The sequence below is a fragment of the Rahnella contaminans genome, assembly GCF_011065485.1.
Lineage (GTDB): Bacteria > Pseudomonadota > Gammaproteobacteria > Enterobacterales > Enterobacteriaceae > Rahnella > Rahnella contaminans.
This window is the reverse complement of record NZ_JAADJS010000001.1, coordinates 1,210,857-1,268,251: the sequence shown is the minus strand read 5'-3', so window position 1 is coordinate 1,268,251 and position 57,395 is coordinate 1,210,857. Positions and strand designations below refer to the sequence as shown.

The following is a 57,395-nucleotide window of genomic DNA, read 5'->3' as shown; positions in this document are numbered from 1 at the left end:
CTGGCCGGTAGAGTGATTCTGGATGAGTTAGCGGCAAAAAGAATTTCGGAAAAATGAGTTCCAATACGGAACATGAATCAGAGGTTTTTGTTTCTAAATGGAACGTTTTGGAAAGGAAAAAACCGAAACTGGGACACAGCGCTATTTTCTGACGGCCATTCACGGCAAAGATAGAACCCCGACAGACAGTTTTTTGCGCCTGCACTGCGATTCTCAGCACGACAGGCTGTTTAGTTGTTTTGCTGTGGTGAATGATTTTGAAGAAAACGGCAGACAGCGATCGCAATCCGCACTGTTTTTATGGCTTTACGTTTCATTATGAAACGCGTTGTTTTTCACAAGGTTTCAAATCAGAACATAAACGCGAAAGATTTATTTGTGCTTCGCGAGTCCTAGAGTGATTGCATCACGTCGGGACAACATTTCGCGCCGCAGGTTATTGAAAGCAGAGCGGAACGTAAACCGGCGACATTCTGCAAACATGGACTATCTGAGGGCGAAAACAATGCTGAAAGTAATTCAATCTCCGGCCAAATATCTTCAGGGCGCTGACGCGTCTGCGTCATTCGGGCAATACGCTAAAAATCTGGCGGAGAGCTATTTCGTGATTGCTGACGACTTCGTGATGAAGCTCGCCGGGGACAAAGTGATTAACGGCCTGCACGATTACGGCGTCAGCAGCCACGCGGAACGCTTTAAAGGTGAATGCAGCCACGCCGAAATTAAGCGCCTGATTGCCATCCTGAAACAAAAGGGATGTCAGGGTGTGGTCGGTATCGGCGGCGGCAAAACGCTGGATACGGCAAAAGCCATCGGCTATTACCAGAAATTGCCGGTGATTGTTGTGCCGACGATTGCGTCAACGGATGCGCCGACCAGCGCACTGTCCGTGATTTACACCGAAGCGGGTGAGTTTGAAGAGTATCTGGTTTACCCGAAAAACCCCGACATGGTGGTGATGGATACCACGATTATCGCGAAAGCGCCGGTGCGTTTGCTGGTCGCCGGAATGGGCGATGCGCTGTCGACCTGGTTTGAAGCCAAAGCCTGTTACGACTCCCGCGCCACCAGCATGGCGGGCGGCCAATCCACGGTGGCGGCGCTCAGCCTGGCGCGTTTGTGCTTCGATACGCTGCTGGCGGAAGGCGAAAAAGCCCGGCTGGCCTGCGATGCTGATGTTGTCACTGAGGCGCTGGAACGCATTGTTGAAGCCAATACCTATCTTAGTGGCATCGGTTTTGAAAGCAGCGGGCTGGCAGCGGCGCACGCAATCCACAACGGATTCACAATTCTGGAAGAGTGCCATCATCTTTATCACGGCGAAAAAGTGGCGTTTGGCACATTGTCGCAACTGGTGCTGCAAAACAGTCCGATGGACGAAATCGAAACCGTTCTCGGTTTTTGCCACAAGGTCGGGTTACCGGTGACGCTGGGCGAAATGGGCGTGAAAGAGGGGATTGAAGCGAAGATTATGGCGGTGGCGCAGGCGACCTGTGCGGAAGGGGAAACCATTCACAACATGCCTTTCCCGGTTTCGCCGGACAGCGTTTACGCCGCTATCGTGACCGCAGATAAACTGGGGCAACAGTGGCTGGCGCGCTGAATCGCCGCGAATAACTGATCTGACCGTTCATCTGCGGCATAACGTTTCCCCTCTGACTCGGCGATAAATGCGCATCAGAGGGGTTTTTTATGACACATAAAACGGAAAAGGTTATGACAAGCCGGGAACAGGATGTGGAAAAAGAAGAAGTCTCTTCGCTTATCGCGCGGTCATGGCAACGCTGCGACCGGTTTATGCAGCGCGAAACCTGGCAGCCGCCGCATCAGGCGCAGGGGCTGACGTTTGAATCGATTTGCCGTCGCAAAACTACGCTGCTGACTATCGGCCAGGCAGCGCTGGAAGATGCCTGGGAATACATGAACAACCGGCCCTGCGCGCTGCTGATTCTGGATGAATCGGCCTGTATTCTCTGCTGCTGCGGTGACCCATACACGCTGGCGCAGCTGGCCGGTTTAGGCTTTCTGGCAGGCAGTTATTGTGCCGAAAGTATTATCGGAAGCTGCGCGTTATCGCTGGCGGCGCTGCTCGGGCAGCCGGTCAGAACCCATGGCGCTCAGCATTTTAAACAGGCGCTTCACCCGTGGTCGTTCAGTACCACGCCGGTGTTTGATAACCACGGGCGGCTTTCGGGTTCGATTTCCCTTTGCTGCCTGAATGAGCAGCAGGCGTCGTCTGATTTGTCCCTGACGCTGGCGGTCGCGCGCGAAGTAGGCAATTCACTCATCACCGACAGCCTGCTGGCGGAATCCAACCGGCATCTTAATCAGATGTACGGTCTGCTGGAAAGCATGGACGATGGAGTAATGGCGTGGAACGAGCAGGGCGTTTTGCAGTTTCTGAATGTTCAGGCCGCGACGCTTTTGCATCTGGATGCGCAGGTCAGCCAGGGGAAAAATCTCAGCGAGCTGGTGACGCTGCCCGCGTTGTTGCGCCGCGCCATCAAACACGCACGCGGGCTTAACCACACCGAAGTGACGTTCGAGAGCCAGCATCAGTTTATCGACGCCGTGATTACCCTTAAACCGATCGTTGAAGAGCAGGGCATCAGCTTTATTATGCTGCTGCATCCTGTGGAACAGATGCGTCAGCTGATGACCAGCCAGCTCGGCAAAGTCAGCTACACGTTTGAGCAGATGTCCGCCGACGATCAGGAATCGCGCCGGTTAATTCATTTCGGGCGGCAGGCAGCGCGGGGCAGTTTTCCGGTGCTGTTATGCGGGGAAGAGGGCGTGGGCAAAGAGCTGCTCAGTCAGGCCATTCACAATGAAAGCGAATGCGCCGGCGGCCCGTATATTGCGGTGAACTGTCAGCTTTATGCCGACAGCGCGCTGGGGCAGGATTTCATGGGCAATGCGCCCACCGATGATGCTAAAGGGCGGCTCAGCCGTCTGGAACTGGCCAACGGCGGCACGTTATTTCTGGAAAAAATTGAGTATCTGGCGCCGGAGTTACAGTCGGGTTTGTTGCAGGTGATCAAGCAGGGTGTCCTGACGCGGCTGGACGCGCGGCGGCTGATCCCGGTGAACGTCAAAGTGATTGCCACGACGACGGTGGATCTTTCCGCGCTGGTCGAACAAAACCGCTTCAGCCGTCAGCTTTATTACGCGCTGCATTCTTTTGAGATTGTCATCCCGCCGCTGCGGGCGAGGCGCAGCAGCATTCCGTCGCTGGTACATAACCGGCTGCACAGCCTTGAAAAACGCTTTACGTCGAAACTGAAAGTTGATGACGACGCGCTGGCACAGCTGGTGGCGTACTCCTGGCCGGGCAATGATTTTGAGCTTAACAGCGTTATCGAAAATATCGCTATCAGCAGTGAAAATGGCCGTATCCGCCTGAGTCATCTGCCGGAATACTTATTTTCTGAACGTCCGGCGGGCGAGAATCCGTCCACGCTGATGCCAGCCAGCCTCACGTTTTCTTCCATCGAGAAAGAGGCCATTATCCACGCCGCCCGCGTCACCAGCGGCCGTGTCCGGGAAATGTCTCAGCTTTTAAACATCGGGCGAACCACGTTATGGCGGAAAATGAAGCAATACGAGATCGATGCCAGCCAGTTTAAACGCAGTCATTCGAACTGATTGCGGCTAAATTTGCAGGTATAATCCAGGAAATTATTCAACGGATTTAGAAACGAAGATGACAAAACTCACCTTACAAGAGCAGCTGCTGAAAGCGGGACTGGTAACCTCCAAGAAAATGGATAAAGTCCAGAGAACGGCCAAAAAGTCACGCGTTCAGTCGCGTGAGGCCAGAGCGGCTGTGGAAGAAAACAAAAAAGCCCAGCTTGAGCGTGACAAGCAGCTTAACGAACAGCAAAAACAAGCGGCTTTGTCGAAAGAACATAAAGCGCAGGTGAAACAGCTGATTGAGATGAACCGTATCGACATTTCTAAAGGCGATATCGGCTTTAACTTCACCGATAATAATCTGATTAAAAAGGTTTTTGTCGATAAGACAACGCAGGCTCAGCTGATCAGCGGCCGTCTGGCGATTGCGCGTCTGGTCACGGAGAGCAATGGTGAGAGCCAGTACGCGATTATCCCCGCCAGCGTCGCGGATAAAATTGCACAGCGTGACGCCAGCAGCATCGTCTTAAACAGCACGCTGAGCCAGGAAGAGCAGGACGAAGAAGATCCGTACGCTGATTTCAAAGTGCCTGATGATCTGATGTGGTAATCAGCTTCAGAACGGGCTGTTACACCGCGCGCTGACCGGTTTTCCGCTGACCGGGTGAACAAAATTCAGTTCACTCGCGTGCAGCATTAAGCGCGGTGTCTTTTCGGTGCCGGGCAGCAGAAGGCCGCCATACAGGTCGCAGCCTAAAATAGGGTGGCCCAGTTGCTGGCAGTGGATGCGCAGCTGATGGGTTCGCCCGGTTTCCGGGGTCAGCTGCACCCGCGTCAGCGGCAGTAACGTTCCGTCTTCCCGTTTTTGCTCAAAGCGCTCAAGCACCCGATAGTGCGAGCGGGCGGGCTTTCCGCTGATTTCGCAAATTGACATCAGCGGGAACAGCGCCGGATCTTTAGCAATCGCCGCATCAATCAGCCCTTCATTGTCCGCCACATATCCGCAGAGCAGCGCGACGTAGAATTTCGTGACCGTACGCTGGCTGAACTGCTGGCAAAGGGCGGCATTAATCGCCTTATTCCGCGCAATCACCATCAGCCCGGAAGTCCCGAAATCAAGACGATGCACCAGCGTGCAGCCGGGGAAAATCCTGACCAGCCGGTGATGGACGGAATCGAGGTTTTGCGGGTTTTTGCCCGACAGACTCAGCAACCCGGCAGGTTTATTGATCAGCGCCAGATGATCGTCCTGAAAGAGGATCTCTATTTCGTCATGACACGGCGGGGCAACAAAAGTATCGATAATCGCGGACATCAGGCTAACCGAAGGGAAAGTGGGAGCGGATGATAACCAATTTTCAGCCCGCTGACGACCCGGCTGATCCGATGCAAAGCAAAACGCCCGCTCAGGTTTTCTAAGCGGGCGTTTTCAGATGCGATCTCAAATTCAGTGCGGCTTTGGCGACTTCATCAGTATCGCCGTCAGTGCCGAAAGCAGGCAGCCTGCCATCAGATAAATAGCTACAGAATGCCATTCACCACCGGAGAACGTCAGCAATGCGGCAGCAATAAACGGCGTGAAACCGCCACCCACCACGCTGGCAACCTGATACCCCACGCCCGCACCGCTGTAGCGATAACCGGCGCCAAACATTTCCGTAAACATCGGCTGTTGCACGCAAACCACCATGTCGTGGGCGATATTCGCCAGCAGCAGCGAGAAGATCACCACGCCCACAATTGAGCGCGCTTCCAGTGCCATAAAGAACGGGAAAGCGCTTAGCGCACCGACGATTGCGCCGGTAATGTAGATACGGCGTCGCCCGAACCGATCGGCCAGCCAGGCGAACATCGGGATGGTCAGGCAGCTCACACCGCCGATCAGCAGCCCGATATTCAGAAACAGTTCGCGTGACATCCCCAGATTATGCGTCGAATAGTTAAGCGCAAACGCGGTGACGATGTACATCGTCAGCAGTTCGCACAGGCGCAGGAGAATGATTTTCAAAAACGCGCCGGGGTGGCTGATTAGGGCTTCGAACACCGGCAGACGCTTTTTGGCCTGCTTCGGCTGTTCTGCCAGAGCACGTTCGAACTCGACGGACTCTTCCATACCGTTTCGTACCCACAGCGCGCCCAGAACCAGCACAATGCTGAACAGGAAAGGCAAACGCCAGCCCCAGCTGAGGAACTGCTCGTTGGTGGTCAGGCTGCTGATAAGTGAGACCAGCCCGGTAGACAGCAACAGGCCAACGCCATATCCCATCTGGATCCCGCTGCTGTAAAAAGCTTTCTTGCCGGAGGGCGCACTTTCAACGGCCAGCAGCGCGGCGCCGCCCCATTCACCGCCCACGGCAAACCCCTGAATAGCGCGCAGCGTGACCAGTAAAGCAGGTGCCCACCAGCCAATTGCAGAATACGACGGAAGAATACCAATACACGCAGTGGCGATGCCCATGATCCAGACGGTCATCATCAGCATGCGTTTACGGCCTAAGCGGTCGCCGAAATGACCGAAAACAATGCCGCCGAGGGGGCGGAATAAAAAGCCCACGCCAAAGGTTGCAAACGCCGCAAGCGTGCCCGTCGTCGGGTCGACCTGCGGAAAGAATTCGCTGTTAAACACCAGTGCCGCGGTAATGCCGTAGAGTAAAAAATCGAACCAGTCGACCACGGCCCCGGCAAAACTGCCCCAGGCAGCGCGGCGTGCGCGGTTAAGTGAAGGTATCTCCTTATCGGGGCGGGGAGTAATGAGCGTGGAGTCCATAGTTGTTCTGACCGTTCCTTAAATTTCTAAAATTTTTAGTTATTAAAATAGGCAAAAAGGTAATACGTCGTGCACAGCAAAAATCAGCCGCTGTTGAGACTACAGGGACAGCCGTCAGGTTAAAACGCTTTTGCAAAAACAGCAGGTTTGAAAGGGAGATTTAACTCAGGGAATGCGGATGCGCAGATAATTATCCGGCGGCGGAGGGCAATAAGCGATGATGCTGAGCGTGCGGATCCGCCCGAAAAACGGGGAAAACACAAAAGCAAGACGCCCGCTTAAGTTTCCTTAAGCGGGCGTCTTTAATTTGGCTCCTCTGACTGGACTCGAACCAGTGACATACGGATTAACAGTCCGCCGTTCTACCGACTGAACTACAGAGGAATCGTTGGAACGGGGCGAATAATAGCGACTGGCCGTGGGCATGTCAAAGGGGAAACTGCATAAATGCGTGCGTTTGATGATACTTTAGGCAAGTTGTTGAGAATAGAGTCAAAAAGGCCCGTTTTTGCATGCAAACAGGCCTTTTAAAGGTTAACGCAGTTCCGCGCAGGCGCGGGTGATCCGTTCGCAGGCTTCCTGCAGGCGGCTATCGTCAATAGCGTAAGCGATGCGCAAATAGCCTGGCGCTCCAAAAGCGGAGCCCTGAAGTGTGGCAACATGAGCGGATTTCAGGAGATAAGCCGCAAAATCTTCGTCCGTCCTGAGAATATCGCCCGAAGCCGTTGTTTTACCTAGCATTCCCTGACAGTTTGCGAAGACATAAAAAGCGCCCGGCGGTGTATCCGCGCTGAGCCCGCTGATGGCATTAACGCAATTCATAATCATCGTACGGCGGCGTTGCAGAATTTCTATCCAGCCGGTGATGAAATCGCTGCCCTGTTCCAGCGCGGCGACCGTCGCGGCCTGAGAAATTGAGCTCGGGTTGGAGGTGCTTTGAGATTGCAGAATTTGCATCGCCGAGATCAGCCACGCGGGGCCACCTGCGTACCCAAGACGCCAGCCGGTCATCGAGTAACCTTTGGAGACGCCGTTAACGGTCAGAACTCGGCCTTTCAGGCGCGGTTCAACGTCTGCCAGGGTGGCAAAAATGTCCGGCACAAAACAAATTTGCTCATAGATATCGTCGGCCATCACCAGTACGTGCGGGTGATCGAGCAAAACGGCGGCCAGCGCGTGTAATTCTGCGGCGCAATACACCGCACCGGTCGGGTTGTTCGGGGAATTAAGGATCACCCAACGGGTTTTCGGCGTGATGGCGGCCGCCAGATCTTCCGGCTGCAATTTCCAGCCATGCTTCTCGTGGCAGGGCACAATGACCGGTTCGCCTTCTGCCAGCGCGACCATATCCGGGTAAGACACCCAGTATGGCGCAGGAATGATGACTTCATCGCCCGAAGAAACTGTGGCTAAAAGAGCATTGAAGATCAACTGCTTGGCACCACTGCCCGCAATCACTTCATCCGCGCGGTAGCCTATCTGATTTTCGCGATTAAACTTAGTAATGATGGCCTGTTTGAGCGCGGCAGTACCGGCGACAGCCGTGTATTTTGTGTCACCTTGTACAATCGCGTCGATGCCTGCCTGCCTGATATGTGCAGGCGTATCGAAATCAAGCTCGCCTTCGCCGAGGTTTATGACATCCATGCCCGCCGCACTCAGCGAGCGGACCTGGTCGGAAATCGCCGCCGTCGGCGAAGGGCGCACACGACGTAAACGTGGTGCTAGAAAGTCAGCAGACATTGTTTCCCCTGTTTGAACAATAACAAAATTGTATTATGTGAATCATTAAAACCAATTTAAACTTATCATTCTTCTTTTTGCTTTGCTCATAATTTATTCGTACAGAGCAGCTTTTTTGCCGGCGGAAATGGTACGGCAATCCCTATACTGACTCTGGGGTCAGCGGGTTGCCTGAACTTTCCTTCTATTTTTCAAGGTTCTCTTATGGCTTTTATTTTTGTTGCGCATGACACACCGGAGCCTTCTTTGTACGGGGCGATGGCGGCAATACTGGCTGCACAAAAACATTTACCGCTGGCGCATCTGCCGGTGAGCTGGGACGTCGCGTTGTATCCCGATGCCTGCCAGCACGTCATCGGGGAAGGGCAACTGATGACCAGCGGGTTGTTATGGACCGAGAGGCTCAATCCGCAGAGCGCCGGTAAAGTGATGGAGCTGGGCGAATTACTTGAAACCTATGGCACGCAGGATGTCATTATCCCGCTCGGGCCGATGCAGCTCATTCAGTTCACGCAGATTGCCCGGCAGGTGCGTGAAAGCGCGTTCGATTATGAGCTGATCAACGTGGAGCGTTCAAATCAGGGCTATGCCTTCAGCCGCCACGGTATGGAAGATGAATCTCTCGGTTGCTGGTGGCGTGATAACTACGGGCGCTGGATAAGCAAAAATACGCCACCGCAAACCCGCACGACATTACGAATTGCCCTGGTCGGCGCCCAGTCTGACCAGTGCAGCGTTTATCCGGCCACGCTGGCGGCGCTGGGTGATGCGGCAGATGCGCTCGCGCTTTCGCTGGATATCGTTTACGCCGCGCCCATGGCGCTGGAAGATCATCTCCATGAAATGATGGAAAACGTGGACGGCATTTTGTTGCCGGGCGGAGCGGCGATGTGTAACGTCAGCGGGCAAATCAGTGCCGCGCATTACGCGCTGAACCGCAATATTCCGATCCTCGGGTTATGTCTCGGAATGCAAACCATGACCACGGCCATCGTGCAGAAGATGATCGGCTCTTTGCAGGCTAATCTTGCCGAAGCCGACCCGGACGCGGAGATCAAAACCTTTGTTCCGCTGAGCAATACGCCGGCGTTTCCGGTTCACCGGCTGGGCAACCATACGATGCTGACGCAGCCCGGCAGCAAATTGCACGAGATCCTGGGCGAGACGTTTACCGTGCGCTATAACCACCGTTTCCATCTTGAGCCGGCGCTGAAAGCCGGGCTGGAAGCGTACGGGCTGCGCATCAGCGGGACCGATCTTACCGGGCAGATTGCTGACGGCATTGAATTCCCGCGACACCCTTTTTATCTGGGCGTTCAGGGGCATCCTGAGCTGTCGTCACTGCGCATAAAACCGCACCCGTTGCTGACAGCGTTTTTGAAAGCGGCGGCGTTAAAGCGCAGTTAACACCGGACCGGCCCAGTTCTCCATGAGCAGGCCGTCGATGCGTGAGAATTCTCTCAGGTTGTTGGTCACCATGACCATGCCTGCGCTGCGGGCCTGTGCGGCAATATGCATGTCGTTTACGCCGACCGGGCTGCCGCTTTTTTCAAGCATGGCGCGGATATGCCCGTAATGCGCGGCGGCTTTCTGGTCGTAATCGACAATGCGCAAATGGGAGACGAAATCTTCGATGACCTGCCTGTTTTTTTGCGGGCTCGCGCTTTTCTCTACGCCGTGCAGTAACTCTGCATAGGTTACCATGGAGATCGCCATGTGATCGGCGTGCTGATTGAATTTCGCCAGCACGCTCATCGGACGCCGCTTCAGGATATAAATGACAATATTGGTATCCAGCAGGTAAGTCAGCATTAAAACGTATCCCGATCCGTCTGGTGTTGAGAGCCGCGTTCTTCCATAAAATCAGCGGAAACGCTGAGGTCGCTGTGGAAGAAATTATCCCATGTGCTTTCAGCCGGTGTGAGTACCAGCGAGTTCCCTACCTTTCTTATCGTCACAGTCTTTACCTCATCAGGAAAACGGCACTCTGCCGGAATACGAACGCTTTGCGTCCGGTTATTTAAAAATACTGACCCTTTTGACATGGTGCTTTCTCCAGTTACGTGACCTTAGCCCGACAAATAGCCCGACAAATTCTGGCTAAAGTTTACGCGCCTGAAAAATATAGTGCAAAGGTATATACGCGGAGTGTGAAAGACAACGAAAGAAATCAGCGGATGTTGGATTTTGCGCGATGGCTCGGGGAAAAGGCTGCAACAAAAGAAAATCCCCGCAATATTTACGGGGATCCCTGGAAAACGGGGGTTACTTCAGCGTGACGCCGGAACGCGGGTCTGCCGCCAGACGCTGCAATTCCTGCTCAACCAGACTGATGATCCCGGGTTCCAGATCAATCAGCGGCGCGCGAACGTGGTGGCCGTCGAATCCGCGCAGGTTCATGGCCGCTTTCACCAGTTGCGGCTGGCCGTAACGTCGGGCGAGTGCGCGGTACGGATACCACAGGCGGTGAAGTTCGCGGGCGGTGTTTGCATCGCCGCTTTCCAGCGCGCGATAAGTCGCCAGAATAATTTCCGGCAATGCGCCGCTGTTGGTGGTGCTGATGCCGTCGAAACCGCACATCATCGGGCCTAAGAACGCCAGGTCTGAGGCGCAGAACAGACGCAGACGTCCGCCCAGCCGGTTGGCAATCTGGTCGATCGCCGTCGGGTTCAGATCGCCCTGTTTGATGCCAACAACGCCTTCGATATCAGCCAGTTGTTCCAGAACGACTGGCGGCAACGTGATGCCAATGCCCGGCGCGTTGTACACCAGAATGCCGGTGCGCGATAACGGCGCCATCTCTCTGAAGAAGCGGATGATTTGTGCATCGGTGACTTCAGAAACAAACGGTGGTGTCACCATCGGCAGGCCGCCAAGGTCGCCCGCCAGTTGTGTTAAATCGCGCACCACGCGGGCGTCGGAACCGGCGCTGCACAGCATGACCGGCACGCGGTCGCCGACCACTTCCATCACGTGGCGGAACAACGTGGCGCGTTCGTCAGCGGTCATCGCCGGGAATTCGCCGTAGGTGCCCCCGATCAAAATACCGTCATAACCCAGCCCGATAACGCGTTCGATATTGCGCGATAATCCGGCAAAATCGAACTCACCGCTGGCGGAAAACGGCGTCACGGTAATGTTAAAAATACCTTTCAGGCGGGCCTGACTTTCACTGATGTCTTTCATTTATTCAATTCCTGTAAAACGAAGCGGTTGGCAAAATCAGAGTAAATACAACGGGCGGTCAACCGTACCCAGCGCGCGATAACCGGTTTCGGTCACGACAATTGTTTCGCTGACGCCCACGGTAAATTCGCCGTAAATACGCAGTGCGGGTGGAATGTGGAAAGTCATACCCGGCTGTAATTCGGTGGTGATGCCGCTATAGAGGCTGAGGATGGCGCCTTCGCCCCAGTCAGGTGCGAACGAAATGCCGATGGAATAACCGGTGCGTTTCTTGAAATTATCGGTGTAACCGGCGCGGTCAATCACGGCCTGACAGGCCAGATGCGGCGCTTCGCAGGTAGCACCCGGACGGATCGCGTCGAGTGCGGCCTGCAATGCTTCCTGACACACTTTTTCCATTTCCAGTGCAACCGCGGGCGGTTTGCCGAGCCAGGCGGAACGCATCAGAGCCGCGTGATAGCGGTCATGCGTGGCGGCCATTTCGAGGAAAATCGGGTCGTTGTCGAGGATTTTACGGCGACGCCAGGTTCCGTGCGGCACGCCGGTGCGCGGGCCGGTGGACACCAGCGGTTCCATGCCCATGTATTCTGAACCGGCGGCAATGGCCGCGCCTATCATGGCAGAAACCAGATCGTTTTCAGTGGCTCCGGCGGCAATGGCGGCGCGTCCGGCGAGCATTCCGGCGTCAACGTAACGGGCCGCATGCGCCATTTTTTCCAGCTCGGCGGCGGATTTCACTGCACGCAACTGTTCGATAACGCCCGCGGCGTCGTGGATTGTGCCGATCTCAGCCTGCAAGGCTTCATAAACCGCAATGGGAAAGAACCAGCCGCGTTTGTCGATGCCAATCCGGCTCTTCATCCAGCCACGCGCTTTCAGCACGTCGAGCAGGAAATTCACCGGATTATCGCCGTCGGTGTAAATCGCCGCGTCGCGGATAAAGGTGTTGGAGATGAAGTTGAAATATTCCAGCTGGCGGATAACAAACACCGGATCGCCTTCCACCGGCAACACCAGCGTCTGGAATGTGTAATAGCCCGGCGTCTGCTGGCCGGTCAGATAAAAGATGTTTTCCGGGCCGGTGATGACCATGACGTCCAGACCGGCATTCACCAGTAACTGACGCGCCCGCGCGATACGCTGCTGATACTCTTCTTCGTGAAACGCGGATTCCGCGCCGGGAACGACGCTGCCAAGGTCTGGCAGGGAAACTGACTGTGCTTTCATTGTGCAAACTCCTGAATACATTCTGCCTGAGAAGGGGTGAAGCTGATGCCCAGCCCTGCGCCGGACGGGCTGCTGAGCATCCCCTGATGATAGGAAAGGCCGTGAACCGGGTCGTTGCCCAGCCCGTCAGCACCGTAAAGTTCGGCATAACGCGGCTGGGTGGCGCGGGCGACGTGCAGGGCCGCAGCGGTCGCGGCGCCTCCCTCATTCATCTGACCAATCATGAATGGCACACCGGCGGCGGTCAGCCGTTTGGCAGCCGCCAGCGTGGGGGCAATGCCGCCCATTTTGACCAGTTTCAGATGCGCCATAATTTTGCCTTCGAGCTGCAAAATGCGTTCTAAATCAGCCTCACTGCTCATGCTTTCATCGAGCATCAGCGGCACCGGGCTGGCGGCGGCCAGTGCCGGATAAAAGTGCGCATTGGCATCGGAAACCGGCTGTTCGAGGTAGCTCATCTCGAATTTCGCCAGCGCCAGCAGATGACTACGCGCCTCTTCCGGCTGCCACTGGCCGTTAGCGTCCGCCGATAAGCTGATTTCATGGCCGAAACGCCGCCGCAGGGCGCTGAGCCGCGCTTCGTCTCCGGCAAAGGATGCGACGCCGACGCGCAGTTTCAGCTGCGTAAAACCCCGTTCGACATAGGCCGTGGCCTGTTCGAGCATTTCATCCATGGGCGTCCAGAACAGCGTCTGGTTGGTGTGATAACTCACCGTTTCGGCATTTTCTGCGCCCGCCAGTTCTGCCACGCTGAGCCCGTTCTGGCGTGCAATCAGGTCATGCAGCGCGATGTCTATCAGCATTCGCGTCGGCGCGAGAAAATCGGCTAAAAGCGCCGGAAGATTCAGCAATAACGTACTGGCAGGCTGGCTGAGATCCAGCTGGCGCAGGGCGCGGATCACATCACTTAATACCAGTTCGGCGTTGTAGCCGTTGAGATAAGCAATGTTGATCCGTACTTCACCGATGCCGTTAAAATTCTTCTCCTCCAGCAACAGATACAACGTATCCAGCCCGGAAATGGTGCCGGATGACGCGGTGTGCAGTTGCAGGTGCGGATAGCGTAAATCGGCGCGATACAAAGTGGCTTTCACCGGCGGCTCCTCAGCGTTTGAGCATTTTCAGCGCGACGTCGCAGTAGATTTTGCTGCCCGCAATGAATTCGTCGATCGGGATAAATTCATCAGGCTTATGCGCCACCGCCAGCGAACCCGGGCCGATAATGATGCCTTTGGTGCCGAGACTGCGGAAATGCACCAGATCGCAACCGCCCTGAAAACCGAACGGTCCGGGTTCCGGATTGCCCTGTGCGGCGCAGGCTTCAACGCCCGCCAGCACAATCGGGTCTTCGGAATCGGTTTCGGTCGCGCCACCGGTGGTCGGTTTAAAGGTGATGATTTCGCTGCGGACGCCGAATTTGTCGTGAGCCAGTTGCAGTAAATCCTGAATTTCCTGTTTTACCGCATCTTCGTCTTCGCCCGGCACCATACGGCGGTCGAGCAGTAATTCGCAGGCACCCGGCAGCACGTTATCGGCGTGTCCGCCGCTGATGCGGGTAACGGTCAGGCTGGCGTTGCCGACCAGCGGATGGCACCGGCAGCGCACGCTGTGTTCGTGGCTTTCTTCGACCAGACCGAGTAACTGCGCGGCGCGGAAAATGGCGTTTTCGCCCAGCTCCGGAGTGCCGGAATGCGCGGTCACGCCGTGGACGCGAACCAGCGGCCGCAAACTGCCTTTGTGCGCGGAATAAGTGGTGTTGGAGGTCGGTTCGCCAATCACCACGTAATCAATGTGAGCAGGCGCTTCGCGGACATAAAACTTCGCGCCCTCGCTGGCGACTTCTTCATCAGCGACAAAAATCGCCATCAGCGTGCCGCTCCAGTCGTTACGGTTGGCGGCCAGCCAGCGCATGGCTTCGATCATGGCGATCAGCGGGCCTTTGGCGTCGCAGGCTCCGCGGCCAAATAATTTGCCGTCGCGCTCGGTCAGTGTGAACGGATCCTGTGCCCAGCCTTCTCCGGCGGGCACCACATCAATATGCGTATTAAAGGCAAAACACGGGCCGTCACCGTTTTCCAGGCGGCCAATGACATTGGTGCGCCCCGGCGCGTATTCGCTGAGCGTCATGTCGAAGCCGATTTCACTCAGCATCTGGCTGATGAGGTCGGCCGCTTCACGTTCGCGCCCCGGCGGGTTCTCGGTATTAATCGCGACCAGTGCGGCCAGATCGCGTTTCATTCTGCTGATATCGGGCGATGAAAGGCTCATCGGTGTCTCCTGAAATATCTTTTTGTGGCAAAACTGGCCCCTGGTGAGGGCGCAATACGGGGGTGGTTCTGGGTAAAAGGATCAATGTAAAATCTGATCCAGGAAGCGCTGTGCCCGCAGGCTGACGTCGCCGCCGAAGAATTTTTCGCCGGTCGCGTTTTCGATAATCTCGCCGTTTTCCATAAAGACGATTTGATTGGCTGCGCGTTTCGCAAAGCCCATTTCATGCGTAACCACAATGCTGGTCATGCCTTCCGCACTGAGATCTGCCATCACATCCAGCACTTCGCGGATCATTTCCGGATCCAGCGCCGATGTCGGCTCATCAAACAGCATCAGTTTGGGCTTCATGGCTAACGCCCGCGCAATCGCGACGCGCTGCTGCTGACCGCCGGAAAGTTCGTCCGGGAACGAATCGGCTTTATCAGGAATGCGCACTTTGCCCAGCAGTTCCAGCGCCTGCGCTTCGGCCTCGCTGCGGCTGACGCCGAGCACGGTCATCGGCGCGAGCATGATGTTTTCCGCCGCCGTCAGGTGTGAGAACAGTTCATAGTTCTGGAATACCATGCCGATGTCCTGCCTCAGTTTGTGCGGCTCAACGCTGGCATGCGTGATGTCTTTATTGCGAAAGAAAATCGAACCACCCTGAACCGGCTCCAGCAAATTAATGCAGCGCAGAAGGGTGGATTTCCCCGAACCCGAGGGGCCGATCAGCACCACGGTTTCCCCTTGTGCCACATTTAGGGAGCAGTTTTTCAGAACGTGCTGGGGGCCAAAATGTTTATCGACGCCGATGATTTCCAGAACCGGTTTGGATTTACTCACGGGCTTCTCCTCAGTTTGGCGTGCTGCTGCGCAGCAGGCGTTCGGTCAAAGACAGCGCAGGTTTCTTGCGCTTTTTCGGATCCAGCGAGCGTTCCAGCCAGGCCTGTCCGATCATGAAAATGGACGTCAGCACCAGGTAATAAATCCCGGCGGCGCACAGCGCTTCGAAATAACGGAAGCTGGCGCTGGCAGTCTGGTTGGCGATAAGCAGTAATTCCTGAACGGCTATCACCGAGACCAGTGCGCTGGATTTGAGCATGCTGATCATCTGGTTGCCCATTGGCGGCAGCACGATGCGCGCGGCCTGCGGCAACACAATCTTGCGCATGATCTGACTTTGGGTCATACCGAGCGCCATCCCCGCGGTGCGCTGACCGCTGCGCACGGCCTGTAAACCGGAGCGCAGAATTTCAGCCATATACGCGCCTTCATTTAAGGAGAGCGCCATAACGGCGCAGGTGAACGCCGAGAAACGCAGGCCGAAAGTCGGCAGTACGTTGTAGACAAAAATAATCTGGAACAGAACCGGCGTGCCGCGAAACAGCCACAGATAAAAGAACGCCAGAACGGAACCCGCCCGGAAGCGGGATTCCTGGAGCAGGGCCAGAATCAGCCCTGCAATAATGCCGAAGAACAACGAGCACACCGTTAACAACAAGGTCATTAATGCGCCCTGAAAGAACGCCGGTGAGAACAGGTATTGCCAAACAAGATCAAGCGACATGAACTTTCCTCAACGTCAGGGCAAAGCTTTAAGGCCGGACTTCACAACATCAGAAAATGGACACTGAAGCCGGGAACTGCCATTTGGTGATGAGTTTCTGGTACGTGCCGTCTTTCACCACGTCCTGTAAGCCTTTTTCCAGCAGGGATTTCATTTCGGCATCACCTTTACGCACCGCAAAACCAATGTGCGTGTCGGTTTCAAACTCCGCGCCGACGGCTTCGAAGGTGTCGCCTTTTTCGCTCAGCAGCGCGACCGCGCCCGGCGTGGAGAGGAATTCGGCGTCAGCGCGTTTCTGCGCCACAGCGACCGCAGAATCGGTCGCTGCCGGGAAGGTCAGCACGGTGAGCGCCGGTTTTTTGGCATCCAGACATTTCTGGTTATCCGCCCGCGCCTGACTTTCCTCAATACCGCCCAGGGTGACGGCGATGTTTTTGCCGCACAGCGATAAATCGCGGCCAGTGATTTTTTCCGGATTGCCTTTCACCACAATCACCCGGCTGCCGATTTTCAGGTAAGGCACGAAATCAACCTGCTCAGAGCGGGTCGGGTTGATGTACATCGCGGAGTTGATGATATCCAGACGTTTGCCCTGCAACGCCGGGATCAGTCCTTTGAATTCCATCGACATCGGTTCCGGGGTCAGCGCCAGCTTTTTCGACAACGCGGTGATGAGGTCGATATCGAAGCCGGTCAGCTTGCCGTCTTTCGTAAATTCAAACGGCATGAACGTGGCGGCGGTGCCGTACGTCAGCTGACCTTTGCTGACCAGAGCAGGCGCGGCGGCCTGGCTGAACAGCGGGGCACTCAGGCAAATTGCGGCCAGAGAGACGGCGGCATATCGGCGCAAAAAAGCTTTTTTTGACATGACAGACTCCAGTTTCCCATGAGCAGGATTGCTCTTTGTGTCTCATTAAATACAATTAAATTTGCGAGTCAAGGCTCTTTTTTGGTGCATTTGTTGCACGATTTGGGGGCTTTTTAACCAGACTTCACCATCCTCAAGGCTTGTGATATTGTACAAACCTAAACAACAAATACTTTCAGGTGTTGCTATTCCATGACCCAAACTACGACAGCCAGCGGAAGGCGTCTGGCAAACCAAATCCTTGACCTGATACGTGAAGCAAAATTTGAGCCAGGTCACCATCTGCGGGAGCAACAATTAGCCGATATGCTCGGCGTTTCCCGCACACCGGTGCGTACCGCGTTGAAATTGCTGTGTGAGTTGGGAATTATCGAAGCGCGCCGCAATCAGGGTTTTTTCCTGCTGAAAGCCTTCGATGAACTTCAGCGCATCAGTATCGATATTCCTGCCACCAGCGATCAGGACCTGTACGAGCAGCTGGTCAAAGACCGTATCGCCGGAAAATTGCCGGATTCCCTGACACAAACGGAAATCGCCCAGCGCTATGAAGCCGATCGCGGCGTGCTGGCGCGCACCTTGCTCCGGTTATCTGAGGACGGCCTGATCGCCCGTAACAAGGGACATGGCTGGTCATTTTTACCGACGCTCAACACCGACGTGGCGCTGAGCAACGGCTACGGATTCCGCCTGATGATTGAACCGGGCGCGATGTTGGGTGCGGGATTCCACGCCGACAAAAGCGCGCTCCGGCGGCTGCGGATGCAGCATATCTATCTGATTACTCACCCCGATATTCTTGCCGTTGATGGCCGTCAGATTTTCGAAACGGACGCCACGTTCCACGAAATGCTGGCGGAATTCAGCGGCAATATTTTTGTTTTACAGGCGATCCAGCAGCAAAACCGGCTGCGACGCCTGCTTGAGTTCGGCAGTTACACCAATAAACAGCGTGTGCGCGAATGGTGCGGCGAACACGTCGCCATCATCGACGCCGTGCTGGAAGGGCGGATGGAGGAGGCGGCAGAAATGATGCGCAGCCACCTGCAATCGGCTTATCAGATGGTGCTCAACAAGGTCAGCAAAGTTGGGTAATCCTTTGATTGAAATTTAATTTTTCATACGTTAACCAGAGGAAAAAGTGATGGATTTTGGGATTCAGGGCCGCGTGGCGCTGGTCAGCGGCGCGGGCGGCGGTCTGGGCCGGGCCATGGCGATTGCGCTGGCAGCGGAAGGCGCTCAGGTCGCGGTGTGCGGGCGAACGCTTGCCGCATTGCAGGAAACAGTCAGCCTTATTGAAGAGCAGGGCGGAACGGCGCAGGCGTGGGTGCTGGATCTTACGGCACCGGAAAGTTTTGACGATGTGCTGATGCAAATCCGCCGCACGTACGGGCCGGTCGGTATTCTGGTCAACAACTCCGGCGGGCCGCCACCGACCAAAGCCGCAGGGGTTGCGCCGGAACTGTGGCAAAGCCAGTTTGCGACGCTGGTCAGCCCGCTGATTCTTCTCACCGACAAAGTGCTGCCGGATATGCATAACGCAGGCTGGGGGCGGATTATCACCAGCACTTCGTCCGGCGTTGTGGCGCCGATCGCGAATCTCGGAATATCCAACACGCTGCGCATGGCGCTGGTTGGCTGGTCAAAAACGCTGGCATCTGAAGTGGCGGCTGACGGTATTACGGTGAACGTAATGGTGCCGGGGCGGATTTCCACGCGGCGTCTGGGGCAGCTGGATGCAGCGCGAGCCGGGCGTGAAGGCGTTACCGTTGAAGACGTCGCGGCGAAAAGCGCGGCTGGCATTCCGGCGAAACGCTACGGCAAACCGGAAGAATACGGCGCGGTGGCGGCATTTCTTGCCAGCCAGCAGGCTTCTTATGTGACCGGTTCTGTTATCCGCGTTGACGGCGGAATGATCCCGTCGGTGTGATTTTTTTACGGCAAAGGCCCCGAGGTTTTGCGGGGGGCTTTTGCCGGTATTAACCTGACTAATCCTGCAACCTTGTTCATAAGAATGCATTATGTTGGTGCACCACGATGGAGAGTTCGGTTTTATTTCATTTAAGTTTTTTAACCCCGCCGGTTTTTTCAACGTCTCAGCAATCGTTTTTTCTTATGTTCCGTGGCATTAGCGCGCGGTAAGCCGCTATTTCATCTGCCCCACGGAGATTGGCGCAGATCTTGCTTTTATCAGTCACGCTAATCATTACCGAACGGTGTTCCCTTTCCGGGCCAAATGGAGACAGAGATGAATCTCAGACGTCTGAAGTACTTCGTGAAAATCGTCGATATCGGCAGCCTGACGCAGGCCGCTGATGTTCTGCATATCGCACAACCGGCACTGAGCCAGCAACTGGCGACGCTGGAAGGGGAATTGCAGCAACAATTGCTGATTCGCACCAAGCGCGGCGTGACGCCCACTGAAGCCGGGAACATTCTTTATTCACATGCTCAGGCGATTTTGCGTCAGTGTGATCAGATCCACGGTGCGGTGAACAGCGCGGGTCAGTCGCTGAGCGGGCAGGTGTCCGTCGGGCTTGCGCCGGGCACTGCGGCTTCCCAGCTGGCGCTGCCGTTATTGCAGGCCGTGCGTAAACAACATCCGGGCATTTTGTTGTATCTCAACGAAAATTTCGGCACGGCGCTCGGGGATTTAGTGCTCAACGGCCGTATGGATATGGCGGTGTTGTACGGCACAAATAACGACGTCGGGCTGAGCAGTCAGCCGCTGATGAAAGAAGATTTGTATCTGGTCGGCACGCATGCCGTGCCCAATCCGGGAAAATATGTCGAGCTGTGTGATGTTGCGAAACTCAACCTGTTCATGCCGCGTTCATACAACGTGATGCGCCGTCTGGTTGACGATGCCATGGCGGTTCGCCGCCTGACGGCCAATATTATCGGTGAAATCGAGTCCTCCGCCACGCTGACGGCTGCCGTTGCCAGCGGGCTGGGTGCCACCATCTTGCCGGAATCCGCCGCCCGCGCCATGACGGGCCCGGCCAAAGCGTGGATGTCGTGCATCAGCAGCCCGGCGATTCAGGTTCCGCTTTCATTGTGTGTTTCAGAAACGCTGGCCCTGTCGCAGGAAGCGGCGGCGGTGAAGAAAATCTTGCTGTCGCTGGTCTTTGAACAGACCACGACAGAAGCAGAGCCATTGCTGGCGGCGAGCTGACTGCGTTGTAAAAACGTCCTCCCCTTTTACAAGGGGAGGTATTTTTCAGCATTTAACACGGGCACTTGCCCATCTTCCCGCTTTCACTCGGGAACCGCGCCTCCAGACACCGGCGGTGAAACTCCCGCTCAGTCATGGGGGCTATTTCCGGGTGCCTCACCTGCATATGTGCCACGTAGTTCCCATAATCCTGAACCCCCACCATCAGCCTGAAACTTTGCGCCGTACGCTTAACGGCCAGTCTCAGCCACCCGGCGATGTTGTGCGGTTTCGGCTCGACGATGAACAGCGGACGGCAGCGGATGATATGGAACGCGGTAAGCCGGGGCGTTTTAAATAACGAACGTGACTCAGACATGGCGCGCCTCACGACGGTGCACAACAGCCGTTTCGTGTACCGTTGGTGTGGCAGAATTTAGCGCACGGCGGACAACGAAGAACGCTGAAATCAGCATAGTGACCGCCACCAGCATGAAGAACCCGCACAGAATGGCGTTAATCTGATTGTTCAGCACGATGGTATGCATATCCGCCAGCGTTTTAGCCGGTTTGATGATTTCCCCGCTTTCGATCCCCGCATTGAATTTTTTCGCCTGCGCCAGGAATCCGATTGACGGTTTTTCGTGGAAAATCTTCTGCCAGCCCGCGGTCATGGAGGTAATAAACAACCAGACAGTCGGCAAAATTGTCACCCACGCATAGCGCTGTTTTTTCATTTTGAACAGCACCACAGTACCCAGAATCAGCGCCATGGAAGCCAGCATCTGGTTACCGATGCCGAATAATGGCCACAGAGTATTGATGCCGCCTAAGGGATCGACCACGCCCTGATAAACGAAGAAACCCCAGCCCGCTACGGCGACTGTTGTCCCTGCAATCGTCCCCACCCACGACCGGTTATTCGCCAATGAAGGAACCGCTACGCCCACCAGATCCTGCACCATAAAGCGGCAGGCACGGGTACCGGCATCCACGGCGGTCAGAATAAATAATGCTTCAAACAGAATGGCGAAATGATACCAGAACGCCATCATAGTGCGGCTGTTGAAAACGTCGGTAATAATGTGCGCCATGCCGACCGCAAAGGTCGGTGCGCCCCCCGCGCGGGAAAGAATCGACTGCTCGCCCACGTCTTTGGCGATTTGGGTCAGAACGTCTGGCGTGATGACAAAGCCCCAGCCGTTAATCACCCGCGAAGCGCTTTCCACCGTGGTCCCAATAAGCGCCGCCGGTGAGTTCATCGCAAAATAGACGCCGGGATCGATAACTGACGCACAAATCAGCGCCATGATCGCCACGAACGACTCCATCAGCATCGCGCCGTAACCGATAAAGCGGATATGGCTTTCGCGTTCAATCAGCTTCGGCGTGGTGCCGCTGGAGACCAGCGCATGGAAACCGGAAATCGATCCGCAGGCAATGGTGATAAACAGGAACGGGAACAGGCTGCCGGAGAACACCGGCCCGCTGCCGTCAATAAAGCGTGAGACGGCGGGCATTTTCATCTCCGGCATGGCGAAGACGATACCCACCGCCAGACCAATGATTACGCCGATTTTCAGAAACGTTGAGAGATAATCACGCGGCGCCAGCAACAGCCAGACCGGCAGAACTGAGGCGATAAAGCCGTAAATCACCAGAACCCAGGTCAGCGTGGTGCCGTGCAGCGTAAAGAACGGGCCCCAGACCGGATCCGCTGCGACATTTCCACCGTACACAATCGCCAGCATCATCAGCACGAAACCCATCACCGATACTTCGGCGATTTTTCCCGGACGCAGAAAACGCATGTAAATGCCCATAAACAGAGCGATGGGAATCGTGGCTGCGATGGTGAACAGACCCCACGGACTGTCGGCCAGCGCTTTCACTACCACCAGCGCCAGCGCGGACAGGATAATGATCATCACGCCGAGCGCGCCGAGCATGGTCACGACGCCGGCAAAACTGCCCAGCTCCTGCTTCGCCATTTCACCCAGAGAGCGGCCGTCACGGCGTGTCGAAATGAACAGGATCAGGAAGTCTTGTACGGCACCGGCGAGCATCACACCGACTAAAATCCAGATGGTGCCCGGCAGGAAGCCCATTTGTGCGGCAAGGATCGGGCCAACCAGCGGACCGGCTCCGGCTATTGCTGCGAAATGGTGACCGAATAACACCCATTTGTTGGTCGGCACATAATCCAGCCCGTCGTTGTGGCGTTCGGCGGGGGTCATGCGGTTATCATCGAGTTCGAACACTTTTTCAGCGATGAACAGGCTGTAAAAACGATAGGCAATGCTGTAGCAGGCAATGGCGGCCACCACCAGCCACAGGGCGTTGACGTGTTCTCCGCGGCTTAAAGCCAGCATCCCGAAGGCGAAGGCGCCGATTAACGCCACCACCAGCCAGGTTATCCCGGACTTGACGCTTTTCATGATGTACAACTCCTTGTCAGGGGTCCTGCTCAGGCAGGCCACTTTTTATGTAGAGAGTGTGATGTAGAGGTAAGACGCGCAGACCCGATTCAGGTTGCGACATTGTGAAAATTCCGTTTAAAAATAGTGTTTTTAAACGGAGGAGTGTGGAGTTAAGGATGAAAATGTGATGTGGCTGACGCTTTAGAAGGGGAATGCTGGTCGGATGACATCAAAGTTGTGAGGCTTCATCACTCTGCCTGAGTGAAACGGCGCGGGTGGCTGATTTTTTCTTTCGCTTTACCCGAACAAAGCACGATGCCGGATGCAATCAGCAGGGCGCTGATCAGATGGAAATTGTGCAAAGAGATATTCAGGAACAGGATACTCAGCATCCCGCCGCTCAGCGGGATCAGATGTGAGTAAATTTCGCCACGTGTCGCGCCAATCGCCTGGATCCCTTTGTTCCACAGCAGATAGGAAAGCCAGGAAGGGAAAACCACCAGACAGGCCAATCCGCACAGGAACCCGGCGCTTGTGTAGGAACTCAGTGCGTGATGAACAGGGGTTAAAGAGGAGAACGCCAGTACTGGCAACAGGATCAGCGCCCCGATAACGGCGCTGACGGCCACGAATGCGTTTCCACCCACGCTCTTTGGTTTGATACGCAGAAAGGCACAATACAACGCCCAGCTGATGGCTGATCCCAGGGTCCAGACATCGCCGCGGTTCAGATTTTTAAGTGTCTCAATGTGCAGTAAATCTCCCTGCATGACCAGCCAGACCACGCCCAGTGAACTCCTCGTTAAGGCTGGGGGAAACCGACTTTTGCCTGCTGCTGACCTCGAATTTTGCCCGCGAAACCGACCTGAAAATCGAAACGTTTATTCGCTCGCCGCGAAGACTGTGGATTTCGCAGGGGCATCCGTTGCTCAGTAAGGCGGTTATTCATCTGGCTGATATCGCCAGCTTGCCTTTTTTGTTGCTCGATACTGACGAATATCCCGATGTGATACGCGGGCACTGGCATACACACGGCGGCCAGCCGAATGTGGCGTTTACTACCACGTCATTCGAAACGGTGCGCAGTCTGGTGGCTAAAGGTCGGGGCGTGACTCTTTTGTCGGATCTGGTGTACCGGCCATGGTCGCTGGAGGGATTGCGTGTCATGCGGCGCACGGTGGAGGACAGTACGACGTATATGGATGTGGGCGCGGTGTTATCCGAAACGCTGGCGCTTTCGGAACCCGCCGCCGTGGTGCTGGATTATCTGCGGGTCATGATCACCCGTCATGGCGAAGATGCCTGAGGGCGCGAGCCAAAAAAAACCGGCCTGTGAGAGGCCGGTTAATCTGTCTCAGGTCAGAAATTATTCTGCGGAAGCAGGTTTTTCCTGGCCCGGTTTGTGGTCACGCATCTGTTCCATTTTGGCAGCGCGTTTCTGGTAGTTTTCGTTGAACTGTTTTTTCTGCTCAGGCGTCAGCAGGTTATACATTTTGTTCTCAGCACGTGCGCGATCCAGCATGCGGTCGGACTGTGCTTTGGTGATGGTATCAATCTGCGATTTCACTTTCGCTTCATCGAAGCTGTCTGAAGCAACTAAGGTGTGCATCTGATCCATCTGCGCTTTCATTGCAGCGCGGTCAGGGCGCGCGCCGCTGTCTTTCATAATTTCTTTCATCTGAGTTTTCTGCTGCTCAGTCAGGTTCAGACCTGCAAACGGGTTCATATGATGCGGGCCTTTATGGTGCATCATTTTGCCGTGAGTCGCAGCAGGTGCGTCAGTTGCCGGAGTGGCTGTGGTTTCAGCAGCAAACGCGAAAGAAGCAGAGCTCAGAGCCAGAGTTGAAGCCACAATCATTGCGGTAAGTTTACGCATAATTAAATTCCTCATTGGAGATTCAGGCACATCGCCCGTTTTGTTTCGACGAAAGCAAGTCTACTGAATCCAATGAATAGTAATGCGAGCAAGATGTAAAAGAGTGAAAGCCGAAGTGTCACTTTTCAACCGATCGTGGAGAAAATGTTTAGAAAGCGTAAGGTTGCGCGAACAGGCATGACTGGAAGTTCAGATAAATCTGAGTAATGCGGTGAGTTCATACATTAACATGGTGAATGTTTGGCCGCCAGACTTCTTAAGTAAAGATTGTTTGCTGTTGATGCCGGGTTTACATCGCCGGAAGTGGGCAAGAACCGGCATAATAGTTACCCTTTCGTTAACACTTTATATAACAGTGCAGAGTGCTCATGACTGAATCCCGCTACGAAACGCTTGCGCGCACCTTGCGCAGACAAATCGACACTCAGGTCTGGCTGCCGGGCGACCGCCTGCCTTCCTTACGCGAGTCCTGCAAACAGTCCGGGCTGAGCCTGATGACGGTGTTACAGGCGTACCAGCTGCTGGAAAGTCAGGGCGTGATTGTTGCGCGCCCGCAGTCCGGCTATTACGTCGCAGCAGGTTTGCAGCGCCCGGTTCGCCGTCAGCCCGATGAACGCCTGCACGCTGCCGAGCAGGTAGACGTCAATGATGCGATTTTCGATATCCTGAAAGCGGGGCAGGATCCTTCCGTCGTACCGCTGGGTTCGGCATTTCCCGATCCGACCTTATTCCCGCAGCCGCGCCTGGCGCGATCGCTTGCCAGCGCCGTCCGCCGTATGTCACCGCACAGCGCCACCGCCAATTTGCCGCCGGGCAACGAAGAGCTGCGCCGCAGCATTGCCCGCCGTTATGCTCAAAATGGTATAGAAGTTGCGCCCGATGAAATCGTCATTACGTCCGGCGCGATGGAGTCTTTAGGGCTGAGTTTGCAGGCCGTGACCGAGCCGGGCGACTGGGTGGCGATTGAGTCTCCGGCATTTTATGGTGCGTTACAGGCCATAGAGCGGCGCAAGTTAAAAGCGATCGCTATTCCGACCGACGTGCGTTTTGGTATGGATCCCGATGCGCTGGAAAAAGCGCTGGAAACCTATCCGATCAAAGCCTGCTGGCTGATGTCGAGTTTTCAGAACCCGCTCGGTTGTACGATGCCGTCCGAAAATAAGGCGCGGCTGGTGGATATCCTTCAACGGCATCAGGTGGCGTTAATCGAAGATGACGTTTACAGCGAATTGTATTTTGGCAGTGAACGCCCGGTGCCGCTGAAGGCGTCAGCGTATCGCAGCGAAATTCTGCATTGTTCTTCATTCTCTAAATGTCTGGCACCGGGTTTTCGCGTCGGCTGGGTGGCGGCAGGGAAATACGTTGAGCGTATTGAACGGTTGCAGCTGATGAGTACGTTATCCGCCAGCGTGCCGGTGCAGCTGGCGCTGGCAGATTTCCTGCAAAAAGGCGGGCAGCAGGGCGGTTACGACACCCACTTACGCCGCCTGCGCCGGGTGCTGGAACAGCGGCAAATGGCGATGCATCACGCCATCATCAAAGAATTCCCCGCGCAGGTTTCGGTTTCCCAACCGCAGGGCGGCTATTTCCTCTGGCTCGATTTGGGCGATAACGTGGACGCCGCACGGGTCTATCAGCACGCACTGGCCAAAGGCGTCAGCGTCGCGCCGGGCACGATGTTTTCCGCCGACGAACGTTTCCGACATTGTTTGCGCATCAACACGTCATTCGAATGGGGACCGCACACCGCCCGCGCTATTTCAGTGCTGGCGGCGCTGGTGGGGGAAGAAATTAGGGGGTGACCGGGAAGTGTTTAACCTCCACCGCCTTTTCAGACGGCGGTGGTTTTACGGATTACCAGCCGCGCCGGAGCCTCCCAGCGCTGAAAATCGGGGCTTCATAATTATCAGAGATATTGCGTACCCGATAAATTTTCCACGTCATGTTTTCACGTTTCAAATATGTCTCAAGGTGAAGGCTCTTTCCGTGGTCAATCCCAAGCCAGATATCCAAGACTTTTCCGCCCGTAACACTGCGTACGGTCCCGGTCTTAAAAGCCGGGATCCACGCTGCGTCATAATCTTGCGTGTACGTAAAATAATCTGCGCTAACGATCTCCTGTTCCGGGATTTTATCCACGGCGGCAAGTCGGCTTAAGGTGTCAGCCGCCACATAACGACGCATTTCAGGCGACTCATATGTCGGAGGGGGATCTTTCAGAAAAGCCGCAAGATAAAATCCATAAAAATTGGTGACCTGTTTAATCGCCAGCTGATTATCATCGGAATGGGAAGAACACGCTGTTAATAAGCTCAGAGCTAATAGGATAAGTATGCGCATTAGTTCTTCCGGTAAATTTTGTAGGCCGGGCGGGTTTTCCGATATCCCGGGCCGGGATACATGCTGGTTTGGCGAAAATCTGAAAACCACGTTGTACCGTCGTACATCGTCATATGGCCCGATGGATTACCATCCTGGTAGGGTTGAATTATTGCCACATCTCCCGCTACTAAGGTTGAACCGGCGGGCACCTCCCTGAACCCGGCACGTTCAAGCGAAGCACCGTAGTCTTTTGCATCAGGTATATTGTCCAGATGAACGCCGCCAGCCTCTATCGCCTGCCGGGTGTAACGTGCACAGCGATGAATAGAGTGTGAGCCCGCATGAGTCCTGATATGTGATATTGCGGCATCCCGGTTCCAGCTCATAATCTTCCCTAGTCTGAGATAAATTGAGCAGACAAGGTACGCCGCGAAAAACAACAGAACAATAAAACCAACGCACGTTAAGTCACTTTCAGAGGTTTGTTATACGCAAACGCATTAGCCGAAATGATTATTTCCCGCCCAGATTCACAAATCCTGCTCCCTTAATGTCTTCCCGACATTTCCGCCGGGATGCACCTTCAGAAGCCTTTGCTGATCGAAACCGTTGCGCAGCATGATGTTGCCGCACAACGCATCGAACACCGCCAGTACCAGCATGATAGAAGTCGTGGCCAGCATATTGAGCGGGTCGATTTCCTGCTGAATATGCGTTTTTACGACCAGCGTAGCGGCGCGGGCAATGGCCGAATCCAGATTTTCCGTCACGCTGATGATGGCCACGCCTTTGGTTTTCAGCGTCGGTAACAGACGCGTCAGCTCTTCGGAGTTTCCGCCGCGGGAAATCAGGATCATCAGGTCGTCACTGCGCAGAAAACCTAAATCACCGTGGGCAGCATCGGTGGCGCTGAGATACACCGCCGGTTGCTCCACGCACGCCAGCATATGAGCGATTTTCCGCGCGGCAATGCCGGATGTGCCGACGCCGGTGACGGCAATTTTGCCTTTGCAACCGGTCACCAGCGTCAGTAACTGACGCCAGATATCGGCGTCAAGATGTTTTTGCAGCGCCAGCAGTTCCTGGCTGTACGTCCGCCAGCCCTGGCACGCCAGCTGAAATTCCTCGTCAGCGGTCATTGTTCTTCCCCCTGCATCAGGCGGCGGTATTTCATGCTGTCGTGATACATCTCGTGGAATACGCGGTATTTGCGGTCGTAATACTCTTTGATTTTGTTGGTTTGCGGCGTGACAGTTTTGCCGATGCGGCTCATGGCGGCCATCGCTTCGGGCAGTGAATCGTAAGCGCCGGCGGCCACGGTGCCCATCATAGCGCTGCCGAGCAGCATCGCTTCGCTCTCTTCCGGCAACAGCATCGCGCAGCCAGTCGCGTTGGAATGCTCCTGCACAAACACCGGGTTTTTGGTGCCGCCGCCGCTCGCCATCATGGTATCAATGCGGTAGCCGCTCTGATTCATGGTTTCAATGATATGACGGGTGCCGAGCGCCAGCGCCTGGATCGTCGCGAGATAATGCAGCGCCATGTCTTCCGGCGTGCGCGAGAGTTTCAGGCCGGTCAGCGTGCCGGTGAGCGTTGGGTTGGCGCGTGGCGAACGGTTGCCGTGGAAGTAGGGCAGCATATGAATGTCTTTGGTCAGGAACGCGATGTTTTCCGGTTCTCCCGCCATTTTGCGCAGCAGACCGTTCAGTATTTCATAAATGGTTTTGCCGCTGTCTTTGCCCTGTTTCAGTAAATCCTGATAGCACGGATGCGACTGAATCACGTGGTCGATCAGCGCGCCGGTCGTGGATTGCCCGCCTTCGTTCAGCCAGTAATCCGGCAAAATCGCAGAATAGTACGGCCCCCAGATGCCGCCGATGTAGCGTGCGCTGCGGGACATTGCCATATGCGCGGTAGAAGTGCCGCCAATCAGCGCAATGCGGTTGTCGAAATCGGCGGACTCACCGGATGCGCCGCTGGCACCGAGAATGCCGAGGCTACCCGCGTGTGCATCAATAATTGAGACGCTGACCGCGGTTCCGGCCATCAGCCCCATTTCAGCGGCGGCGCGCTGGGTCAGGCCGTGGCCCAGCGGTTCGCCCATGGTTTTGACTTCGCTGCCGATTTTAGCGGCATTGTTTTCCAGCAGGTCTTCAAGTCCAATCTGACGGAAATAGCTCGGATCCCAGCGGTCTTCGTGGCCGATATAGGTCCATTTACACACCGTGGAACACAGTGAACGTGTGGTGCTTTGCGTGGCGCGCCAGGTCAGGAAATCCGGCAAATCAAACAGATGCCCGACGTTATTCCACGTCGTCGGCATATGTTGTTTCAGCCACAGGAGTTTGGGCGTCTGCATTTCCGGCGAAATAATCCCGCCGACGAATTCCAGCACGCGGTGGCCGGTGGCGTTGATGCGTTCAGCCTGCGTGATGGCGCGGTGATCCATCCACACGATAATGTTCTGCTCGCTGCGGCCGGACGGGCTGACGGTCAGCGGTTTACCTTCTTTATCGAGCACCACCAGCGAACAGGTGGCATCAAAGCCGATGCCTTTTACCTGAATCGGGTTGATGTCGGCCTGATTCACCGCGTCTTTAACGGCGTTGCAAACGGACTGCCAGATCTCATCGGAAGATTGTTCGACGAAATCAGCTTTCGGGCGGTACAGCGTAATCTCACGGCTGGCCTGACCGACCATGCGGCCGGTCATGTCGAAGACGCCCGCACGGGCGCTGCCGGTTCCTACGTCAACTCCAATAAAATAACTCGCCATGTTTTTTCCCTTCGGTAAAAGCAATTCGCTTAAGATTTTCTGTTTTGTAAGGCGATAAACAGGATCAGGACGCCGCCCCAGAGTGCCATCGTCAGGTAACTGCTGACGCCCATCAGGTTCAGGCCGCTTTCCAGCATTTGCAGGACGATCAGCGCCAGCACCAACCCGATGACCCGCCCGAATCCGCCGTCGGGGTTGATCCCGCCAAGCACGGACGCAAGAATAGTCACCAGCAGATACGAGTCGCCGTAGCCCGCTTTCGCCGAGTTGAATTTAGACATCATCAGCAGCGCCGCGCCCCAGCCAAGCAGGGCGGAAAGTACGTACACCGCGATGGTGACTTTATGTGTGTTGACGCCGCTAAAGCGCGTGGCCTGTTCGTTGGAACCCATCAGATACAAACTGCGGCCGAGCGTGGTGTGTTCCAGCAAAACCCACAGCAGCAGCGCCACCAGCAGGAATAAGAGCAGGGCGACCGGAATACCCAGCAGGCTGCCGTTGCTCAGATACTGGATCGCCGCCGGGAAGCCTGAAATCACTGCGCCGTTGGTGAGTAAAATGTTCAGCCCGGCAATCAGCGTCATGGTGCCGAGCGTGGCCAGAATGGGGGAAACGCCGACGTACGCAATCAGCGCGCCGTTCAGCACACCAATCACCACCGCGACAGCCAGCCCGGCGAACATGGCCAGCGCGAAATAACCCGGCTGATCCGGATGCGCCACCAGAATCGCAGCCATCGCCAGGGAACAGGCGTTGGCACCGGCAATGACGGAAAGGTTAATACCGCCGGTCAGCATGGTGATGCCCATGCCTAACGCCAGCATGCCCAGAATCGGCAGTTGCGAGGAAATCGACTGGAAATTGCCGATGCTGTAAAAACTGCCGCCCAGCGTGAAGGAAAACAGTACGGCGACAGCGACGATGATCAGCAACTGCAGGCGGATGATGCGGTCGCCGGGGAGAATTCGGGTTAAGGTCGTCATGTCACATCCCCTTTGCCAGTTTGCGTTTTTCGTTCCACGCGGTGCTGCTGATGCTGACCAGAATGATCACGCCGCTGAAAACCTGATGCCAGTAAGACGAAATGCTCAGTAATGTCAGCCCGTTTTGCAGGAAGGCCAGCAGCATTACGCCGAGAATGGTGCCGGTCAGCGAACCGCGCCCGCCGGTCATGCTGGTACCGCCTAACACCACCGCCGCCAGCACTGTCAGCTCATAACCGAGCAGGGAGTTGGGCGCGACCGACTGCGTGATTTGCGCCTGTACGACCGCCGCGATACCCGCCAGCAAACCCATAAAGCCGTAAACGTAGAAGTGCAGACGAAGAATGTTCAGGCCGAGGCGCGAGGCGGCGTCACGGTTGCTGCCCATGGCGTAAATCTGACGGCCTACGCGGGTGCGGTTCATCAGTACGCCGGTGGCGATAATGACGCCGAGCAGGCTGAGCAGCGGCAATGTCAGGCCATAGTCATAGCCGTCGGCGGCAGTGAACGAGAACCAGCTGATGCCGTTCATAAACCAGTCCGGGAAACCGTACAGCCAGGTGCCGTTGGTCAGATAAACCAGCAAACCGTAAAACAGGTTCAGCGTGGCAATGGTGATGATAATTGCCGGAACGCGCAGCCAGTAAACCAGGAATCCGTTCACCAGCCCGAGCAGCAAACCGGTGCCCATCGACATCGCAAACGCCAGCGGAAAACTGCCGCCGTGGTGAATAATGTAACTCGCCATTACGTACTGGCCGATTGAGGTCACGGCAGGGAAGGAGATATCAATGCCGCCGGCAATCAGCACCACGAACAGGCCACAGGCCAGAATGCCGAGAATGGCGTAGCTGGTGGCGACGTCGGTGAGATTGCCGAGCGTCATAAATTCATTGGTGCGCAGGCTCAGGCCGATGACCAGCAGCAGAACCAGTAATCCCAGCCAGAATTCGTGCTGAGAAAACAATTTGGAGAGCTTTTTGTTATCCATTGATTGCCTCCGCAATCTGCGCTTCGCTGCTCTGGTGCGGAGCAAACTCCGCCACCAGCTGGCCTTTGCGCATCACCAGCACGCGGTGACTGTTGTAATAAGCTTCGGGAATTTCATCGCAAATCATCAGAACGGCCATGCCGGACTCCGCCAGATCGCGCGCAATACGGTAGATGCCTTCTTTGTTGGCGATATCCACGCCAACCGTCGGCGAATCCAGGATCAGAATATGCGGCTGCGTCGCCACCCATTTGGCGATGGCGATACGCTGCGCATTCCCGCCGGATAGCGTTTTCACCGGCAGCGCGCTGTCCGAGACTTTAATGTTCAGGTCGCGGATCAGATCTTTCACCACGGCGGCCGCTTTGCGGTGATCCATCAGGCCGGTGGCGGTGTGCAGCTTGTCGAAAATGGACACCAGCGTGTTGTCATAAATAGATTGCTCCATGACCAGCCCTTGCGTCAGGCGATCTTCCGAGACATACGCGATGCCGTGGCGGATAGCGTCGCGGTTACTGTGAAATTTTACCGCATTGCCGTTCACGCGGATTTCACCGCTGTCAGGCTGGCTCATGCCAAACAGGCTCAGGCACAGTTCGGTGCGCCCCGACCCCAGCAGGCCGATAATCGAGGTAATTTCGCCCTGACGCAGCGACAGCGAAATATCCTGATACTGGCCTTTGCGGCTCAGATGGCTGACTTCCAGCAGCGGCGTGGCTTCTGCGGGCGCGCGGTGCGGCAGATGGCTGTAGCTAAAACGTTGCCCGGTCATCAGGAAGGCCAGCTCGTTGCTGTCGAGCGAACTCGCCGGATAGGTGCCGACCAGCTTGCCGTCGCGCATGACACTTATCCGGTCGGCGACTTCCATCACTTCATCCAAACGATGGCTGACGAACACCACGCAAATGCCCGCCGCTTTCAGCTCATTGACCACCCGCAGCAGCCCGTTAACTTCAGTGCGGGTCAGCGACGCGGTCGGTTCATCCATGATCACCAGGCTGGCGTCAGCGGCGATTGCGCGGCATATTGCCACTAACTGACGGTCTGCGATCGACAACTTTTCAACTTTACGGTCCGGATCGAGAGAAACGCCCACCCGTTGCATTGCAGCGAGCGCTTTTTTGCGCATTGCCTCGCGATGTACCCAAAAATCACCGCCTGGTAAATAACGGTGAATGGCAATATTTTCGGCCACCGATAAATTTGGGAATAATGACAAGTCCTGATAAATAACCTGAATACCGTAATAAGAAGAAAGTTGCGGCGTCAGGGTATGAAAGAGTTTCCCATCGAGGGTGATCGCTGCGCCTTTTTCCGGCTGATAGACACCGGAAATGACTTTAATAATGGTGCTTTTACCGCAACCATTCTGACCGGCGAGACAATGCACTTCACCTTTATTCAGCGTCAGGCTGACATTATCCAGCGCTAATACGCCGGGGAACTTCTTACTGATTTTTTCGAGGCTGATAAAGGCCTCAGCAGGGGCAGGGGACGTGCTGAGAGTATTCATCACATGATCCTTACAGCATACCCTTCATACTTCGCGCTGCGGATGCGTTGGCTTTACTCGCTTACCCGAATCACTTACTTATGTAAGCTCACCGGGATCCACTCATTTGCCGCCTTCCTGCAACCCGAATTATTTAGGATATAAGTTTTCAATGTCTGATTAGAAATTCAGATACGGCACAGCAAACATCGCCGTATCTGTTTCTATTTGCCTGGTATGGCGCTGGAGATAAATTTATCTCCGGTAAATAAAATAATTAAAGAGTTAAATCAGAAGCCGAGTGATTTCGCGTTATCCGGTGTGACTTCGAGGATTTTATTAAAGCGAATCACGTGTTTTTCGGTATCCACATCGGCTTTCCCTAAGGTGTCGATGGTCAGATCCTTCGTCACTTCTTTACCCTGCAGCAGCTGGTCGGCAACGGTAACCAGCGCGTAACCGGCATCTTTCGGATCCCACAGCAGGACTTTCTTAATGTCACCGCGCATCAGGTAAGGCGCGGCCTGCGCTGGCATTGCGATACCGACGACGGCGATTTTATTTTTCGCACGTTTTTGCTGTACGGCCTGACCGGCACCGATCGGGCCGAGTGAACCGAAACCGATAATCCCTTTCAGATCAGGATAGGTTTTCATTAAATCCAGCGTGGTGGAGTAGGACTTGTCGATATTTTCTGCCACCGGCAAACGTGAGGTGACTTCGTGCATATCCGGGTATTTTTCTTTCTGATATTTAATTGCCGCGTCAGCCCAGGCGTTATGCAATGGCACGGTCAGGGAACCGACATAAATAGCATAACCACCTTTGCTGCCCATATCTTTTGCCAGCTCATCCATATTGGCTTGCGCATATTTCTGGCTGTCGATAGTTTCGATATCCCACTGACCAATCTGCTGATCCGGAGATTCGTGGGTTAATACCACGATGCCCTGATCGCGGGCTTTTTTCAGCACCGGTTCCAGCACTTTGGCATCGTTCGGCACCACGATAATCGCATCCACTTTTTTGGCGATGAGATCTTCAATGACTTTCACCTGCTGAGCCGGGTCTGGCGTTGAAGCACCCACCTGATAGGCGTTGACGTCCAGTTTCTGCGCCGCTTCTTTTACGCCAACTTCCATGCGGGTGAACCAGGGAATGCCGGTGACCTTCGCCACGACGGCGATGTCGTAGGGTTTATTGGCGGCGAAAGTCGGTGTCGTGAATAACATGCATGCTGAAACCACACATGCACTGACTAATGCGAGGTTAAATTTCATGTCTGTACCTTTCTTATGAGGGTTTGTGTAGGGGCGGTCGGGGTAAATGCCGCAATCAGAGATTAACTTAACGGGAAAGCGCTTTTCGCGTGCTCGTGAACGGAGTGTGATCAAAGCCCGTAATTGTTAATTTATATAAGTAATAAGGTTAAATTTAGGTTTCATAAATTCGAATATCCGGCATGGCGTGGTAGAGAGAACTGAAGTTACCGATAACAAAATCACAAATACATAACAATTAAATAACAACCACGCATCAATAAAACAAAGCTGATGGATTTTTGAGCCCTAAAACTTCCTCACACGTTTTTATTTGCGCAGAATGTGAACACGGTCACGGGGCGGAAATGCCCCAAACGGGTGCGGTCATGCACCGCTACCGGGCAATGTGTTGTCGCGGTGCATAACCGCATCAGCGCCAGATCACAATCCTGCACAATATCTGCTATCAGAAATCAAAATAATTCCCTGCATACTCATTCCTTCCCCCTCGTTGCTGCAGAAGGGGATTTTTTCTTTTATTCATTTTTTATGCAATTTAAGTGAATAACAGGCGATATTAAGTGGTTGTTTTTTCTGGATGTGGTCTTTTTTATTCACTTTTTCCCTTTGCTGGCACGAAGACTGCAATCTATGATGTGACTGAGTGAGATTATTTATTAACTTTTAAATAACAAAATAATAACTGCATTCCCTGCCAGTCCGGGGGACGGTAACGGTCACCCTGAATTCAGCCAGTCACAGAGACTTAATAAAGAGGTTTATATGGAACACCAACAGCAGCCGCAAAATGTCAGCCGCCAGAACTTTGATGACTGGATGGTGCCGGTTTACGCCCCGGCCGCGTTTATTCCGGTGCGAGGCGAAGGATCCTGGCTGTGGGATCAGGCGGACAAAGACTATGTGGATTTTGCAGGCGGTATTGCGGTGAATGCGCTGGGACATGCGCACCCTGAAATTCGTAAAACGCTGCATGAGCAGGCCGATAAGGTCTGGCATCTGGGCAACGGCTATACCAACGAACCGGTGCTGCGTCTGGCAAAACAACTGATCGACGCGACGTTTGCCGACAAAGTTTTTTTCTGTAATTCCGGCGCGGAAGCCAATGAAGCGGCACTCAAACTGGCGCGGTTGTACGGGCATAAAGCGGGTGGCGATAAAAACGAAATTATCGCTTTTAAAAACGCCTTCCACGGCCGCACGTTGTTCACCGTCACCGCTGGCGGTCAGCCGAAATATTCTGAAGATTTCGCGCCGTTGCCACCGGCCATTACGCATCTGCCGTTTAACGATCTGGCCGCCGTTGCCAGCCAGATTTCTTCACGTACCTGTGCTGTGATTGTTGAGCCGATTCAGGGCGAAGGCGGCGTGGTGCCTGCCGATGCACAATTCCTGCAAGGGCTGCGCGAGTTGTGTGACAAACATCAGGCAGTGCTAATTTTCGATGAAGTCCAGACCGGCGTGGGTCGAACCGGCGAGCTGTATGCCTACCAGCATTACGGCGTGGTACCGGACATTTTAACCAGCGCCAAAGCGCTCGGCGGCGGTTTCCCGATTGGGGCGATGCTGACGACTGACCGCTACGCCGCGCTGTTCCAGCCGGGCACGCACGGCACCACCTACGGCGGTAACCCGCTTGCGACGGCGGTGGCGGGTAAAGTTTTTGAGATGATCAATACGCCGGAAGTCCTGTCGGGCGTGCAGAAACGCCACCAGTGGTTTGTCGACGGTCTGAAACGCATTAACGACCGTTATCACGTCTTCAGCGAAGTGCGCGGGCAGGGGCTGTTGCTCGGCGCGGTGATGAGTGAACGCTATAAAGATCAGGCTAAACAGCTGAACACGCTGGCGGCCGAAGAAGGGCTGATTGCACTGATTGCCGGGCCAAACGTGCTGCGTTTTGCGCCGTCACTGATTATTCCGGGTGCCGATATTGAAGAAGGGCTGAACCGCCTGGAACGCGCCGTGGCGCGCCTTTGCGTGTGAATGTCTGGCATAAATAAGCTTTGGGATGAAAGAGGTAGAGCATCATGATGTTGATTCGACCTGTGCGGCCCGGCGATCTCGCCGATATCCTGCTGTTGTCAGGCAAAACCGGCATCGGTTTAACGTCTTTGCCCAAGGATGAAGCGCATTTACGCGGACGCATTGAGCGTTCGGTGGCGACCTGGGAAGGTCGCCTTGAGAAGGCCGATCAGGGTTATTTGTTTGTGCTCGAAGACACGGAACTTGAAAAAGTCGTGGGTGTCAGCGCCATCGAAGTAGCCGTCGGGCTGAGCGAACCCTGGTATAACTTCCGCCTCGGCACGCTGGTTCACGCTTCAAAAAGCCTGAATATCTACAAACCGGTGCCGACGCTGTTTCTGAGCAACGACCACACCGGTTACACCGAACTTTGTACGCTATTCCTCGACCCGGATTATCGCCACGGGAAAAATGGCCAGCTGTTATCAAAAGTTCGCTTCCTGTTTCTGGCGGCTTTTCGCGAATATTTCTCCCGTAAGGTGATTGCGGAGATGCGCGGGATGTCCGACGACAACGGGTGTTCTCCTTTCTGGGACAGCGTCGGGCGGCATTTCTTCGGTATGGAATTCGCCGAAGCCGACCGCCTGACCGGTATGGGGCAAAAATCTTTTATCGCCGAACTGATGCCGAAGCATCCGCTGTACACCGAACTGCTCAGCCACGAAGCGCGGGAAGTGATTGGTGCCGTCCATCCGCAAACCGCCCCGGCGCGCGCGGTGCTGGAAGGCGAAGGGCTGCGCTACGAAGGTTATGTCGATATTTTTGACGCGGGCCCGACGCTGGAAGGCGAAATTGATTCGCTGCGCGCCGTCAGAGAAAGCCGCCTGTTTCCGGTCAGGCTGGCAGAACATCGCGCTGACCGCGACGAGCCACAATACCTGGTCGCCAACGAGCAGTACCAGAATTTTCGCGCCTTGCTGATCCCTGGCGGCGATTCGCCGGAATCTGTTCAGTTAAACGCCCGCGAAGCTGACATGCTCGGCGTTCGTGAAGGCGACAGCCTGCGCGCCGTGGCACTTTTCCCCGGCAGCAGCGCTACCCAACCGACACAATTTCACAAAAAGGAAAGTCTCGCATGATGCAACCAGCACTCTTTATTCAGGGCCAGTGGCGCAGCGGACAAGGCGCGCAGCTTAGTAAAACCAATCCGGCGGATAACACGTTGCTGTGGTCGGCACTGAGCGCTGACGCGCAAGACGTCGAAATGGCCTGCACGGCAGCACGCACGGCGTTTCCGGCGTGGGCACGTAAAACCGTGGCCGAACGTGGCGAGGTAATTAAACGTTTTGCGGATTTACTGAACGAACATAAAACCCGGCTGGCGGAAATCATCAGTCAGGAAACCAGCAAACCGCGTTGGGAAACGCTGACAGAAATCCAGGCGATGATCGGCAAAGTGGCCATTTCTCTGGAGGCCAGCCAGCAACGTACCGGTGAAAAACATACGGCGATGCCGGACGGCGAAGCGGTATTACGCCACCGTCCGCACGGCGTTCTGGCGGTATTCGGGCCGTATAACTTCCCCGGACATCTGCCAAATGGCCACATCGTTCCGGCGCTGCTGGCGGGCAATACGATTGTTTTCAAGCCGAGCGAGCTGACGCCGAAAACCGCGGAAGAAACCGTGAAACTCTGGCAGCAGGCCGGTTTACCGGAAGGCGTGCTGAATCTGGTGCAGGGCGGGCGCACGACCGGCGAAGCGCTGGCGGCCTGCGGGAATATCGACGGGCTGCTGTTTACGGGCAGCGCGGGAACGGGGTATCAGTTGCATCGCCAGCTGGCAGGGCAACCGGAAAAAATTCTGGCGCTGGAAATGGGCGGCAATAACGCGCTGATCGTCGAACCGGTTGAGGATATCGATGCTGCGGTTAACCTGACGATTCAGTCCGCGTTTATTTCTGCCGGGCAGCGTTGTACCTGCGCACGCCGTTTGCTGGTAAAAGAGGGCGCGGCAGGTGATGCGTTTATCGCACGTTTGCTGGACGTGACCATGCAACTGCGCATCGGCGGCTGGAATGACGATCCGCAGCCGTTTATGGGCGGGGTTATTTCTGATGCGGCAGCACGCAATATGCTGAAAGCACAGGACGAATTACTGGCGCTCGGCGGAAAGCCTTTGCTGTTACTGACGCGTCCGGATCCGCTCAATACCGTGCTGACGCCGGGGATCGTCGATCTGACCGGTGTGGCGGGTATTCCTGATGAAGAATATTTCGGGCCCTTGCTGAGTATTTACCGCTACAGCGATTTTGATCATGCCATTGCGCTGGCTAATCAGACGCGTTTCGGACTGGCGACCGGGCTGATTTCCACAGAGCGTGCTCAGTTTGAGCAGCTATTATTGGAAGCAAGGGCGGGGATTGTGAACTGGAACAAACCGCTGACCGGCGCGTCAAGCAACGCGCCATTCGGTGGGATCGGCGCTTCCGGTAACCATCGCCCGAGCGCCTATTATGCGGCGGATTACTGCGCGTGGCCGATGGCCTCGCTGGAAACAGACAAGCTGGAACTTCCTGCGACGCTGTCGCCGGGTGTTGATTTCCGCACAACCTGAGGAGCGCTGGAATGTCTGGATGTGAAGCTAATTTTGACGGACTTGTCGGGCCAACGCACCACTACGCGGGGCTGTCTTTCGGCAATGAAGCCTCGACTAAAAATCAGAACGCCGTCGCCAACCCGCGTCTGGCGGCGAAACAGGGCTTGCTGAAAATGAAAGCGCTGGCCGATCTGGGCTTTGCGCAGGGGATTTTACCGCCTCACGAACGGCCACATCTCAGCACGTTACGTAAGATGGGATTCGGCGGCAGCGATCGTGAAGTCCTGGAAAAAGCGCAGGCGTATTCACCGCGCCTGTTGTCGTCACTGAGCTCGGCGTCCTCCATGTGGGTGGCAAATGCGGCGACGGTCTCCCCTTCGGCGGACAGCGGAGACGGGCGCGTGCATTTCACCGTCGCTAACCTGAATAATAAATTCCACCGTGCGATAGAAGCCGAAACCACCTCCGCCATTTTGCGGGCGACGTTCCACGCGGATCGTTATTTCGCGCATCACGAAGCGCTGCCGCAGGTGGCCGCGTTAGGCGATGAAGGTGCCGCCAACCATAACCGGTTATGTGGCGCGTATGACAAACCCGGCGTGCAGGTTTTTGTCTATGGCCGCGACGGGCTGGTGACCGGCGAAAACGAACCGGTACGTTATCCGGCACGCCAGACGCGTCTGGCCAGTGACGCGGTAGCGCGTTTGCATCAGCTCGATGAAAAAAGAACGGTATTTATCCAGCAAAATCCGCAGGCAATCGACAGCGGCGTTTTCCATAACGATGTGATTTCGGTCAGCAATGGCAACGTGCTGTTCCATCATCAGCAGGCGTTTGTGAATACGGCCAGCGCGCTCAGCGAAATCCGCCGCAAAATGGCCGCACTGGAACTGGATTTCCAGCCGATTGAAGTGCCGCAGGCGAAGGTTTCTCTGGATGACGCCGTGGCAACGTACCTTTTCAACAGCCAGCTTCTGACTAAATCTGACGGCAAAATGTTGTTAGTGGTGCCGGAAGAATCACGACAGCACAGCGGCGTCTGGGCCTATTTGTCCGAATTAGTCGAAAGCGGCGGGCCGGTTAATCAGATAGAAGTGTTTGATTTACGTGAAAGTATGCGCAACGGCGGCGGCCCGGCCTGTCTGCGGCTGCGCGTGGCGCTCAACCGGAATGAGCTGAACGCCGTGAATGTGGCGTCGATCATGAGCGACAGCCAGTTTGTGCGTCTGAATACGTGGGTGGATACGCATTACCGTGACCGGATGCAAGCCAAAGACCTGGCGGATCCGCAACTGCTGACCGAAGTGCGCACTGCGCTGGATGAGCTGACCAATATTCTCGGGCTGGGTGCCGTTTACCCGTTCCAGCGCTGACCCTCAAAGGAGTGAGTTATGTTTGATTTGTTAGCGGTGACGATGGCGGGCGGGCCGGTCACCGAACCGGCCGGACAAACCGAAACGCTGGACTGGCAGTGGCGCGGCGAGGGCATTCTCGAACTGTCGCCGCGTGTGCCTTGTGACACCGCCGTTGTGATTTCGGCGGGTATTCATGGCAATGAGACGGTGCCGATAGAATTGCTGAATCAGCTGACCGGCGAGCTGCTTTCCGGCGCAAGAGCGCTGCGGGTCCGGTTGCTGATGTTACTGGGCAATCCGGCATCAATGCGACTCAATAAGCGGTTTGCTGACGCCGATATGAACCGCATGTTTGGCGGGCGTCACGCACGTTATACCCCGAATGATGAAACGCGACGCGCGCAGGAACTCGAGCAGGCGATGGCGCTGTTTTACCGCAGCGCCACGGCGGCGGGTGCCTTACATCGTTTTCATTATGATTTACACACCGCCATTCGCGGCTCCCTGCATGTACGCTTCGGGTTGTTGCCGTTGCAGACCAGACCAAAAAGCGAGGCGATGCTGGCATGGCTCAGCGCGTGCGGGCTGGACGCGCTGGTGCATCACCGTTCGCCGGGGGGCACATTTACCCATTTCAGCAGCGAGGTGTTTCAGGCCGACAGCTGTACGTTAGAACTGGGTAAAGCGCTGCCGTTTGGCAGCAACGATCACTCACAGTTCACGGGGATCCGCCGCGGGCTGGAAACCCTGGTCAGCGGCGAGCCTCTGCCTGCCCGTGAAACCGGCAAGCCCATGCTGCATTTTCGCGTGGTGCAGGATGTGATCCGCTCGCAGGAAGATTTTCATCTGTTTGTTCCCGCCGATGCGCTGAACTTTACGCCTTTTAAAAAGGGTGAGGTCATCGCGAAAGAAACCGGCAAAACGTATCGGGTGGCAGAAGAGGAGGAAGTGGTGCTGTTCCCAAACCCGAACGTCGCGCTGGGGCTGAGAGCCGGTCTGATGCTGGCGAAGATGTAGATTTTTGCGAGACGCATTCCTGAATTATTCATACAGTATTGCAAGCCGGTTTTATTGTGCGTATTTTGTGCTCAGGAAGTTCAGCAGGATGTTGAATTTATTACATGTTTTCATAACATGAAAACGTAATGACCACAGTTGCCGGAGGATGTCATGGAAGCAATGTTTGATGAATACGACTGGTTCTAAAGGATGTTGACCTCACACAGGCGGGTAAAGCCCGCCTTTTTCATGGATGAGAATCATGGGATTAGATGCTTTAAGGCTACAGTTGCTGAGTAATATCATTTTGCTGATTGGCGTGATCGTAGCCATCAGCACGATTATTTATAATGTCAGTATCGCCAGAAAAACGCAGACGGCTGTTTTTCTGTTTGAAAGCCGTAGCGACGCCCGTTATGTGCATTCCCTGCATGTACTGAAGAAAGCGCATCTCTCAGGAAAATCTTTCCGTTCGTTTGTTTTTGCTGTCGGATCATCGACCGTTACAGATGAAGAAATACGGGAACGGAGCAAATTCCAATACATACTTAACTTCTATGAGCGGGTGGCGGTCACTATCCGTAGCGGTATTTATGATGAAGAGATGATTAAGCGGACTTCGTATTCGACAGTGATCGACACCTGGGATATTGCGGAACCTCTGATAAAAGCCTTGAGAGAGGATGTGAAATCCACAACGACTTATCAGGAATTTGAATGGCTAGCAGGGCGCTGGAAAAAGCGGCCTTTGAATTCTAAACGGCGCTGGTTTATATACTGACTTTCGGCTTGCTGCTAAAGAAAAAGGCCCTGATTTTCATCAGGACCTTTTTCTTTTATATGGCGGTGAGGGAGGGGTTCGAACCCTCGATACGATTACTCGTATACACACTTTCCAGGCGTGCTCCTTCAGCCACTCAGACACCTCACCGGATTTGTTACACCGCAAGCGCTGTAACGGGGCGCTACTATAGGGAGACAGCCCCAAAGGGTCAAGCAGAATTTCGGAGTATTGTGTCAGACGCTCACAGAGCATTCAGGGAGACGTTTTAGTCAACGGGGAGTGGCTAAAAGATCGGCATGACGGAGTGCGAGTAGGTCTGGAAGGGCTGGGATGGCGGATTCCCCAACACCAATGCTGAACCGTTCAGCGGAACATAAGGTCCAAAAATCTCGTTGCTGACAAAGCCATAGACCCCATCCGGTCGGGTCATTTTCATTCACTTTTAAAGCGTCTGCACGCGTCCAGATGCTTGAGTTTTTCGCCGGTTGCTCCTGCAAATCATCGTCATAGTTCTTACTCATAAGCCACCTCATCAATTTAAAACTAAAGAATAAAATCCAATTTATTAGCTCACCATTTTTGTCCGTCTGATTTATAAATCCAGGACCGTGTGGCAGGGTTAATATCGAGGAATAAATATAATCTGATAAAGCTGATCAAGTTGTGTAAGGGACGGCAGAGCGCGGCCTGAATTAAACGGAATAAATATGAAGTGGTCTGTTTTCTTATAAAGTTATCCTGGTACATGTTGCGGAGTAGCCTGTCTGTGAGGGGTTGAAATATAAAAACCCATAACAAAGGTCTTATTTCGAGTTACAGAGATGTCAACACTTTAGAGAAATTAATGAATTATCTTTTATCAACCTGAAATCTTTTGAATTCATGGGTGAAATTTTTTAGTTATAAAACCTGCTTTTTCCAGGCTGAAACAATAATATTCTGGAAAAAACGTGTACGCTATGTATACAGGAAAGTCTGTCTTCGGAAAAACAAGAAAATATTCCTGATAACAATGCCAGTTTCTGCCTGACAGGTTTCCTTGTTACTTGTTTGTGGAAAAGATACACTCTTCCGTGTGATTTAATTACAGTGGCTACCTTGTTATGGACTTCATAGAGTTAACGTTTATTAACACGCTCGTGGGGATATGCATTACCTATACTTGTATCTCCATTCCATTGATAAACTACAGATCTGCGCTGAGCGAACACGTATCATTAAAAATATTGCTAGGAATAGTCCTTGGTTTGGCTAGCATTTATTTATTCAGTATCGGGGAACAAAATAATACAAGTATTTATAGTGTTGTTATATCTCCAATCACTTTTGGGCTTATTGTTTTCGGATATCCAACATTCTTTGCAAGTCTGATTATAAGTACTGTGTTTTTATTTGGAATATCGACATTTTATGATGCGTTTTCTCTTGTTTATTTTGTGATGTTGCTGGTTTTTAATCTCAGGGGGCGGATGCGGATCCGTTATGTAATATATTCATACTGCATTGCGCAAGCCTTTAATCTGCTCACGCACGTCAGTGCGCTCAACGAAAATGGTTATTGGGCTCTCGCAATTATCAAAACCATCCTCAGTTTGCTTTATATCTCGCTGGTCTATGTTTTTTTAAATAACTTAATTAATTTATCTAAAAGAGAATTATTTTTCAAAATGGCTTCAAAAACGGATCCACTTACAGGGATTAACAACCGAAGAAGTATTGACGCCTATATTGAATCGCTGAATGAATGCTATGGTGAGAAATTCTGTGTGCTCATGCTGGATATTGACAACTTTAAATATTTGAATGATACCTTCGGGCATCCTTTTGGAGATAAAGTCATTAAAAGAATTGCTTATCTTGTGAAGGAAAATGTCAGAGACAATGATTTCGTTGGCAGATACGGCGGGGAAGAGTTCATTGTTTTTATAAACGCTGACTTAGCAAATGCGGCCAGGATAGCAGAAGACATCAGGCTCCTTATCCAGGATAGCAACATAAAGTTAGACAGCCATGAAGTACATGTCACCGTTTCAATAGGCCTGGCTGAACACAATGACATACAATCTGTGCTTGAAACCATAGCAACCGCTGATAACGCGCTATATAAAGCTAAAACGAGCGGGAAAAATAAGACCATGATACTCAGTGAATCCGCCGCCTGACATTGTTGCTTTTTGCGCCGCGGCAGATGATTCATTTATCGTTATTGTCCACAGGATAAGTTAACGTATTTATAAATGAGTTTGACCTTTCCCGGGTATCAGAATTTCGATATCTTCCAGGGGAACGGAAGGGAATAGAAAACCTTGTGCACAGGAGACGCCGCTATACCGCAGGTTTCTTAGCTGGGTTCCGGTTTCAACACCTTCAACAATGATTGAGTTGCAATACTGGTTGATATTATCAATAATGGTTGGCCACATGACGGAATCACCATTTTCCCAAAAGAATTTTTTATCTATTTTGACTGATTCAAATTGAGTGTTCTTCAGAGTGTTTATATTGCTGAAATCAGTACCGTAGTCGTCGAGCCATAATTTATATTTTCCGGACAGAGTGTCTACCAGTATATTGCCTTCTAATTTATCTATTTTGGGGAAACGTTCAGATATTTCCAGTCTTATAAAATCATTACTGTCCAGGATTTCTTTTATATGATGATCTTCGAGTATCATAATTGCCATGCTTTGGTCGATATTAAGGGAACAAAGCAATTTATTACGTTTGAAAAACAGGGAGCGCGCGTTAATTTCATTTAGCTGTGCTAGCAATAATTCGTGTTTAGATTTTGTATCCAGGGAACTGATAAATTTTTGAGGTTCGATTTTTCCGCCGCTGTATCCACCTTCGAAGCCCGTTAATAATTCGACTGCGTGTAGTAAACCTCCGACACTATAGATAGGCTCACATCTGAATTTGCATGAGACTTGAAAATTTAAACGCAACATCATTTCCTCCTTAAAAGTCCGCCATTTTGCAGAGGTGATCATTGATCACTTTCGCGAATTAATAAACACATATTGATCGATTTTTCCTATGATAAAACCTATTGATAAATATCTATTGATCGATGAAACAAATCTAATTGACTGATTTTAAGCGTTATATCTTTTTAAAAAACGGATAAAAACATTAGCAATCATAATATTTTCGAGAGTTACATGTGACGGATATTCCCGCACAGACCGCCGGCAGGGGTTTTTTATTAGGGAACCTGTTCACAATACGGTGTGGGCAGCCTGACATAGTTGCCGCCGACATTTACTGGGAAACTTTATGATGTGGCGATAGGATGTGATGTGACGCCTATGTTGTCACCTTTGTCAGGCTAACGAAGGTATGACCACAGGCAAGAGAATAGAAAAGACTCATTATACCGGAGTATTGCTATGTTGACTGATCTCCGCAGCGATGAAAGTAAAAAGCGCGCAGCGATAAACCTGCTTAAGAGCCACGATGAGGTTCGGGACGAGGCGTTAAAAAAATATACACTTCTGGCCTGTCAGCTACTCGATATGCCGATGTGCTTTGTTTCCGTTCTGGATGATGAAAAACAGTACATTAAATCAGCCCAGAATATGACGGTGACGGAAACGAACCTCGGCGAAGCGTTTTGCACAAATACGCTGGAACAGGGCGAAACGTATATTTGCCCGGATACCCACCGGCATCCAGATTTCAAAACTTACGACGCCATTACGGAGGCGCCTTTTGTTCGTTTTTATGCCGGTTGCCCGCTCAAAACGCAGGATGGGGTCGCAGTAGGGACATTGTGCCTTTTAGATACTCAACCGCGCACTCTGTCCGGCGAGCAGATCAATATTTTTGAACAGCTGGCCGGGTTAGTGTCGGGCTTTCTGGCGTCCTGGCATAACGTCGGATATATCGACATTGTGACACTCTTGCCGAACCGGCAGCGGATGCTTAAAGATATCTCTGTGTCAAAAGAGAGCACGTTTAAACTCGTCATCATTGACTGTATCGACATGCCGTTTGCGTACGAAATGGCGCGGTCATTGGGCATGACCGTCGTGGAAAATTTATTGCGCGACATGGCGGTGCAGCTTCAGGCCCGGCTGCAACTGACCGAACAACTTTACGCCGTGGCAGTGGGGCGGTTTGCCTATTTCACCCATGATAAAGAGAATTCGGCCCTCGAAAATGTCGCCCAGCGCTTACGGGGGATACAGGCCAAAATCAGCCCTGAGGTTCCGCTGGATTTGGATATTCATATCGGCGATTCAGGGTGTTGTGATAACGCTATGACGCCGGGTGAAATTCTGCGTCGCGCTGTTAGTGCTTTGCATGAAGCAATAAGTCACGGGCACCGGTATATGACCTACGATGAGGTGCTGGATAACCGGAAGAAAAATGATTTCAGCCTGCTCACGGGTTTGAGAGAGGCACTCCACGAAGACCGGGGATTGTATCTGGTTTATCAGCCGAAAGTTTCTTTGCTGAACGGTCAGATTACGGGCGTCGAAGCGCTTCTGCGCTGGAAACACGCGACGCACGGTGAGGTTTTGCCCGGGTTGTTTATCCCGCTGGTGGAGCGGACCAGTCTGATGCGGGAACTCACGGGGTGGGTGATTGATCATGCTATCGCCCAGTTAGGCCAGTGGCGCAGTCAGGGTATTTCTCTGCCTGTTTCTATTAATCTGGCCGCCAGCGATTTTTCGCGGCCAGATTTTGCGGATGAACTCGACCATAAAATGCGAAACGCCGGACTCACTCCCGCGTTACTCGGTGTGGAATGTCTGGAAACGGAGAAAATGCTGGAAAGCCCGGCGGCTCTCAACGGGCTTGAAATGCTGAAGTTACGCGGATTCAAAATATCACTGGATGACTTTGGTTCGGGCTACAGCAATATCAATTATCTGCGTCAGATCCCTATGGACATCATTAAACTTGACCGTTCGATTGTCAGTAAGATTGCCAGCGATAAAGCCAGCCGCATCATTGTGCGCAACGTTGTCAGGTTACTTAAGCAACTTGATTATGTGGTGCTGGCCGAAGGTGTGGAAGATGACAAAACGGTAGAGATATTACGTGCACTGGGCTGTGACGAAGTGCAGGGATATGTTTATGCCAGGCCGATGAGAGCAGGGGATTTGGAAGTCTGGTATCACGACAGAAATAAGAGTCAGTCTTAATGCGAAAGCAAAACGCCCGCTTAAGTTTCCTTAAGCGGGCGTCTCTAATTTGGCTCCTCTGACTGGACTCGAACCAGTGACATACGGATTAACAGTCCGCCGTTCTACCGACTGAACTACAGAGGAATCGTTGGAACGGGGCGAATAATAGCGACTGGCTGTGGGCATGTCAAAGGGTTAACGCAAAAACTTGTCTGAGTGCTCTCTTAATATCCAACTTGTTGACTCTTAAGACAAAGCGATTAAATCCTCTCCCTTTTTTACTTCTTTTCTCAGCTTACCGGAAAGCGTTTGCACTAAAAACAACCACAAGTTGCCTGATTGTTGTGCGGTGGTTGCGCGCAAGCAGCGTTTTACAAATTGCTAAGCACGTTCTTTGCCACTTTCTGTTCATTAAAACGTCATATTTTCCGATCTGCTCCACAAATTTCACACATTTGTGGGAGTTGGCACACCCCGTGCATTGTTATTTTACTAACAGCGGCTAGTTTTTTGACAATGAAGCAACAAAAACAGCAACAGGGGATTAACCGATGCAGCCAGCGCAGGATGTGATTGAACAAATCGAAGCGTCATTCTCCGCGCAAACGCCGACAGGAAAGCGCATTGCCGGGTATCTGCTGGCGAATCTGGCGCAAATTCCTTTCGAAACTGCCGACAGCATTGCGCGCAGCGCGGCGACCAGCGGCATTTCTGTCGGGCGTTATCTGCGCAGTCTGGGCTATCGCAACCTGGATGATTTCAAACAAACGCTGCGCCTGCAAAGCGGCTCGTCTTATCAGCCCTGGGTGGTGACCGATCGCCTTGGCGCTTACCGCGAACGCAGCAAACAGCCGCAGCAGGAAAAGCTGCAACAGTCACTGGCGCTCGAGCTCGAAGCCATTAATCACGTGTATCAGCTGGCGCAGACCGACAGTTTTGCCCAGGTCAGCCGCCGTCTGGCAGAGGCTGACGCGGTGTTTATTCTCGGCATTCAGTCGGTGCGCGGTATCGCCAATAATTTTGCGAGCTATCTCGAATATCTTCGCCCGAAAGTCTATTTCGCCGACGGGCTTTCCGGCACTTACGTGGAATCGCTCAATTCGGAATTCGCGCAGCCTTATCTGGTGGTGACCGATACCCGCGCTTACTCGAAAATGGCGCAAACCTATTGTGAAGCGGCCTGCGAACGCGGGCTGAACGTGGCGCTGATCACCGACATTTACTGTCCGTGGGCGCGCGATTATCCGGTTGATTTATTGCAGGTGAAAACGGATACCGGTCAGTTCTGGGATTCGATGGCGCCGCTCAGCTGCCTCTTCAACCTGCTGTGTTCTTCAGTGCTGGAACTGCGCGGGAACGATGTAGAACAGCGGCTGGCCAACAACCGGATTTTGCAGAAACAGCTCGGACAATTTGAATCGTAATTTTCTACCACCTGCGGACAGAGTTTATTGATGAACACAAAAATACCCGACGTTGCCCTGATTGACCTGGCGGAAAGCCTGCCTGACGCGGTGATCGACCTGAAATATGCCACCGCCGATAACCTGACCGGTCAGCCGATTTATCGCGAAGCGCGCTGTTTGTTACATCCCGATGCGGCGGCTGCGCTGGTGCGCTGCAATGAGGTCGCGAAGCTGGCGGGATTCCGGTTGAAAATCTACGACGCCTACCGGCCGCAGGCCGCGCAGGCCTGTTTATGGGCGGCATTTCCGAATCCGGATTACGTCGTGGATATCAAACTTGGTTCGCACCACAGCCGCGGCGTGGCGGTGGATCTGACCTTGCTGGATGAGCGGGGAGACGTGGTGGATATGGGCGCGGGATTTGATGAAATGACCGAAGTTTCGCATCCGTTTTATCCCGACTTACCGCCAGAAATTCAGCGTAACCGTTTGTTGCTCAATGCCGTGATGGCGGCGGGCGGCTTTAAGGGTATCACCAGCGAGTGGTGGCACTTTGAATTACCGGATGCCAAAACGTATCCGTTGTTGGAGGAGCGGTTCGGCTGTTATCCGCCGGTGAATGCCGCGTAATCATTGCACGTCTCTTCTCACTTTTTGACAGAGCCAGGAGTTCTATGATGAGCAACACAGCAATTAACACGTTCCGCAAAAATACGAAAACGCAGGTCGCCGGTGCCATTTTTCTCGCCCTGTCAGGTTTGAGTTTTGCCACGCAGGCCGCCGTTCCGAAAGACATGCTGGTGATTGGTAAAGCGGCAGATCCGCAAACGCTGGATCCGGCGGTGACCATCGACAATAACGACTGGACGGTTACGTATCCGGCGTATCAGCGTCTGGTGCAGTATAAAACCGAAAACGGCAAAGGCTCAACGCAGGTAGAAGGCGACCTGGCGGCAAGCTGGACGGCGTCGCCGGATCAGCTGGTCTGGACATTTAAACTCAAACCGGGCGCGAAATTTGATGATGGTTCCGACGTCAATGCCGATGCGGTGAAATGGTCGTTTGAGCGCCTGATGAAAATTGCGCAGGGGCCGTCGGAAGCCTTTCCAAAAGACATGGCGGTGACGGTGGTGGATCCCCTGACCGTCACGTTCACGCTGAAAACGCCGTTCGCGCCGTTCCTGTATACGCTGGCTAATGACGGCGCGGGCATTGTGAATCCGGCGATTGCTAAAGCCAATCCGGCTGATGAAGGCAAAGCCTGGCTGGCCGGTCATACTGCCGGTTCCGGCCCGTATAAACTGGATCGCTGGCAGAAAGGTCAGCAACTGGTGCTGGTGCCGAACCCGCATTTCAGCGGCGAAAAACCGGCTTTTAAACGCGTCACGGTTAAGATTATTGGTGAGAGCGCCACACGCCGTCTGCAACTGTCGCGCGGCGATCTGGACATTGCTGATTCCCTGCCGATGGACCAGCTGGCGGCGCTGAAAAAAGAAGACAAAGTCGCGGTGGAAGAATTCCCGTCGCTGCGCGTGACGTATCTGTATCTCAATAACGCCAAAACGCCGCTTAACCAGGTGGATTTGCGCCGCGCGATTTCTTCTGCGGTGGATTATCAGGGCATGGTGAAGGGCATTCTCGGCGGTAATGCTAAACAGATGCGCGGGCCAATCCCGGATGGCATGTGGAGTTTTGACCCGACGGCCAAACAATACACTCTGGATCTGGCGCAGGCGAAAGCCGATCTGGGCAAAGTGAAAGACAAATCTCAGACGCTGGATTTCCTTTATTCCGATAACGATCCGAACTGGGAATCCATCGCGCTTGCCGTACAGGCCAGCCTCGGTCAGGCCGGGATCAACGTGAAGCTGGAAAAACTGGCGAACGCCACCATGCGCGACCGTATCGGGCAGGGCGATTACGACATTTCGATAGGTAACTGGAGCCCGGATTTCGCCGACCCGTACATGTTCATGAACTACTGGTTCGAGTCCGACAAAAAAGGGCTGCCGGGCAACCGTTCGTTTTATTCCAATCCTGACGTCGATGCGCTGCTGAAAAAAGCCGTGTCAGTCACTGACCAGAAACAGCGCACGGACTATTACCAGCAGGCGCAGAAAATCGTCATCGACGAAGCGGCGTATGTCTATCTGTTCCAGAAAAATTATCAGGTCGCGATGAACAAAGACGTCAAAGGCTTTGTTTTCAACCCGATGCTTGAGCAGGTCTTTAACGTTGCGCAAATGAGCAAACAATAAATCCCCGTCATACTTCGAACCGCAGGTGCGTTGGCTGCGCTCAGTCGCCCCGGTCACAGGGTTCATCCCTGTTCCCGGGGACTTGTGAGCTGGCCGCCTTCCTGCAGCTCGGATTATTTAGGGCATTTGACCGGAGATATTATGACTTTCTGGACTCTGATCCGTCAGCGATGCTGGGGTTTGATACTGGTGATGGCGGGCGTTTGCGTCATCACTTTTATCATCTCGCACATGATCCCCGGCGATCCGGCGCGTCTTCTGGCGGGCGACCGTGCCAGCAACGAAATGGTCGAACATATCCGTGAGCAACTCGGGCTGAACCAGCCTTTGTATGTGCAGTTTTTCCGTTACGTGAGCGACCTGTTACACGGTGATTTAGGGACGTCGATCCGCACCGGCAGACCGGTGCTCGACGATCTCAAGGCTTTCTTCCCCGCCACGCTGGAACTGGCCGTCAGCGCGCTGTTTCTGGCCATCGTGCTCGGCATTCCGCTGGGCGTGTTGTCAGCGGTATATCGCAATAAATTTCCGGATCACCTGGTGCGTCTGCTTTCCGTACTGGGAATTTCTACGCCAGCGTTCTGGCTGGGACTGGGTGTCATCATCCTGTTCTATGGTCATCTGAACCTGCTGCCGGGCGGTGGAAGACTGGATGACTGGATGGATCCGCCCGTAAATATCACCGGCTTTTATGTCCTCGATTCGCTGCTGACCGGCAACTGGGACGCCTTCTGGAACAGTTTGCAACATCTGGCGATGCCAGCGCTGACGCTGGCGTTCGTCCACATGGGCATTGTGGCGCGGCAAATCCGCTCGGCGATGCTGGAGCAACTGAGTGAGGATTACATCCGCACGGCGCGCGCTAACGGGCTGTCGCGCTGGCGCGTGATCCTCAGCCACGCGTTGCCGAATGCGCTGATCCCGTCCGTGACCGTACTCGGGCTGGCGATGGGTGATTTGCTTTACGGCGCAGTGCTGACCGAAACGGTTTTTGCCTGGCCGGGTATGGGCGCGTATGTGGTGAGTTCGATTCAGGCGCTGGATTTCCCGGCGGTGATGGGCTTTGCGGTGGTGGTGTCGTTTGCTTACGTCATCGTCAATTTGTGCGTGGATTTGCTGTATGTGTGGATTGACCCGCGCATTGGCCGGGAGGGGTGAGTGAATGTCTGTGATTGAACCTGGCGTGAATAACCACCGTGCGGGTATTGTGCCGCCGGACGTCAAACCGCGCTTCGCCACCTGGCGGCGGACTTTCCATCTGCTGAGCCGCAGCCCGCTGACGATGCTCGGGCTGGCGATCATGCTCATTGTCCTGTTTATCATGATTTTTTCGCCGTGGCTGGTGCCGCACGATCCGAACGCCATCAGCCTGACCGACCGCTTACAGGCACCGTCTGCTGCGCACTGGTTTGGCACCGATGAAGTCGGGCGCGACCTGTTCAGCCGCGTGCTGATCGGCAGCCAGCAGTCGGTCGCCGCCGGGCTGGCAGTGGTGATCATTGCGGGCACCATTGGCTCACTGTTGGGCTGTTTTTCCGGCGTGGTTGGCGGAGTCGTCGATGCGCTGATCATGCGCTGCATGGACATCATGCTGTCGGTGCCGTCGCTGGTCTTAACGATGGCGCTCGCGGCGGCGCTCGGGCCAAGTCTGTTCAACGCGATGCTGGCGATTGCCGTGGTGCGCATTCCGTTTTACGTCCGGCTGGCGCGCGGACAGACGCTGATGCTGCGCCATCAGGCGTACATGCAGGCCACGCGAACGTTTGGCGCGTCGCGCTGGCATCTGATCACCTGGCACGTATTGCGAAACGTGATGCCGCCGCTGGTGGTGCAGGCGTCACTGGATATCGGCACCTCGATTCTGATGGCGGCGACGCTCGGCTTTATCGGCCTTGGCGCGCAACAACCGACGGCAGAATGGGGGGCGATGGTATCGAATGGCCGTAATTATATTCTCGACCAGTGGTGGTATTCGGCCTTCCCCGGCGTGGCGATCCTGATCACCGCCACCGGTTTTAACCTGTTCGGTGACGGTCTGCGCGACCTGCTCGATCCGAAAAGCAGAGGGCGCTGAAATGGCTGATCAAAACAACGCGCCGGTTCTGGAAATCGACAATCTGCAACTGGTCTTTCCGGTTTACGGCGGCGAAGTGAAAGCGCTGAATCAGGTATCGCTGTCGGTCAGTGCCGGAGAAATTGTCGGCGTGGTCGGTGAATCCGGTTCCGGTAAATCGGTCACAGCGATGATGGCGATGCGCCTGTTACCCCCTGATGGTTTTACCGTCACCGGCGGCGAATTACGCATGCTCGGCACCGACGTGGTTCATGCCAGCGAAGAACAGATGCGTAAGCTGCGCGGTGCGCGGGTGGCGATGATTTTTCAGGAACCGATGAATGCGCTGAACCCGACGCGCAAAATCGGGCGACAGATGTGTGAGGTTATCTGTCTGCACCAGAAGATCAGCAAAGCGCAGGCCTGGAAAAAAGCCACCGGCCTGCTGGAAGATATGCAAATTGCCGACGCGGAGCAGGTGATGTCGCGTTATCCGTTCGAACTTTCCGGCGGTATGCGCCAGCGCGTGCTGATCGCAATGGCGTTTTCCTGTGAACCGGAACTGATTATCGCCGACGAACCGACCACCGCGCTGGATGTTACCGTGCAGCGTCAGGTTCTGCGTTTACTCCAGCGCAAAGCCCGCGCCAGCGGCACAGCAGTGTTATTTATCACTCACGATATGGCGGTGGTGTCGCAGCTTTGCGACCGCGTTTACGTGATGTACGCCGGGCATGTGATTGAAAGCGGCAACACGACAGACGTGATCGACTCGCCGTCGCACCCGTATTCCATCGGCCTGTTGCAGGCCGCGCCGGAAAATGGCGAACCGCGCAGCCTGCTGAAAGCCATTCCCGGCACGGTGCCGAACCTGTCAAAACTGCCGCAGGGCTGTGCGTTTCGGGGACGCTGTAATCACGCCGATGACCGCTGCACCCAAACGCCGGGGCTCGCGCCGTTGCCGCAATTTCCGCGTCAGTCGGTGGCCTGCTGGCACCCGCAAATTCCCATCCAACGCACAGAGGAGCTTTCCTGATGATTGCCGAAGCGTTAGTCGAACTCCAGGATGTCCGCGTGCGTTTCCCCGCCAGTTTTAACTGGCGCGGTAAACCGACCGGTTACGTCCATGCGCTCAACGGACTGGATCTGAATATCATCCGCGGTGAAACGCTGGGGATAGTCGGTGAGTCCGGTTGCGGTAAAAGCACGCTGGCTCAGTTGCTGATGGGGTTGCAAAAGCCGAGCAGCGGAGAAATTCACCGTGCGCGTCATGATAATTCCTGGTTCGGTTCCGGCATGCAAATGGTGTTTCAGGATCCGCAATCGTCGCTTGATCCGCGTCTGCCAGTCTGGCGGATTATCACCGAACCGGTGTTTGTGCAGAAACACAACAGCAGCCGCGAACGCCGTGAACTCGCCGCCACACTGGCGGAGCAGGTCGGCATCCGCAAAGAATACCTCGACCGTCTGCCGCATGAATTTTCCGGCGGTCAGCGCCAGCGTATTTCCATCGCCCGCGCGTTGTCCTCAGAGCCGGATATCATTGTGCTCGACGAACCCACCTCGGCGCTGGATATTTCCGTGCAGGCGCAAATCCTCAATTTGCTGGTGGAATTGCAACGACAGCGCAATCTGACGTATGTGCTGATTTCTCACAATGTGTCGGTGGTTCGTCACATGAGCGACCGCGTGGCGGTGATGTATCTCGGGCAAATCGTAGAGCTGGGCGCGGCGGAAAAAGTGCTGACAGCACCACAGCATCCTTACACCCGCCTGCTGCTTGATTCCGTTCCCCGTGCCGGACGGCTATTAGATGACGGCGTCGTCGATAAAAAAGGGGAATTACCGAGCAACCGGAACCTGCCGATGGGATGCTATTTTCGCGAACGCTGTCCGCTGGCAGGTGACGGCTGCCAGCTGCCGCAGGAGCTTGTCTGCGGGGCAGGGGGTGTGGTGGCGAGATGTCATCGGGTTATGCCGGAGCGGGCATAAAGGCGCTTTTTTTATCATTTCCAGGTCAAGGTCAAGACCTTGGGTTGCCACCCACTCTGGCCTTAAGGTCAAAGTCGTGGGCGTCGGCCCACACCGACTTGGGGGCGGCCTGTCGCCGCCACCCCCCAAGACCCCCCGGGCTCTTTTACTGCGCGCTGTCGCAGGCACGACGGACATGTTCCGGCGCATTAGCGGGTGGCGCAAATCCAGGTGCTTCGCACTGCCTTCTCTCGGTCTTCGAGCCTATGGTCTCGAAGCCGCTCCGTTCAGCTGAATTTTGAGCACGCCAATCAACCTTTTTAAAAGATGAAAAACAGTCTGCCGTTGATTTTAAGATCGTGCGGGCGATTCAGAAATCTTGCTGAACGGAGCGGCCTGGAGACCAAAGGCTCCAGGACCGGGAGAAGGAACCGCGCAGCGGCAAGATTTCCAGCCTGTCGCTGCGGTACCTGAAATATAGCCAGCGAGCAGAGCGCGCAGTAAAAGAGCCGGAGATTCTTAAGAGGCGCGGCGATAGGCGCCTCTTGAGGCCAGTTTGGGTGGCAACCCAAGGTCTTGACCTTAGGGCCAGTTTGAGTGGCAACCCAAAGTCTTGATTTTGATGTTAAGTCGTCACGATGTACGACCCGACATCAACAGATCCACGGTCCTCTCCCACTCGAACGGCTCCAGATCCGAATACCGGATCCCCTTTTCGGCCAGCGAATCCACCAGCTCTTGCTGGGCCAGCACCGTACCGGAACTCATATTGGGCGCGACACCCACATCCGCGAGCGTTTTCACGACTTCGCGCATTTCCTCGGCGCGGCGCTTGCCGTGTTCCGCAATCCGGCTGATCAGATAATGCGGTAACTGTGCATTCCAGCCGAGTGACGGGAAGCTGGCGTGCAGCGAGGCCAGCACTTCTTTTTCGACGCCGTACTGACGCGCAGCGCTCAGGCATTCGGCGGTCAGGGCTTCGAGGCCTTTGATCATCACACTGCGGCACATTTTAATGGCGGACGCTTCTCCGACAGTGGTGCTGTGTACTTTGCTGTTAAAGCCGTTTTCGTTCAGCCATTCGCTGATGGCGTACGCCTGCTTGCCGCCCAGCAGCAGCGGAGTTTTCAATCGGGCAGGCGGATAAGGTGCCATCACCGCGACGTCGATATAATTGCCGCCAGCCTGTTCAATTAACGCCATCGCCTCGTGTTTGGTGTGCGGTGAAACGGAATTCAGATCGAGAAAAAACGGGCCGGGGGCGAGATGACCGGCGACGGCTACAGCCACATTCAGCGCTTCGGCGGCGGTGACGGCGGAAAATATAATCTGACTGTCCTTAACCGCATCTGCTGCTGACGATGCAAAGCTCACTCCTGCCGCGCGGGCGCGCTGCCGGATGCCTGCGGAACCGGTCTGCTTATCGAATGCCACAATATCCAGCGCCGGATTAAGCTTTTTCAAATCTGTCGCCAGGATGGTACCGACCTCACCGAGGCCAATTAAGGTAATGCGCGTAACATTATTCATGATGATTCTCCTGACGCCCGTCCCAGACGCTGGCGGGGATCGCAACACGTCCTTCGAAAATCAGACGGGCGGTGCGTAACAGACCACAACCTGTGAGGCGTTCAGCGCCGGTTTTTGCCGGATCAAGCTGTAATTCCACGCTGAATTCGCCGGTCGGATGTTCGACGCTGATTAACGGCGTGTCGCCTGAAGGCGTATGCGCCAGTCCTTCGGTGATGCTGCCTGGGATCAGGCAGGCGCTGGCGACGCTGACCGCGCCGAGTACGCCAATCGAGGCGTGGCAGCGGTGCGGAATGAACGTCCGGCTGGATATTGCGCCGCCGTTTCGAGGTTCGGCGATGAGTGTCATTTTAGGCACTGTACGCTGCGTCACATCGCCGAGATTCATTTTCGGCCCCGCCTGTAAGCGGATCGACTCAAGGCGTTTTTTCAGTTCTGCATCGGTATCCAGCTGTTCGCGGGTTTCATAACCCGTGCGCCCGAAATCTGCCGCGCGCAGCAGAATAACCGGCATGCCGTTGTCGATACAGGTGACGTCGATTCCGTCGAATGTGTCGCGGGCGTGGCCGGTCGGCAGCAATGCGCCGCAGCTGGAACCGGCGATTTCGGCAAATTCCACACTGATTTTTGCCGCCGTTCCCGGTACGCCGTCGATGTGCAAATCGCCCTGATAACAAACCTGACCGTCTTCTACCGGGACATGCGCCGTGGCAATCTGACCGGTGTTTTCCATATAAATACGCACCGGCGTGATGCCGTTTCGGGCGGCAATCAGATTCCGTTCGAGGGCGAACGGGCCGACGGCGGCCAG

The 57,395-nt window shown here is 54.5% G+C and carries 52 protein-coding genes, 3 tRNA genes and 1 pseudogene (1 of these 56 only partly in view); 25 read left to right on the top strand and 31 right to left on the bottom strand.

From position 1 onward, the window contains the following. Nucleotides 1–97 precede the first annotated feature (97 nt). The 4 genes from GW579_RS05675 to GW579_RS05660 all read left to right on the top strand — a co-directional run bounded on the left by GW579_RS05675 (nucleotide 98) and on the right by GW579_RS05660 (nucleotide 4,243). Entirely contained in the window at nucleotides 98–322 is a 225-nt protein-coding gene (locus GW579_RS05675) for a hypothetical protein (protein WP_165058008.1), read from the top strand. Nucleotides 323–505: 183 nt separating this feature from the next. Further along, a complete protein-coding gene (locus tag GW579_RS05670) occupies nucleotides 506–1,603 on the top strand; it encodes a glycerol dehydrogenase (protein WP_165058006.1) in 1,098 nt (365 codons plus the stop codon). A 113-nt stretch (nucleotides 1,604–1,716) separates the two neighbouring features. Beyond that, on the top strand, nucleotides 1,717–3,645 hold the full coding sequence (gene dhaR, locus GW579_RS05665) for a dihydroxyacetone kinase operon transcriptional regulator DhaR (RefSeq protein WP_165058004.1): 1,929 nt from the start codon (nucleotides 1,717–1,719) through the stop codon (nucleotides 3,643–3,645). A gap of 58 nt (nucleotides 3,646–3,703) precedes the next feature. Next, nucleotides 3,704–4,243 (top strand): DUF2058 domain-containing protein, encoded by a 540-nt coding sequence (locus GW579_RS05660; protein WP_165058002.1) that lies wholly within the window; start codon nucleotides 3,704–3,706, stop codon nucleotides 4,241–4,243. Between the two features lie 6 nt (nucleotides 4,244–4,249). Here GW579_RS05660 and GW579_RS05655 read toward each other — a convergent pair whose 3' ends face one another. The 4 genes from GW579_RS05655 to GW579_RS05640 all read right to left on the bottom strand — a co-directional run bounded on the left by GW579_RS05655 (nucleotide 4,250) and on the right by GW579_RS05640 (nucleotide 8,143). Next, on the bottom strand, nucleotides 4,250–4,948 hold the full coding sequence (locus GW579_RS05655; protein ID WP_165058001.1) for an RluA family pseudouridine synthase: 699 nt from the start codon (nucleotides 4,946–4,948) through the stop codon (nucleotides 4,250–4,252). Between the two features lie 132 nt (nucleotides 4,949–5,080). Next, the gene (shiA, locus tag GW579_RS05650) at nucleotides 5,081–6,400 is read right to left on the bottom strand and encodes a shikimate transporter (protein ID WP_165057999.1); all 1,320 of its coding nucleotides are present in this window, start codon (nucleotides 6,398–6,400) and stop codon (nucleotides 5,081–5,083) included. Nucleotides 6,401–6,708: 308 nt separating this feature from the next. After that, a tRNA-Asn gene (locus tag GW579_RS05645) sits at nucleotides 6,709–6,784 on the bottom strand. Nucleotides 6,785–6,934: 150 nt separating this feature from the next. Then, nucleotides 6,935–8,143 (bottom strand): pyridoxal phosphate-dependent aminotransferase, encoded by a 1,209-nt coding sequence (locus GW579_RS05640; protein WP_165057997.1) that lies wholly within the window; start codon nucleotides 8,141–8,143, stop codon nucleotides 6,935–6,937. Nucleotides 8,144–8,347: 204 nt separating this feature from the next. Here GW579_RS05640 and GW579_RS05635 point away from each other — a divergent pair, with 204 nt between their 5' ends. Further along, nucleotides 8,348–9,550 carry a glutamine amidotransferase-related protein gene (locus GW579_RS05635; RefSeq protein WP_165057995.1) on the top strand — a complete coding sequence of 401 codons (1,203 nt, stop codon included), beginning with the start codon at nucleotides 8,348–8,350 and terminating at the stop codon, nucleotides 9,548–9,550. Here the strand turns inward: GW579_RS05635 and vapC are convergent. The 9 genes from vapC to GW579_RS05590 form a co-directional block, all read right to left on the bottom strand. Next, complete coding sequence (vapC, locus tag GW579_RS05630) at nucleotides 9,536–9,955, bottom strand: type II toxin-antitoxin system tRNA(fMet)-specific endonuclease VapC (RefSeq protein WP_165057993.1); 420 nt, start codon at nucleotides 9,953–9,955, stop codon at nucleotides 9,536–9,538. The genes GW579_RS05635 and vapC overlap by 15 nt on opposite strands. Next, nucleotides 9,955–10,188, bottom strand: a complete 234-nt coding sequence (vapB, locus tag GW579_RS05625; RefSeq protein ID WP_152326865.1) for a type II toxin-antitoxin system VapB family antitoxin — start codon at nucleotides 10,186–10,188, stop codon at nucleotides 9,955–9,957. The genes vapC and vapB overlap by 1 nt, the downstream gene beginning before the upstream one ends. Before the next feature lie 220 nt (nucleotides 10,189–10,408). Continuing rightward, on the bottom strand, nucleotides 10,409–11,329 hold the full coding sequence (locus tag GW579_RS05620; RefSeq protein ID WP_152326866.1) for a dihydrodipicolinate synthase family protein: 921 nt from the start codon (nucleotides 11,327–11,329) through the stop codon (nucleotides 10,409–10,411). A gap of 36 nt (nucleotides 11,330–11,365) precedes the next feature. Beyond that, on the bottom strand, nucleotides 11,366–12,556 hold the full coding sequence (locus GW579_RS05615; protein ID WP_235937316.1) for a M24 family metallopeptidase: 1,191 nt from the start codon (nucleotides 12,554–12,556) through the stop codon (nucleotides 11,366–11,368). Further along, nucleotides 12,553–13,650, bottom strand: coding sequence for an enolase C-terminal domain-like protein (locus GW579_RS05610; protein ID WP_165057991.1), 1,098 nt, complete (start codon nucleotides 13,648–13,650; stop codon nucleotides 12,553–12,555). The genes GW579_RS05615 and GW579_RS05610 overlap by 4 nt, the downstream gene beginning before the upstream one ends. 10 nt (nucleotides 13,651–13,660) lie before the next feature. Further along, on the bottom strand, nucleotides 13,661–14,824 hold the full coding sequence (locus tag GW579_RS05605; protein ID WP_206738760.1) for a M20 family metallopeptidase: 1,164 nt from the start codon (nucleotides 14,822–14,824) through the stop codon (nucleotides 13,661–13,663). Nucleotides 14,825–14,905: 81 nt separating this feature from the next. Next, the gene (locus GW579_RS05600; RefSeq protein ID WP_152326870.1) at nucleotides 14,906–15,649 is read right to left on the bottom strand and encodes an amino acid ABC transporter ATP-binding protein; all 744 of its coding nucleotides are present in this window, start codon (nucleotides 15,647–15,649) and stop codon (nucleotides 14,906–14,908) included. Between the two features lie 10 nt (nucleotides 15,650–15,659). Beyond that, nucleotides 15,660–16,373: an amino acid ABC transporter permease gene (locus GW579_RS05595; protein ID WP_165057989.1), complete on the bottom strand. Its 714-nt coding sequence runs from the start codon at nucleotides 16,371–16,373 to the stop codon at nucleotides 15,660–15,662. Nucleotides 16,374–16,422: 49 nt separating this feature from the next. Next, a complete protein-coding gene (locus GW579_RS05590) occupies nucleotides 16,423–17,241 on the bottom strand; it encodes an ABC transporter substrate-binding protein (protein WP_152326872.1) in 819 nt (272 codons plus the stop codon). Nucleotides 17,242–17,433: 192 nt separating this feature from the next. Here GW579_RS05590 and GW579_RS05585 point away from each other — a divergent pair, with 192 nt between their 5' ends. The 3 genes from GW579_RS05585 (at nucleotide 17,434) to nac (ending at nucleotide 20,413) form a co-directional block, all read left to right on the top strand. Continuing rightward, entirely contained in the window at nucleotides 17,434–18,333 is a 900-nt protein-coding gene (locus GW579_RS05585) for a GntR family transcriptional regulator (protein ID WP_165057987.1), read from the top strand. Between the two features lie 49 nt (nucleotides 18,334–18,382). Further along, nucleotides 18,383–19,168 (top strand): SDR family oxidoreductase, encoded by a 786-nt coding sequence (locus GW579_RS05580; RefSeq protein WP_152326874.1) that lies wholly within the window; start codon nucleotides 18,383–18,385, stop codon nucleotides 19,166–19,168. Between the two features lie 318 nt (nucleotides 19,169–19,486). After that, nucleotides 19,487–20,413 carry a nitrogen assimilation transcriptional regulator NAC gene (gene nac, locus GW579_RS05575; RefSeq protein WP_165057985.1) on the top strand — a complete coding sequence of 309 codons (927 nt, stop codon included), beginning with the start codon at nucleotides 19,487–19,489 and terminating at the stop codon, nucleotides 20,411–20,413. Between the two features lie 52 nt (nucleotides 20,414–20,465). Here the strand turns inward: nac and GW579_RS05570 are convergent, their stop codons facing one another. The 3 genes and pseudogenes from GW579_RS05570 to GW579_RS05560 form a co-directional block, all read right to left on the bottom strand. Next, nucleotides 20,466–20,771, bottom strand: coding sequence for a YbdD/YjiX family protein (locus GW579_RS05570; protein ID WP_165057983.1), 306 nt, complete (start codon nucleotides 20,769–20,771; stop codon nucleotides 20,466–20,468). Beyond that, on the bottom strand, nucleotides 20,764–22,830 hold the full coding sequence (locus GW579_RS05565; protein ID WP_165057981.1) for a carbon starvation CstA family protein: 2,067 nt from the start codon (nucleotides 22,828–22,830) through the stop codon (nucleotides 20,764–20,766). Before GW579_RS05565 ends, GW579_RS05570 begins: the two co-directional genes overlap by 8 nt. A gap of 230 nt (nucleotides 22,831–23,060) precedes the next feature. After that, a pseudogene (locus tag GW579_RS05560) lies at nucleotides 23,061–23,609 on the bottom strand (DMT family transporter); the annotation flags it as partial. Between GW579_RS05560 and GW579_RS05555 the strand changes: the two are divergent. Further along, entirely contained in the window at nucleotides 23,603–24,118 is a 516-nt protein-coding gene (locus tag GW579_RS05555; protein WP_165057979.1) for a LysR substrate-binding domain-containing protein, read from the top strand. The pseudogene GW579_RS05560 and the gene GW579_RS05555 sit on opposite strands and share 7 nt — an antisense overlap. Nucleotides 24,119–24,178: 60 nt before the next feature. Here GW579_RS05555 and spy read toward each other — a convergent pair whose 3' ends face one another. Continuing rightward, on the bottom strand, nucleotides 24,179–24,688 hold the full coding sequence (gene spy, locus GW579_RS05550; RefSeq protein WP_152326879.1) for an ATP-independent periplasmic protein-refolding chaperone Spy: 510 nt from the start codon (nucleotides 24,686–24,688) through the stop codon (nucleotides 24,179–24,181). A 368-nt stretch (nucleotides 24,689–25,056) separates the two neighbouring features. Here spy and GW579_RS05545 point away from each other — a divergent pair, with 368 nt between their 5' ends. Next, nucleotides 25,057–26,490, top strand: a complete 1,434-nt coding sequence (locus tag GW579_RS05545; RefSeq protein ID WP_165057978.1) for an aminotransferase-like domain-containing protein — start codon at nucleotides 25,057–25,059, stop codon at nucleotides 26,488–26,490. 52 nt (nucleotides 26,491–26,542) lie between these two features. On the opposite strand, the gene GW579_RS05540 is transcribed toward GW579_RS05545, so the two are convergent. The 8 genes from GW579_RS05540 to GW579_RS05505 all read right to left on the bottom strand — a co-directional run bounded on the left by GW579_RS05540 (nucleotide 26,543) and on the right by GW579_RS05505 (nucleotide 34,532). Further along, nucleotides 26,543–27,028: a YqhG/Tai3 family protein gene (locus GW579_RS05540; RefSeq protein WP_152326881.1), complete on the bottom strand. Its 486-nt coding sequence runs from the start codon at nucleotides 27,026–27,028 to the stop codon at nucleotides 26,543–26,545. Next, entirely contained in the window at nucleotides 27,028–27,396 is a 369-nt protein-coding gene (locus GW579_RS05535; protein WP_165057976.1) for a hypothetical protein, read from the bottom strand. The genes GW579_RS05540 and GW579_RS05535 overlap by 1 nt, the downstream gene beginning before the upstream one ends. Nucleotides 27,397–27,540: 144 nt before the next feature. Next, entirely contained in the window at nucleotides 27,541–28,149 is a 609-nt protein-coding gene (locus GW579_RS05530) for a KpsF/GutQ family sugar-phosphate isomerase (protein ID WP_165057974.1), read from the bottom strand. Continuing rightward, nucleotides 28,146–29,786: an FGGY-family carbohydrate kinase gene (locus GW579_RS05525; protein ID WP_152326884.1), complete on the bottom strand. Its 1,641-nt coding sequence runs from the start codon at nucleotides 29,784–29,786 to the stop codon at nucleotides 28,146–28,148. Before GW579_RS05525 ends, GW579_RS05530 begins: the two co-directional genes overlap by 4 nt. Before the next feature lie 29 nt (nucleotides 29,787–29,815). Continuing rightward, nucleotides 29,816–30,769, bottom strand: coding sequence for an ABC transporter permease (locus GW579_RS05520; protein WP_165057972.1), 954 nt, complete (start codon nucleotides 30,767–30,769; stop codon nucleotides 29,816–29,818). A 1-nt stretch (nucleotide 30,770) separates the two neighbouring features. Beyond that, nucleotides 30,771–31,760 carry an ABC transporter permease gene (locus GW579_RS05515; RefSeq protein WP_165057971.1) on the bottom strand — a complete coding sequence of 330 codons (990 nt, stop codon included), beginning with the start codon at nucleotides 31,758–31,760 and terminating at the stop codon, nucleotides 30,771–30,773. Beyond that, nucleotides 31,753–33,273, bottom strand: coding sequence for a sugar ABC transporter ATP-binding protein (locus tag GW579_RS05510; protein WP_152326887.1), 1,521 nt, complete (start codon nucleotides 33,271–33,273; stop codon nucleotides 31,753–31,755). The genes GW579_RS05515 and GW579_RS05510 overlap by 8 nt, the downstream gene beginning before the upstream one ends. Before the next feature lie 269 nt (nucleotides 33,274–33,542). Further along, a complete protein-coding gene (locus tag GW579_RS05505; RefSeq protein WP_152326888.1) occupies nucleotides 33,543–34,532 on the bottom strand; it encodes an autoinducer 2 ABC transporter substrate-binding protein in 990 nt (329 codons plus the stop codon). A gap of 765 nt (nucleotides 34,533–35,297) precedes the next feature. Here GW579_RS05505 and GW579_RS05500 point away from each other — a divergent pair. The 6 genes from GW579_RS05500 (at nucleotide 35,298) to GW579_RS05475 (ending at nucleotide 42,228) form a co-directional block, all read left to right on the top strand. Further along, entirely contained in the window at nucleotides 35,298–36,518 is a 1,221-nt protein-coding gene (locus GW579_RS05500; protein WP_165057969.1) for an aspartate aminotransferase family protein, read from the top strand. Nucleotides 36,519–36,562: 44 nt separating this feature from the next. Further along, complete coding sequence (gene astA / locus GW579_RS05495; protein WP_165057967.1) at nucleotides 36,563–37,636, top strand: arginine N-succinyltransferase; 1,074 nt, start codon at nucleotides 36,563–36,565, stop codon at nucleotides 37,634–37,636. Beyond that, nucleotides 37,633–39,111 carry a succinylglutamate-semialdehyde dehydrogenase gene (astD, locus tag GW579_RS05490; protein WP_165057965.1) on the top strand — a complete coding sequence of 493 codons (1,479 nt, stop codon included), beginning with the start codon at nucleotides 37,633–37,635 and terminating at the stop codon, nucleotides 39,109–39,111. The genes astA and astD overlap by 4 nt, the downstream gene beginning before the upstream one ends. An 11-nt stretch (nucleotides 39,112–39,122) precedes the next feature. Next, nucleotides 39,123–40,466, top strand: coding sequence for an N-succinylarginine dihydrolase (astB, locus tag GW579_RS05485; protein WP_165057963.1), 1,344 nt, complete (start codon nucleotides 39,123–39,125; stop codon nucleotides 40,464–40,466). 18 nt (nucleotides 40,467–40,484) lie between these two features. After that, nucleotides 40,485–41,465, top strand: a complete 981-nt coding sequence (astE, locus tag GW579_RS05480) for a succinylglutamate desuccinylase (protein ID WP_165057962.1) — start codon at nucleotides 40,485–40,487, stop codon at nucleotides 41,463–41,465. Nucleotides 41,466–41,709: 244 nt separating this feature from the next. Further along, complete coding sequence (locus GW579_RS05475; protein ID WP_165057960.1) at nucleotides 41,710–42,228, top strand: DUF4760 domain-containing protein; 519 nt, start codon at nucleotides 41,710–41,712, stop codon at nucleotides 42,226–42,228. Nucleotides 42,229–42,288: 60 nt separating this feature from the next. On the opposite strand, the gene GW579_RS05470 is transcribed toward GW579_RS05475, so the two are convergent. Then, nucleotides 42,289–42,378 (bottom strand) — tRNA-Ser (locus GW579_RS05470). Between the two features lie 122 nt (nucleotides 42,379–42,500). Further along, nucleotides 42,501–42,752: a hypothetical protein gene (locus tag GW579_RS24010; RefSeq protein ID WP_425273612.1), complete on the bottom strand. Its 252-nt coding sequence runs from the start codon at nucleotides 42,750–42,752 to the stop codon at nucleotides 42,501–42,503. 726 nt (nucleotides 42,753–43,478) lie between these two features. Between GW579_RS24010 and GW579_RS05460 the strand changes: the two genes are divergently transcribed. Continuing rightward, nucleotides 43,479–44,393, top strand: coding sequence for a GGDEF domain-containing protein (locus GW579_RS05460; protein ID WP_165057958.1), 915 nt, complete (start codon nucleotides 43,479–43,481; stop codon nucleotides 44,391–44,393). A 69-nt stretch (nucleotides 44,394–44,462) separates the two neighbouring features. Here the strand turns inward: GW579_RS05460 and GW579_RS05455 are convergent, their stop codons facing one another. Next, nucleotides 44,463–45,221 carry an EAL domain-containing protein gene (locus tag GW579_RS05455; RefSeq protein WP_152326896.1) on the bottom strand — a complete coding sequence of 253 codons (759 nt, stop codon included), beginning with the start codon at nucleotides 45,219–45,221 and terminating at the stop codon, nucleotides 44,463–44,465. Between the two features lie 399 nt (nucleotides 45,222–45,620). Here GW579_RS05455 and GW579_RS05450 point away from each other — a divergent pair, with 399 nt between their 5' ends. Beyond that, entirely contained in the window at nucleotides 45,621–47,384 is a 1,764-nt protein-coding gene (locus GW579_RS05450) for a sensor domain-containing phosphodiesterase (protein ID WP_165057956.1), read from the top strand. Between the two features lie 50 nt (nucleotides 47,385–47,434). On the opposite strand, the gene GW579_RS05445 is transcribed toward GW579_RS05450, so the two are convergent. After that, nucleotides 47,435–47,510, bottom strand: a tRNA-Asn gene (locus tag GW579_RS05445). Nucleotides 47,511–47,917: 407 nt separating this feature from the next. On the opposite strand from GW579_RS05445, the gene GW579_RS05440 reads away from it, so the two are divergent. The 7 genes from GW579_RS05440 (at nucleotide 47,918) to GW579_RS05410 (ending at nucleotide 55,075) form a co-directional block, all read left to right on the top strand. Beyond that, complete coding sequence (locus GW579_RS05440; RefSeq protein WP_152326898.1) at nucleotides 47,918–48,790, top strand: MurR/RpiR family transcriptional regulator; 873 nt, start codon at nucleotides 47,918–47,920, stop codon at nucleotides 48,788–48,790. Between the two features lie 30 nt (nucleotides 48,791–48,820). Then, entirely contained in the window at nucleotides 48,821–49,402 is a 582-nt protein-coding gene (ddpX, locus tag GW579_RS05435) for a D-alanyl-D-alanine dipeptidase (RefSeq protein WP_165057954.1), read from the top strand. Between the two features lie 44 nt (nucleotides 49,403–49,446). After that, nucleotides 49,447–51,030 (top strand): ABC transporter substrate-binding protein, encoded by a 1,584-nt coding sequence (locus GW579_RS05430; protein WP_206738759.1) that lies wholly within the window; start codon nucleotides 49,447–49,449, stop codon nucleotides 51,028–51,030. A 141-nt stretch (nucleotides 51,031–51,171) separates the two neighbouring features. Continuing rightward, entirely contained in the window at nucleotides 51,172–52,188 is a 1,017-nt protein-coding gene (locus tag GW579_RS05425; protein ID WP_165057952.1) for an ABC transporter permease, read from the top strand. Between the two features lie 4 nt (nucleotides 52,189–52,192). Beyond that, nucleotides 52,193–53,104, top strand: a complete 912-nt coding sequence (gene ddpC / locus GW579_RS05420; protein WP_152326901.1) for a D,D-dipeptide ABC transporter permease — start codon at nucleotides 52,193–52,195, stop codon at nucleotides 53,102–53,104. A 1-nt stretch (nucleotide 53,105) separates the two neighbouring features. Then, nucleotides 53,106–54,119, top strand: a complete 1,014-nt coding sequence (locus GW579_RS05415; RefSeq protein WP_165057950.1) for an ABC transporter ATP-binding protein — start codon at nucleotides 53,106–53,108, stop codon at nucleotides 54,117–54,119. Beyond that, the gene (locus GW579_RS05410) at nucleotides 54,119–55,075 is read left to right on the top strand and encodes an oligopeptide/dipeptide ABC transporter ATP-binding protein (RefSeq protein ID WP_165057948.1); all 957 of its coding nucleotides are present in this window, start codon (nucleotides 54,119–54,121) and stop codon (nucleotides 55,073–55,075) included. Before GW579_RS05415 ends, GW579_RS05410 begins: the two co-directional genes overlap by 1 nt. A 612-nt stretch (nucleotides 55,076–55,687) precedes the next feature. Here GW579_RS05410 and GW579_RS05405 read toward each other — a convergent pair. Together GW579_RS05405 and GW579_RS05400 are read right to left on the bottom strand one after the other, a co-directional pair. After that, a complete protein-coding gene (locus GW579_RS05405; RefSeq protein WP_165057946.1) occupies nucleotides 55,688–56,584 on the bottom strand; it encodes an NAD(P)-dependent oxidoreductase in 897 nt (298 codons plus the stop codon). Next, nucleotides 56,577–57,395 carry the 3' portion of a 4-oxalomesaconate tautomerase gene (locus GW579_RS05400; RefSeq protein WP_165057944.1) on the bottom strand. The gene runs 294 nt beyond the window's last position, so 819 of the gene's 1,113 nt are visible here — the last part of the coding sequence; the start codon falls outside the window, past its right edge; the stop codon is at nucleotides 56,577–56,579. The genes GW579_RS05405 and GW579_RS05400 overlap by 8 nt, the downstream gene beginning before the upstream one ends.

Bases quoted from the DNA above. Each gene is read 5' to 3' on its own strand.
- GW579_RS05675 (WP_165058008.1), top strand. From the start codon at position 98: ATGGAACGTTTTGGAAAGGAAAAAACCGAAACTGGGACACAGCGCTAT.
- GW579_RS05670 (WP_165058006.1), top strand. From the start codon at position 506: ATGCTGAAAGTAATTCAATCTCCGGCCAAATATCTTCAGGGCGCTGAC.
- dhaR (WP_165058004.1), top strand. From the start codon at position 1,717: ATGACAAGCCGGGAACAGGATGTGGAAAAAGAAGAAGTCTCTTCGCTT.
- GW579_RS05660 (WP_165058002.1), top strand. From the start codon at position 3,704: ATGACAAAACTCACCTTACAAGAGCAGCTGCTGAAAGCGGGACTGGTA.
- GW579_RS05655 (WP_165058001.1), bottom strand. From the start codon at position 4,948: ATGTCCGCGATTATCGATACTTTTGTTGCCCCGCCGTGTCATGACGAA.
- shiA (WP_165057999.1), bottom strand. From the start codon at position 6,400: ATGGACTCCACGCTCATTACTCCCCGCCCCGATAAGGAGATACCTTCA.
- GW579_RS05640 (WP_165057997.1), bottom strand. From the start codon at position 8,143: ATGTCTGCTGACTTTCTAGCACCACGTTTACGTCGTGTGCGCCCTTCG.
- GW579_RS05635 (WP_165057995.1), top strand. From the start codon at position 8,348: ATGGCTTTTATTTTTGTTGCGCATGACACACCGGAGCCTTCTTTGTAC.
- vapC (WP_165057993.1), bottom strand. From the start codon at position 9,955: ATGCTGACTTACCTGCTGGATACCAATATTGTCATTTATATCCTGAAG.
- vapB (WP_152326865.1), bottom strand. From the start codon at position 10,188: ATGTCAAAAGGGTCAGTATTTTTAAATAACCGGACGCAAAGCGTTCGT.
- GW579_RS05620 (WP_152326866.1), bottom strand. From the start codon at position 11,329: ATGAAAGACATCAGTGAAAGTCAGGCCCGCCTGAAAGGTATTTTTAAC.
- GW579_RS05615 (WP_235937316.1), bottom strand. From the start codon at position 12,556: ATGAAAGCACAGTCAGTTTCCCTGCCAGACCTTGGCAGCGTCGTTCCC.
- GW579_RS05605 (WP_206738760.1), bottom strand. From the start codon at position 14,824: ATGAGCCTTTCATCGCCCGATATCAGCAGAATGAAACGCGATCTGGCC.
- GW579_RS05595 (WP_165057989.1), bottom strand. From the start codon at position 16,373: ATGTCGCTTGATCTTGTTTGGCAATACCTGTTCTCACCGGCGTTCTTT.
- GW579_RS05590 (WP_152326872.1), bottom strand. From the start codon at position 17,241: ATGTCAAAAAAAGCTTTTTTGCGCCGATATGCCGCCGTCTCTCTGGCC.
- GW579_RS05585 (WP_165057987.1), top strand. From the start codon at position 17,434: ATGACCCAAACTACGACAGCCAGCGGAAGGCGTCTGGCAAACCAAATC.
- GW579_RS05580 (WP_152326874.1), top strand. From the start codon at position 18,383: ATGGATTTTGGGATTCAGGGCCGCGTGGCGCTGGTCAGCGGCGCGGGC.
- nac (WP_165057985.1), top strand. From the start codon at position 19,487: ATGAATCTCAGACGTCTGAAGTACTTCGTGAAAATCGTCGATATCGGC.
- GW579_RS05570 (WP_165057983.1), bottom strand. From the start codon at position 20,771: ATGTCTGAGTCACGTTCGTTATTTAAAACGCCCCGGCTTACCGCGTTC.
- GW579_RS05565 (WP_165057981.1), bottom strand. From the start codon at position 22,830: ATGAAAAGCGTCAAGTCCGGGATAACCTGGCTGGTGGTGGCGTTAATC.
- spy (WP_152326879.1), bottom strand. From the start codon at position 24,688: ATGCGTAAACTTACCGCAATGATTGTGGCTTCAACTCTGGCTCTGAGC.
- GW579_RS05545 (WP_165057978.1), top strand. From the start codon at position 25,057: ATGACTGAATCCCGCTACGAAACGCTTGCGCGCACCTTGCGCAGACAA.
- GW579_RS05540 (WP_152326881.1), bottom strand. From the start codon at position 27,028: ATGCGCATACTTATCCTATTAGCTCTGAGCTTATTAACAGCGTGTTCT.
- GW579_RS05535 (WP_165057976.1), bottom strand. From the start codon at position 27,396: ATGAGCTGGAACCGGGATGCCGCAATATCACATATCAGGACTCATGCG.
- GW579_RS05530 (WP_165057974.1), bottom strand. From the start codon at position 28,149: ATGACCGCTGACGAGGAATTTCAGCTGGCGTGCCAGGGCTGGCGGACG.
- GW579_RS05525 (WP_152326884.1), bottom strand. From the start codon at position 29,786: ATGGCGAGTTATTTTATTGGAGTTGACGTAGGAACCGGCAGCGCCCGT.
- GW579_RS05520 (WP_165057972.1), bottom strand. From the start codon at position 30,769: ATGACGACCTTAACCCGAATTCTCCCCGGCGACCGCATCATCCGCCTG.
- GW579_RS05515 (WP_165057971.1), bottom strand. From the start codon at position 31,760: ATGGATAACAAAAAGCTCTCCAAATTGTTTTCTCAGCACGAATTCTGG.
- GW579_RS05510 (WP_152326887.1), bottom strand. From the start codon at position 33,273: ATGAATACTCTCAGCACGTCCCCTGCCCCTGCTGAGGCCTTTATCAGC.
- GW579_RS05505 (WP_152326888.1), bottom strand. From the start codon at position 34,532: ATGAAATTTAACCTCGCATTAGTCAGTGCATGTGTGGTTTCAGCATGC.
- GW579_RS05500 (WP_165057969.1), top strand. From the start codon at position 35,298: ATGGAACACCAACAGCAGCCGCAAAATGTCAGCCGCCAGAACTTTGAT.
- astA (WP_165057967.1), top strand. From the start codon at position 36,563: ATGATGTTGATTCGACCTGTGCGGCCCGGCGATCTCGCCGATATCCTG.
- astD (WP_165057965.1), top strand. From the start codon at position 37,633: ATGATGCAACCAGCACTCTTTATTCAGGGCCAGTGGCGCAGCGGACAA.
- astB (WP_165057963.1), top strand. From the start codon at position 39,123: ATGTCTGGATGTGAAGCTAATTTTGACGGACTTGTCGGGCCAACGCAC.
- astE (WP_165057962.1), top strand. From the start codon at position 40,485: ATGTTTGATTTGTTAGCGGTGACGATGGCGGGCGGGCCGGTCACCGAA.
- GW579_RS05475 (WP_165057960.1), top strand. From the start codon at position 41,710: ATGGGATTAGATGCTTTAAGGCTACAGTTGCTGAGTAATATCATTTTG.
- GW579_RS24010 (WP_425273612.1), bottom strand. From the start codon at position 42,752: ATGAGTAAGAACTATGACGATGATTTGCAGGAGCAACCGGCGAAAAAC.
- GW579_RS05455 (WP_152326896.1), bottom strand. From the start codon at position 45,221: ATGATCACCTCTGCAAAATGGCGGACTTTTAAGGAGGAAATGATGTTG.
- GW579_RS05450 (WP_165057956.1), top strand. From the start codon at position 45,621: ATGTTGACTGATCTCCGCAGCGATGAAAGTAAAAAGCGCGCAGCGATA.
- GW579_RS05440 (WP_152326898.1), top strand. From the start codon at position 47,918: ATGCAGCCAGCGCAGGATGTGATTGAACAAATCGAAGCGTCATTCTCC.
- ddpX (WP_165057954.1), top strand. From the start codon at position 48,821: ATGAACACAAAAATACCCGACGTTGCCCTGATTGACCTGGCGGAAAGC.
- GW579_RS05430 (WP_206738759.1), top strand. From the start codon at position 49,447: ATGATGAGCAACACAGCAATTAACACGTTCCGCAAAAATACGAAAACG.
- GW579_RS05425 (WP_165057952.1), top strand. From the start codon at position 51,172: ATGACTTTCTGGACTCTGATCCGTCAGCGATGCTGGGGTTTGATACTG.
- ddpC (WP_152326901.1), top strand. From the start codon at position 52,193: ATGTCTGTGATTGAACCTGGCGTGAATAACCACCGTGCGGGTATTGTG.
- GW579_RS05415 (WP_165057950.1), top strand. From the start codon at position 53,106: ATGGCTGATCAAAACAACGCGCCGGTTCTGGAAATCGACAATCTGCAA.
- GW579_RS05410 (WP_165057948.1), top strand. From the start codon at position 54,119: ATGATTGCCGAAGCGTTAGTCGAACTCCAGGATGTCCGCGTGCGTTTC.
- GW579_RS05405 (WP_165057946.1), bottom strand. From the start codon at position 56,584: ATGAATAATGTTACGCGCATTACCTTAATTGGCCTCGGTGAGGTCGGT.